Origin of the sequence: Oxalobacter formigenes, assembly GCF_002127965.1 — a bacterium.
Taxonomy (GTDB): domain Bacteria; phylum Pseudomonadota; class Gammaproteobacteria; order Burkholderiales; family Burkholderiaceae_D; genus Oxalobacter; species Oxalobacter formigenes.
The window spans coordinates 1,900,694-1,958,364 of sequence record NZ_CP018787.1; the positions used below are offsets into that span (position 1 = coordinate 1,900,694).

Consider the following 57,671-nt stretch of genomic DNA (forward strand, 5'->3'; position numbering starts at 1 on the left):
TGCCATGTCGGCCAATGCATTCATCGAAGACAGGGAGAAAGCCAGAATGTCCGGGATGAATGGCTACATCACCAAACCGGTCAGTATCGATGAAATCCGGAATGTGTTGACTGAACATCAGGTCATCGTGTCAGAACCGGAGAGATAGCTTTCCGCTTCCGTCGCTCACCCGGCTGGTTTTGAGTCCCTTGCCGGAGTTCGCCTGTTGCTGATTTCCGGGCAATGGATGGCCTGAGAATGTTTTCACCTCACTTTTTTGCCGCCGCTTTTTTGGCAGTTTTCTTTTTCACGGCTGGGGAATTGCGATCTGCCAGTTCTTTTTTCGTGCAGGGAACAAGCCGGTCTTTCCTGTCGGCAGCTTCACCATGATAGCAATATCCCCGTTTTTCCAGCTCGTCGGCGTCTTCATTCATTCTTGCCGAATAGAACGCCGCCTCTTTCAGGTTATTGTTTTTTTCCTCGAAAACGCTATTGTCCAGACTGAACCAGTAATCCCGGATAATCTCTTCCGTTTTTGCGTCTTTTGCCGATTCCAGCGGGACAAACAGCAAATTGGCCGGACGGCAGTTTTTCCATACCGTCACTCTGGTACCGGGTTGTGTCGCGACTTCTTCCGGGCACCAGCCCCGCCGGGTCAGTTCACCAGCGACAAGATCTTTTTCGATACACGGTATCGGTTTTTTGTCGAACATGGCATTGAAAACACCGCTCACCCCGCCATTTTCACTATCACACTGCTTGCCGGCTTCGGTCCACCTGAAAATCAGCCCGGATGGGAGCATCTGCGGATTTTGAGCCAGACATGCTGTGGAAAAGGCACACGATAAAATCAGAATCAGTTTTTTCATGGCAGAAAAGACATTATTGATGATTGCCTACTTTAAGCCATGCTGTCGAAATCTTCAATTTCCGAAATGAAACAGATCGTAACGATTGTCTTTGCATGACTCTCGCCTGTTTCGAGCCAGTGAAGAGGTCGCCTGACGGATCAAACTTTTTAACGAAACCGGATTCTTTTTACCTTCATCAAACGTTTTTTTCCGGCAAATGCTATTTTTCAATCAGTTCCGGATTTCATCGAAACGACCTGTTATTTGAAACTCCATCCCGGATACGGTTTTCCGAACCCGTCAAAACCATACCGGAGAAGTCCATCCTGAAGGAGGCACCATGCCCCAGACCGTTGCCCAAAACCTTGTCTCGCTCATGATCGATGCCGGTGTCAAACGCATTTACGGAATTGTCGGCGATTCGGCGAATGCCTTGATCGACGCCATTCATCACAGCGATGGGAAAATCGCTTTCATCAATGTCCGCAACGAAGAAGCGGGCGCCTTTGCCGCCGGAGCAGACGCCGATATTTCCGGAACCATTTCCGCCGTATTCGGTTCCTGTGGCCCCGGTTCCTTGCATCTGGTCAATGGCCTTTACGACTGTAACCGCAACAGCGCTTCCGTCTTCGCCGTCGCCACCCATATCCCCCAGTCCGAAATCGGCAGCCGTTACTTTCAGGAAACACGTCCCGACTGGATATTTGCCGACTGCACGAAATATCTCGGCTATGCCACAACTGCCCGGCAAATGCCGCGCATGGCCGAGCTGGCGATACAGGCCGCTTTTCTGGAACGTGGCGTCGGCATGGTCATCCTCCCCGGTGACGTGGCACGCGAAACGATAGACAAGCCGATGCTCCCTCACCCCATTGCCCGTTCCCGCCCCGTTTCCCTGCCCGTAAAAGACGATCTCGACGCACTGGCAAAACGGATCGACGAGTCCCGAAAAATCGTCATATACGGCGGAGCCGGATGTCGCGAAGGACGCGAAGAAGTACTTGCCCTCTCCCGGAAAATCAATGCACCCATCGCATGGGCCTATCGTGGCATGGACGTCTTTGAAGCCGACAATCCGAACGGGATCGGCATGATCGGAATGCTGGGCTGGGGCGCGGCCCTGCGTGCGCTTCACGAATGCGACCTCCTGTTGATGCTGGGAACCGATTTCCCGTTTCATGGCCTCTTTCCCGCCGATACCACTATCGTCCAGATCGACGATACCGCCAGCCAGCTTGGCCGTCGTGCGATGGTCGACATGGCTCTGGTCGGCGACGTCAAAACGACTGTAAAAACGCTCTTGCCGATGATCGCCGAACATTCAGACCGTTCTTTTCTGGACGACATGCTCGCCTTGCACAGGGACATGCTCCGCATCATGGCTGCCCCGTTGTCCGAACCTCAAAACGAGAGGGCACTTTCTCCCGAACAGGTCGCAAATGCCATTGACGAACTGGCCGACAAAAACGCCATCTTTACGGTCGACACCGGCATGTGCAACATCTGGTCTGCACGTTACCTGAACATGAAAAAAGACCAGCGCCTGCTGGCCTCTTTCGGTCATGGTTCGATGGCAAATGCCCTTCCCCAGGCCATCGGAGCGGCACTCGCCGCTCCCGACCGTCAGGTCATCGCCCTTTGCGGCGACGGTGGACTGACCATGCTGATGGGAGAACTTCTCACCGCAGTCGAACAAAACCTGCCCGTCAAACTCATGGTCTTCAACAATTCGTCACGGGCCATGGTTCACCGGGAAATGCACGACGCGGGAATCGAGCCCTGGGGCGCCGAAGTGAAAAATCCCGACTTCGGAGCTGTCGCCCGTGCAATGGGGCTGTACGGCGAAAGGGTTGAAAAAGCGGAAGATATCCGCGATGCCATCGTTCGGGCATTCGACTATCCCGGCCCGGCACTGATCGATTTCGTCACCGATCTGTTTGCAGATGCTCCCTCTCCACAAGATGTCATGAAAAGACTGGAAAAAGAAAAAACGATCGACACGGCGCGAGACGACATCGAGACGACACGGGAACTAAAAACGAGGATATGAGGTTTTAACCCGCATCATACTGAAACTGAAATAACAAAATCCCTGAACAAATCAGGGATTTTGCTTTTGTAAAACCGGTATCCATCCGGGTTATCAGGCGGTTTATCTTGCAACGAGCGTATTTTTGTACACGATGCCGTCTTTCATGATCATCACGAAATCCTGTCCGGATCGGTGACCCGTTCCGGATTTTTCAATGGATTGCCATCTGTCGGCAGCATATCGGCGTATTCCCCTTCCCTGATCACGCCGATGGTACCCGGATACAGGTTTGCCGCGCCAAAAAAACGTCGCATCCGGAAAATCAGGGACGTCACTTATCGAAAAAAAGGAATAGAATTCAATCCATCAGGCACCTTCACCTGACATTGTCCGCTTATCGTCATTTTGGAGAAAACATGTCCAGAATCCGCCTTCCCGACGTCAGTTCCATGAGTAATGAACAAAAGAAACAGTACGATCGCTTCCCGTCCAATCTCGTCCGTGCCCTGCTGGTAACGACCTCTTCAACCAAAGGATACATTTCCCTCGGAGCCAGTTTCCCGGCAGGCCAGCTGGCCGACAAGGATCGTGAAATGGTCATCCTGCGGGTCGGTTCCCTCTCGAAAAGCGCCTACGAGCGCATGCAGCACCTTCCGCTCGCAAGAAAAGCGGGCTGGACAGATGAAGAAATCGGAAAACTGGAAAACGGCATACCTGACGGCGAACGGGAAAAAGACATTCTGGCTTTTGTCGATGAATGCGTCAGAAACGTCAAGGTACGAACCGGCACATTCAATTGTGTCCGCCAGTATTACGACGAGACGCAAATAGCCGAGCTGATCCTCATGATCGGCCATTACATGATGACTGCCCGGTTTCTGGAAACGCTGGAAGTCGATCTGGATGAGTGCGCCACCTCGTGGGATGCGGTATCGGGTCAATAAACAGCCATTGAAAATTCGTTTTTCACGTCGGATCGTTTTCAACAATCAATGAAAAAGGGCGGGAAATTCCCGCCCTTTTTCAATCCGTCTTTCATGCCTGTGACCGGGCGCTACTCCGCTTTCTTCCGGTCCGCTTCCGCTTTTGCCGCATCCTCTCTCGCTTTTTTATCCCGTTTGGATTGCGTTTCGGCTTTCTTCTGTTCGACTATCTTTTGCCGTTCCTGAGAAGTTTCGACTTTTTCCTCATACTTCTGAACGTTGGCCGCCCGCTCGGCTGGCGTCATCAAGGCACCGGAATGCTTCTGCCCCGGAGTGGAAGAGACACCTCTTGCCGCTGCCGCCCGTTCTGCTTCCTTCTGCTCAACCCGTTTCACTCGCGCTTCATGCGCCTGAACATTTTCCGCCCGTTTCGGTGCATCGGCAATCTCGTCAGCCTTGCGTTTATCCAGAGCCAGATCACGCTGGCGAACGTCCTCGCTGCGTTTGAAACGCTTGGCTTCCACCTCGAGTGCATGCAATTCCTTCAAATCGACCCGTTTGGTTTCAAGCGCCCTGTCATAGCACTGGTAAACCAGAAATTTCCTGTTGCAGTCCAGTTTGTCATTGAAAAGACGGGCCTCGACGTTCTTTTTCTCGATACTGACGATTTCAAGAACCTGGTCGGCCTTCTCGATGGAATCGATGGAACCGGCCGGAAACACGTTCAATATGGCAGCGACTTCCGGACTTGTTTTCACTTTTTCCATGGTGCTGCCCTTCGCCACACTGGCTGCATCTGCCGCATAAAGTGGAGCCAGTCCGAAAGAAGGCCAGATCAGAATCCCAAGGACAACAACCGGAAGCATCACTTTCAGCATGCCCGACAAGCCACGATATTTCACATGTTCCGCTTGTTTGTCCAACCCGTTGAAAGAATCCAAAAGAAACTCCTTGAATGCAAATGAGATGTGAACCCCGTCCAAAGATGAAATTTTACCATTAAAGAAACGTGTTCCTGACTGATTTTGCCGGGACTCTTCCATTACGGACCGGCCGACCTTCTCCCCCACTCCCTTCGAGTCAATACTGTTACCGGGAACATCATCGGCGATTCATCGATAACGTTCGTTCCCTTTACGTGAAAGGTAGAGCCTCCATCAATCTCCTTCGCGTTTGATTTTCAGGTCCCTCCATAAAAAAACGCATCCCTTGTGGGGATGCGTCAAGGCAAAAAGAATTATATTGCCTGTTACTGGAACTGATGTCCGACTGTCAGCATGGCACCCCGTGAATTGGAATCGCTGGATTTCTGGTATCCGACCCTCAGTCCAAGGCTGGTATTGCCTTTCTGAACGTCAAGTCCGAGCGTTCCCACCCATGAGGAGCTAAAAATCAAGGTTTCCGAAAAAAAATGAAAAATATCGGCAAATATTACAATTAAGCAACAACGCAAGATTCCCGGGATGACATTACCCCTGCTTAACTGTTGCTATCCATCTTGAACGGATCAGCCCGACATGGATATTTTCACCTTCCTGTCACAGGGAAATACGGCAAGCGAACAGGAAAACAACCGACCAGAACCGGTATTTAACAAAAGACAGGAAATGCAATAGTTTTTGCCTGAAACGGGCTCGGCAATAAAACAGACACTTCCCGGCATTTTCTTTACCTTTTATCTAAAACCGGCTTCCTTTCTCTGCTATATTGAAGTCTCTTTTATGGATGAGCCAAGGATCATGAACAGAAAATACGATTGTTTATTCGCGGACGATATCCGCAACGAAATCGGTGGAAAGCATTCCATCATCGGCGTCTATAACACCGTCCTCTCACTCGACTCGGCACAGACCCTGATTCCGAAACTGGCCATTTCGTTGAACTGTTACACGGATTTCGACCATCCCTTCAAACAATTGTTCGTTATGGTCATGCTCGACGATGCCGTCATATCACAAAACGAACTGCCTGCACAATTCCTTGAGAAATCATTCAACGAAAACAAAAAGATGATCGAGGAATGCGGCATCCCACTCGCTTCCCAGTTTTACAGGGCCACCGCAAACATTCACCTGAACCCGCTGGTCATCAAGCTGCAAGCCATCCTGAAAGTCGTCGTCGTTGCCGACGGTGAAGAAAAAACGGTCGGCAACCTGATCCTGCGCGTTCCGGCACAACAAGAGCAACCGACACAATCGGTACAATAAATATTGCACATTTGTTTCTTCTATAAAAAAGGCGGTTAAAACCGCCTTTTTCCGTATAAACCTGAACTGACACACTAGTCTTTCAGCAATGGAAGCCCGTCGAGCATCCGTTTCATCCGGATGGCGATCCGTGGCATGAATTCGGCGACCGTCAGGCCGACCAGTTCATAATGTGTCGCGATATCGTTGATCACCCGGACAGCTTCCGCTATTTCCATGCCATCCGGTTCGACGCCGACCCCGGCGATGATTTCAGCCGGGTCGAGCACGTCCAGATCGAAATGGACAAGCACTTTCGACACACCGGTCGTCTTCAGCCAGTCCAGAATCGCCTTGCTGTCTTCAGCCACGTCCGCTGGCGACAAACCTTTAATCCCGAGTTCCTGCTGGCGCTGCCTCATACCTGTATCCCATGAACGCAAGCCAACGATCAGGGCGTTTCTGGCAGCGACCTTTCCGGGCAACATTCGCATAATCTCTTCATCGCCCATACCAAGACACGCCGTCAGCGCCATTGCGTGATAGCCCTTGTATTCATCGTATGGCAGGTTCACGTCCGGATGGGCGTCGAGCCAGACAATCGCCACATCATCCGGATATTTCGCCACCAGATACGTAAACGGCACGACACTGACGGAACATTCGCCGCCGAGGGTCACGATTTTTTCCGGTGCATTTTCGCGGACGATATCCAGAGCCGCCCCAGTCTGTTTCATGATGACCCTGCGCGCACTGATGCCTTTTTCGACTGCCCTGTCCCTGATATCCAGAGAGACAGGCACCTCTGCCGTCATCGCAGTGCTCTCGGGAGCCAGCATTTTCAAAAGTTGCGCCCCCAGAAAATACCCCTTTGAGGCATCTTCCGGCAAAAGATCCGGCATCCAGTGATCGACGATCCCGCCCTGCCATTGCGGGTAAATGAGCCGCAAGACAGACGTCTCGCTTTTTATGTCACCGCTGGTCACGGACGTTTTTTCCGGTATAGGCATGAACCTGTCTCCACAGTAGTTTGTCCAACAAAAAAGGCTGCACAAGGCCGCCTTTCCATCTCTTGCATTCCCTTGAACGGCCTTACATGTTCAATGCCCGGCCATCGACCGCCAGTGCGGCTTCCTTCACCGCTTCGGAGAGCGTCGGATGGGCATGGCAAATCCGGGCGATATCTTCGGAAGTGGCCGAAAACGTCATCGCCATCACTGCCTCGGCAATCAGCTCGGACACCATCGGCCCGATCATGTGGACACCCAGCACTTCATCGGTTTTCGCATCGGCGAGAATCTTGACGAATCCCTCCGTCGTTCCCATGGTGCGGGCGCGCCCGTTCGCCATGAACGGGAATACGCCTTTTTTGAACGACACGTTTTCCGCCACCAGTTCTTCTTCCGTGCGTCCAACCCAGGCGATTTCCGGATGGGTATAGACAACCCAGGGAATGCCCTTGTAATCGACATGGCCGTACTTGCCTGCAATCCGCTCGGCCACGGCAACACCTTCATCCTCGGCCTTGTGGGCGAGCATCGGCCCACGCACCACGTCGCCGATCGCCCAGACGTTTTTAAGGTTGGTGCGGCACAGGCCGTCAACCGCGACGAAACCGCGCTCATCCAGTTTCAGCCCGACCTTGTCGACGCCAAGCCCCTGCGTATACGGTACCCGGCCGATAGACACCAGCAACTTGTCGAACACGGCTTTCTCGACCTGTCCCCTTGCGTCGTCATATTCGATGGCAACGCCCTTGGGCATCCGCCTGACCTTCCTGACGGTTGCACCGGTCAATATCGTCAATCCCTGGCGGGTCAGCTGTTTCTGCGCTTCCATCGCGACCTGACGGTCAGCGCCCGCAAGCAGTTCCGGCTGCGATTCAAACAGCGTCACATCCGAACCGAGCCGGCGCCAGACCGACCCCATTTCCAGCCCGACCACTCCGGCACCGATAATGGCAAAACTCTTCGGCACGTCGTTCAGTGACAAAACACCTGCGTTGGACAAAACCCGTTCTTCATCAAACGGCAGATTCGGCCATGCCCGCGGTTTGGAACCGGTCGCGATGATCACGTTAGTGCAAGTGAACTTCCGGGTTTCGTCGCCGGTCACGGCAATGGTGTATTCCCCGTTTTCCACTCCCGCAAACGAGCCGGTACCGTTGAAGTAAGTGATCTTGTTCTTGCGGAACAGGAAAGCGATCCCGTCATTGTTCTGCCGGACGATGGACGCCCGGCGCATCTGCATCCGTGGGATATCCATATCCACCCCGATGACATCCACGCCGAAATTCGACAGTCCATCCCTGGCCATTTCATAATGCGCGGATGCTTCCAGCAAGGCCTTCGAGGGAATGCAACCCACGTTAGTACAGGTACCCCCCAGTGCAGGCTTCCCGTCGATCTTCCAGTCGTCGATACACACCGTTTTCATGCCGAGCTGGGCGGCACGGATCGCGGCGATATAACCGCCCGGGCCTCCCCCGATCACTGCCACATCGAAATCCACACTCATCTGATATTCCTTTCGTTTCCGGAAGAAAATTACAAATCCAGCAACAGGCGTGCCGGGTCTTCCAGCGTTTCCTTCATCGTCCGCAAGGCCAGTACCGCTTCACGTCCGTCGATCAGGCGATGGTCGTAAGACAAGGCCAGATAATTGATCGGCCGGATCACGATCTGGCCGTTTTCGACGACAGGCCTTTCCGTCGTGGCATGGATACCCAGAATGGCCGATTGCGGCGGATTGATGATCGGCGTCGACAAGAGCGAACCGAATACACCCCCGTTGGAAATCGAGAACGTGCCGCCTGTGAGGTCGTCGAGCGTCAACTGTCCGTCGCGTGCCTTGATCGACAGTTCGTTGATTTTCTTTTCGATTTCCGCAATCGTCATCAAATCGGCATCGCGCATGATCGGCACGACCAGCCCGCGCGGGGAACTGATGGCAATGCCGATATCGTAATACCCGTGATAGACGATATCGTTCCCGTCAATCGAGGCATTCACGACCGGGAAGCGTTTCAGTGCCGCAATGGCCGCCTTGACGAAGAAAGACATCAGGCCGAGCCGGACACCGTGTTCCTTTTCGAACTGTTCACCGAACTTGCGGCGCAAATCCAGAACCGGCTGCATGTTCACTTCATTGAACGTCGTCAGCGAGGCCGTCTGCTGCTGTGACTGGATCAGCCGCTCGGCAACGCGTGCGCGCAAACGGCTCATCGGGACACGGTTTTCCGTGCGGTTCGTCGCCCCGTAAACCGTCTGCTGTCCGGTCGAGCCGGAAGGCGTATAAGGCGTTCCGGCAGGCGGTGCCACACGGCGGGTCGCCTGCTCGATGGCTTTTTCATCTTCGCCAAGATCGGTACCCTGTGCTTCCCAGGCCCGTTCAACGTCTTTTTTCGTAATACGCCCGTCCTTGCCGGTACCGACAACCGAGGTTTCATCCATGCCGAGTTCCGCCATCATTCGTGCAGCCGCAGGCATGACGATGCCGGACGGATAGTCCGCCGGATCGGGCATGTCACGTTCGCTGTCGAAAGCGGCGATTTCCAAATCCTCTTCCTTTTCCAGTTTTGCGGGAGGATCGACCGGAACCGGAGCCGATGCCACCGCTGCAACCGGTTCGGCCGCCGGTGCGGAAGCGAACAGTTCCATCTCGCGCGTTTGCGGCTCTTGCGGTTTCGATTCTGCCGATGCCATCGCCTCCGTATCCACCAGCGCGATCACTTCACCGGCCACGACGATACTGCCATCCCTTTTCAGGATTTGTGTCAGCACGCCGTTGGCGGGACACGGCAATTCCAGAACGACCTTGTCCGTTTCGACATCGACCAGATTTTCATCCAGCGTAACGGCTTCGCCCGCCTGTTTGTGCCACTGCAAAAGCGTGGCTTCCGTTACCGATTCCGATAACTGTGGAACTTTCACTTCAAGAACCGCCATATTTTTTCTCCACTTGAAAATTCGGAGTCACCTGTTCAAACGTCATTAAAACGTCAAGCGACTGTTATTCTTATTCTTTTCTTCAGCGTACCAGTACCATATTCCCCATTTCGCCAAAGGCGGCATTCATCAGCTCTTTCTGCTGGGCCGAATGCTTCTGGAAATAGCCGACAGCCGGAGACGATGAGGCCGGACGGGCAGCGAAAGACAGTTTCTGTCCCGTTTGCAGGGTATCGAAGACCGGTCGTTGCACCTGCAACCATGCCCCCTGATTTTCAGGCTCGTCCTGAACCCAGATGATCTCTTCGGCTTTCGGATATTTTTTCAATTCATTCGCCAGCAACTCACCCGGAAACGGATACAGTTCCTCGATCCGGAGGATGGCCACGTCCATGCGTTGTTTCTCGGTACGCATATGCGCCAGATCGTAATAGATGCGACCGGTACACAACAGAACTCGTTTGACCTTCTTCGCATCGATACTCTTATCGACTTCACCGAGAACCGGCCTGAAAGACCCGTCAGCCAGTTCTTCCAGCGGGGAAGCGGCATCCTTGTGCCTGAGCAGCGACTTCGGTGTCATGACAATCAGCGGTTTTCTCTGCATCCTGAGCATCTGCCGGCGCAACACATGGAAAATCTGGGAAGCCGTCGTCGGCTGGACGACCGACATATTGTTATCCGCGCACAACTGCAGATAGCGTTCAAGTCGTGCGGAAGAATGTTCCGGCCCCTGCCCTTCATACCCGTGCGGCAGGAGCATGACCAATCCGCAAATACGTCCCCATTTCGCCTCACCCGAACTGATGAACTGGTCGATCACGACCTGTGCACCGTTGGCGAAATCCCCGAACTGGCCTTCCCACAGGGTCAGCGTATTCGGCGCCGTCGTCGCAAAACCGTATTCGAACGCCAGCGCCGCTTCTTCCGACAGTGGCGAATTGATGACCGTAAAGCTGGCCTGATCTTTCGAGACGTTCTTCAAGGGCACATATTTTCCCGCCCCGGAAATGACCCTTTCCTGATCGTGCAGGACAGCGTGTCGGTGAACGAACGTGCCGCGTTCCGAATCCTCACCCGCCAGCCTGACCGAAAAACCGGCTGAAACGAGCGAGGCATAGGCCAGATGTTCCGCCATCCCCCAATCGACCGGCAATTCGCCCTTGCCCATCCGGGCACGGTCATGAATGACCCGTTCCACCAGCGGATGCAGGGTCAGCCAGTCCGGCATCGTCGTGATGCGTTCGGACAGGCGTTTGAGTTCCTCGATCGGCATCGCCGTATCGGCGTCTTCCGACCAGCCCTGCTTTTGCAGGATCGGCTGCCATTCAATGGCCGACTGGCTCTTCATGTTCGAAATGACCGGGTTGACTATCGGCGTACCGGCGTCCATCCGGGCACGATAACCGGCGACCAGCGCATCGGCGTCCGCTGGCTGGATAACGCCCTGTTTGACCAGCCGGTCAACGTACAGGCTGCGGACTCCCGGATGCGTCGCGATTTTCTTGTACATCAGCGGCTGCGTCATGGCAGGCGTATCCTGCTCGTTATGGCCCAGCTTGCGGTAACAGACGATATCGACCACGACATCTTTCCTGAACTCCATCCTGAAATCCAGCGCGATCTGCGTCGCCAGCACGACCGCTTCCGGATCGTCGCCATTTACGTGCAGAATCGGCGCCTCGATCATCTTCGCCACGTCCGTGCAATAGAGCGACGAGCGCGATTCACGGACATCCGAAGTCGTAAAGCCGATCTGGTTGTTCAGCACGATATGCACCGTGCCGCCCGTGCTGTAACCGCGCGTCTGCGCCATATTCAGCGTTTCCATGACGACGCCCTGACCGGAGAAAGAAGCATCTCCATGCACCAGTATCGGCATGACCTGCGAGCCGTCCGGATCGTCACGATGGAACATGCGCGCCTTGGCCGAACCTTCCACGACCGGATCGACGATTTCCAGATGCGAGGGATTGAACGCCAGTGACAGATGCACCGGGCCGCCCGGCGTCGAAATGTCGCGTACGAAACCCTGATGGTATTTCACGTCCCCGGCAGGCAAATCGTTTTCCGGCAAGCCTCCCTCGAATTCGGCAAAGAGATCGTTCGGCATCTTGCCCATGATATTGACCAGTACGTTCAATCGTCCGCGATGCGCCATGCCGAGCACGATTTCCTGTATGCCCTTCGATCCCGCCCGCTGGATCACTTCATCCAGCGACACGATGAAACTTTCCCCGCCTTCCAGCGAAAAGCGCTTCTGCCCGACATAACGGGTGTGCAGGTAACGTTCCATGCCCTCGGCCGACGTGACCCGTTCGAGAATATGGCGTTTCTTTTCCGGTGAAAAAGAAGGCGTCGCCTGAATCGATTCCAGCCGTTCCTGCATCCAGCGTTTTTGCGCATGGTCGGTGATATACATGAATTCCGCACCGATGGAACGGCAGTAGGTTTCACGCAGCATTTGCACCAGTTCGCGCAAGGTCGCCGTTTCACGCCCGAACCAGGTATTGCTGATATTGAACACCAGATCCATGTCTGTATCGGTGAAACCGTAAAAAGACGGTTCCAGTTCCGGAATCTGTGGCCGCTCATGCCGCTCCAGCGGATCAAGTTTCGCCCAGTAGGTGCCAAGGAAGCGGTAAGCCGCCGTCATCTGCTGCGCGGCGATGCGCTTGCGGTCCAGCTCGGCGTTGCCTTTGGGAACAAGGATCTTGAACGGGGAATGTTTCGCCCGTTCCGCATACGCGGCGACGACCGGGCCATGCCGGATATCCGAACGGTTGCTGCCATCGACGGCAGGCACGTTTTGCATTGAATTGAAATAAGCCCGCCAGTTTTCCGGCACATTGGCGGGATTGTCCAGATACGCCTCGTAAAGTTCCTCGACGTAAGGCGCATTGCCTGCGAAGAGATACGAATTGTCGCTGTACTCCTGCATCATGTTGATACCCTCCTTTGCGAGCGGGTCTGGAAACAAACGATTCAAAAATGCGCCAATTCCCGTCGCTTTTCGCCTGTCTTTTGAACAGGCCGAACCCCGTCACTCACACTGATGACACCATCAGCTATAAATATAACGGTCACATACTGAAATTATAACCCGGGATGTACTGCACAAGGGTCCGCTTCAGAGTATAGCGCTAATAAATATTTATCCTCCCATACTGCATGAACAAACGCGTTGACACGACGCAATAAGCCCATTGCCTCATATTGCAGCTTCTTTTTCCCTTTCTGGCCAACCACTTTTTCCTTTAATCAAAGCCTGCACGGAATTTGACGAATCCGGCCGTTTCCCTGTCACAAGGATTGATTTTTCACATTCCCGCAAGCTACGTCATCACCACCCTGTTCATATCCTATCAACTCAATTCACAAAACACGATATGAACCCGACACTTTCTTCCCGGCCTCCCGACAACTTGCCAGCGTCAATAAAGCCCCGGCCTTTTTCCCCGCTTCAAACCCATTATCGAACAGAGAACACGGCACTCTCCCGCAAACCTTTGTCCCTCCTTCTGTCTCACATTATCGGCAACGGAAAAAGCCGTTCTGTCATTCTCGGGATTTGTCTCTGTACGGCGGCCGGGATCGCGCAGGCCGAATACATGGCCGAAGGCACTTACCATGCGGCCGTGACCGGAAGCGGCCATTCGATCTGGAACGGAACCGGCACCGAGCAAACTTTCAATTTCAATCAGGGCGCTACCCTCGACAACCCCGGACTGGGCGTATCGCCGGTCAATGTTGACGGGAAACTGCACATCAACGTCGGGCACGACCAGACACTCAACCTCCATTCCACAGACACTTACGAACCGGTCAACATCGGAGCCTCCGGCGAACTGGACATTTCAGACGGTCATCTCAACATCCGCTACGCTCCTGAAGGAAACGACAAATCCGCTTTCATGATGGACGGTGGTGGCAAACTGACCATCAATAACCAGTCGCTTGCGATAGACACGGCATCGGAGGCAGGATTCAACGTTCAGGAAGCCGCCACGGTTTCCGTCAAAAACAGTGGCGATTTTTCCGTCACCAACGTCTTGCGCGGTATCGGCCTGCAAACCCGAAACGCCGGTACCTCCCCACAGATGACGGTCGAATCCGAAAACATCGGCATCGATGCCAGTGTCGCGAAAGGGGGAGCGGTCTATCTGTTGGCCTACCATGTTCCGGGGACACACACGGATCTCTCGTTGACGGCACGGGAAACCGTCCATCTCAACGGCGACAGTTACGGCACCTATACCTATGGCAATAACACACTCGACATTGCCGGGAAAAACGTCGATATCGGCGGAAACAAATACGGTATGTATGCTGCCGGTACCGACGCCATGCACGACAATACCGTCACCGTCACGGCAAACGACACACTGGCGGTCAACGGCGTTTCCGGCGGCCTGTACAACAAACAGGGCAATCTGTCCCTTCACGGAAAAAACGTGAACATCACGGCCTCCAACGGGCACGGTATATGGAGCGTACAAAAGGATTCGGCGACGTCCTCAGCAACGACTGTCAAGGGGGATGAAACCATTTTTGTGCAGGGAACAGGGTACGATGCCGTCTATTCGAATGATGCCACCGTCGGGCTTGAATCCCCGACAATCAACATCAAGGCAGACCAGTATGGCATGCGGGTCGATGGCGCAAACGGCCAGTTGACGGCAAGCGGGACGACCGTTTCCGTCGTCAGCAAAAACTCGAGCCTGATCGCGTCCGACAACGGTACCCTTCACGTCAATGCCGATACCGTCAGCCTGACTTCCGACATGGAAGCCGTCTGGGCCGAGGGAGGAACGGTCAATATATCGGGCAAAAACATCCGGATTGCCGGTGACACCGACAGTGCCACGGTTTATGCCGGTTCTTCCGGACAGGCAAAAATCAATACCTCATCAGGCGGGACATTCACGATGACCGGCAATCTTTATGCAGAAGACAACGGTGCCATCACGCTGAGCCTGCCGACTGCCCAATCCGTATTGACCGGATGGGCCATCGACAGCGAAACCGGAAATGTCAATGACACCGTCACCAGAAGCGCTCCCGTTTCAGGCCGTATTGACCTGACTATGAATGGTGGTACATGGAACATGATGGAAAAGCAGGGATCGTCCAACCGGATATCGTCCCTGACAGCCGACGGGGGCACCGTCAATATGCGCTACTCGACTGCACAGCCGTTTTCAGACCTTTATATCCGCAATCTTTCCGGTAACAATGCCCTTTTTATGGTCGATACCGATATCGAAAACGACCAGTCCGACCGCATCATTATGGAAACCGCGACCGGTGCGCACAAAATCGACGTCAGGGCGACCGGTGCCGAACCGTCACGGGAAGCGATGAGCAATTTCATCGTCCGTCAGGACTCGGGCAATGCGACATTTTCGCTGGCCAATCCCGGCCAGAAAGTCGATGCCGGCGTCTGGTTCTACAAACTGGCCAATCGTAACTCCAGCGATACTTCCGGCGCACAGGAATGGTTTTTGCAGCGCACAAACGAAAGGACTCCCACGACCGACTCGGTACTCGGCCTCTCCGGCGTTGCCGGTTCCTACGCCATGTGGTACGGACAGCTTTCCGACTTGCGCGAACGGCTGGGCGAAATCCGCAACCGCAACGGTTCAGACGGCATATGGGCACGTACCTTTGCCGAACGGGATAAACTCGACGGGCTGGCCGGGACGGATTTTTCACAGCACCTTTACGGCATATCCGCCGGGGTCGATCACCTTTATAAACATGACGCCAATAACGAATGGCTTTTCGGGCTGCGCGGGCAATATACCTCCGCTTCCCAGGATATGGATGGCCAGTATGGCGGCAGCGGCAACGCCCATTCCTATGGACTCGCCGCCTACGCCACATGGAAACACGCCAGCGGCTGGTATGCCGATACCGTCGTCACCTGGGATCAGTTCCGGCAGGACATCGATACGCGCATGACCGACGGGACACCGGTTTCCGGGAAATTCCGCACGCATGGGGCTGGTCTCTCGCTTGAAACGGGAAAATATATCCCTTTCGGAAACGACCTCTTCATCGAACCGCAGGCACAGCTGGCGTATTACAAAATACAGGGAGCGGACTTTGCCATGAGCAATGGCATGCAAGTCAGGCATGACAATGTCGATTCACTGACAGGCCGCCTGGGACTCGTATTCGGCCGCAAATGGACGGACAGACAAAACCGGTTCGCGCAACCTTACCTAAAAGCGGGTGTCATCCATGAATTCAGGGGCGACCAGAAAGCGAACGTGAATAATGAAACATTCACGGACTCCCTGAAAGGGACACGCGTTTACTACGGTGCCGGGATCGACTGGCAATTTTCGAGAATGGCCCGTCTGTATGGGGAAATCGAACGCGAAAACGGCGACCATGTTTCAAGACCGTGGAGTGTCAGTGCAGGATTACGGTTCGAATTCTGACGTTTCAATACGATTTCAGAACGACTCATGTCGTTTTCCGGAACGTCGTTCTGAAATTTGTGCTTTTCTGACGAAAAACCAGATGCTCATACATCCGAAACTGTTTTTTTCAGTACCGGTTTCAAAATAGTATTGCGCCTGTCGGCAAGCGGCGACTGGCTGTTATAAGGAACTTTTCCGGAAGGAACCCATAAAGCTGCCTTTTCAAGATGGACATCCTGATCATCAAAGAAAATATGAGGATTGTAGGCCGTCAGAATTTGTGTTTTATCCACTCCTCCAAGAAAAAAAGCCTCATCGACTTGTACCCCCCAACTTCTCAGTGTCTTGATGACACGCATCTCTGAAGGAGAATTCCTGGAAGTAACCAAAGCAATTCGTATGGAAGAACTCTTTTGGCGTTGTTGCAATTTTTCCTGAAGAGTAGCCAATTTCTTCAGTAATGTAGCATAAGGCCCTTCCTCGAGCGGTACGTCCTGTTTTTCATCTTCGATCCTCTGGAAAACATCCAACCCCTGAGTTTTATAAACCAGTTCGCTCTCTTCAGAAAAAAGAACGGCATCGCCGTCAAATGCCAGACGCACCTGTTCTGTTGACATCACTTGCGCATTTTCCGGCGGCTCTCTCAGGATAGCCGTAGCGCATGATCCCGAGTCGATAACACTTTGAGCATCCTCGACATTAGTCGTTAAAAAAAGATCAACATCAAACGCTTTCATATAATCCGAAACCGGTTCTCCGCCGGTAAAGGCTGAACGGGTTATTCCCAGCTTGTCATGACGAATCGTATTCAAGACCTGTAATCCTGTTTCAGGACTGTTTCGGGACATGACCACCACTTCAACCAAAGGCACAGGATCATCAAACAATCTGAACCTGTTCAATCCAAGTAAAGCACTAATCAATGGGTAACCGGTGCCAGGTTTCAAATGCTCATTTTCATGTGCAAGCATATATTCCTTATATTGCCCGAGAGCATTTTCCCGGTCATCCTGCATCGCTTTTCTGAATAATTTATCCGATTCACTCATATCGAAGAGTGCCGTCGAACTGATCCCGATCACTAATGTATTGCTTAAATCGAATGCCATGTAAAAAATCCTGTTCTAGTACCATTTAGAAAAAAACCGCGCTTAAAGCGCGGTTTTTTAACGAAAGATCCGTTTTATTTTCTCTGGTCCATCGGCACGACATTGCGACGTGGTTCACCCACATACAGCTGGCGTGGACGGCCGATGCGCTGATCCGGATCGGAAATCATTTCTTTCCACTGTGCGATCCAGCCAACGGTTCTTGCCAGTGCGAAAATGCCGGTAAACAGCGATGACGGGATACCCAGTGCGGACTGGACGATACCGGAATAGAAATCGACGTTCGGATACAGTTTTCTGGACACGAAATAATCGTCTTCCATCGCCACCCGTTCGATTTCCAGCGCGATCTTGAACAATGGATCGTCTTTCAGACCCAGTTCTTCCAGCACTTCGTGACAGGTTTCGCGCATCAGGGTCGCACGCGGGTCGTAGTTCTTGTAAACGCGATGGCCAAAGCCCATCAGACGCGTACCGGCCGTACCGTCTTTCACGCTCTTGACGAATTCGGCGACCTTGTCGACCGAACCGATCTTCCTGATCATCGACAGCGACGCTTCATTTGCGCCACCGTGTGCAGGGCCCCACAGACAGGCGATACCGGCTGCAATACAGGCAAATGGATTGGCTCCGGACGAACCGGCCAGACGCACGGTCGAAGTGGATGCATTCTGTTCGTGGTCGGCATGCAGAATCAGGATACGGTCCAGCGCACGGACGAGCACGTCGTTGACCTTGTAATCTTCGGCCGGTGTCGCGAACATCATGCGCATGAAGTTGCTCGTGTAATACAGATCCTTGCGTGGATAGACGAAAGGCTGTCCGATGGAATATTTGTAAGACATCGCCACCAGCGTCGGCATTTTCGCCAGAAGGCGCATGGCCGACAGCTCACGATGTGCCGGATCGGAAATGTCGAGCGAATCGTGATAAAAGGACGACAAGGCGCCGACAGTCGCGACCAGAACGGACATCGGGTGGGCATCGCGACGGAAACCGCGGAAGAAGAACTGCATCTGTTCGTGCACCATTGAATAACCGGCGACGTTTTTCGCATACTCCTCATACTGCTGTTTGTTGGGCAATTCGCCTTTCAACAGCAGATAACAGGTTTCCATAAAATTACATTCTTTTGCGAGCTGTTCTATCGGATAACCGCGATAGAGCAATTCACCCTTGTCGCCATCAATATATGAAATGGCGGACTGACAGGAAGCGGTCGCCAGAAAGCCGGGATCATAAGAAAGCTTGCCGGTCGCACCGTACATCGACCGGATATCGATACCGTCGGCACCGATCGTGCCCTTGTAAACCGGCAATTCGACAGACGGGGTACCGTCTTCAAACGACAACTTCGCTTTCGTTACAGAATCTTTCATTTTCATCCAATTTCAATCAGTTTAAAGACAACAGAATGCCAAAGCCCCCTGCAAGTTCATAAAATAAAAAAGAAAGCATTATAAATGCTTTCGTTCGATATTCTGCTTTTTAACACAAAAATCCAGAAATCCAAAATCCCCCGCTTTAAAGCAACGGATTTCGTGAAAATCCAAAAAAAGATTCCCTGTGGAACTATTCCGGAACTATTTGAAAAGAAAAGACAAACAGGAACTCACTCGAGTATCCCGAAATGCTCAAGCGCTCCCGCGATACCGCCTTCCTCGACAGACGCCGTCACATAATCGGCACTGGCCTTCACCGCATCGGCGGCATTGCCCATTGCGACACCGATACCGGCATACCCCAGCATTCCGATATCGTTAAAGCCATCACCGAAAGCCATCGTTTCATCCGGGGCGATACCTTCCCGCATCAATACGGCATGCATACCGGCATTTTTCCCGCCACCTGCCGGAATGACGTCAAAACAGAAAGGCACCGAGCGCGTCGATTCCACGTTTTTAAGCGTACCGGTCAGAATTTTCTCTTCCTCTTCATTCAAAAACGGAACGAACTGGAGAACTTCATCATCCCTGACCCGGTCAAGCCCATGCATTGGCGGCATGGGGTGGTCGATGATTTCACACAGCTTTTCCACCCGCTCATCCGCATAATTCAGGAACATGCCATCCTCTTCCACGAAAAGGCATGGAAACGGTTTTTCCGCCAGCATGTCTTTCAGCAAACGGATATCGCCGGAATCAACCGTTTTCTTCCGGATGACTTCCCGAGGGTTATAGCAATACTGTCCGTTCAGGGTAAGATACGCGTCAAATGAAAAATACCGGTCCATGAAAGGCATCATCATTTTCGAGCGGCCGGTCGCCACATAGACCCTGATTCCCTTTTCCCTCAGGGCATGCAAGGCCTTTTGCGTCGACTGGTGCATCCTGTGCGTTTTGAAACTGATCAGCGTACCATCGATATCGAAAAAAACCGCCTTGATACGTTTTTCAGGTTTTCCGGTCATAAAATCTTTTTCCGCAATCGGTATGTTCAAAGCGTCATTATAAACGTACCGGAGGACAGCACACTGACAAGAGACACAAACACCAGAGGCAAGGGGAAATCCCTATTCAAACAACTGGCGAAACTGGGCCGGTGTCTGGTTGTAAGCCTTCTTGTAAGTGGCAATAAAAGCGCTGACGTTTTCATAACCGACAGCCTGTGCAACCTCGTGAACACTCTCACCCAAAGCCAGTTTTTTCCGGGCCACCATCAGGCTCGCACGCAATCGCCACTGGGCAAACGTCATATTCGTTTCACTGGAAAAATGACGGCTGATGCTGCGGGCGCTGATCCCGGTCTTGATCGCCCAGTCGTTAATGCTTTTGCGGTTGGACGGATTGGCAAGGATATCTTTTGCCATCGTATTGAGCCTTTTTCCCTTCGGAAGGAGAAGCCTTTCCTGCATGCGTGAACTGTAACGCAATTCATCCATGAACACCTGCAACATCATTTCCTGTCGTGGCTGCAAGGTCTGGTACACACTATCGTCGCTTTGCAGCCATTGATGCGCCCTTTCCAGAATCAGGGGAACGAAAGGCGAACAATACAGTGCACAGGCCACCTCGGGCATCCCGATACATAAAAGCGAGGAAAGCGTTACGCCCCAGCCGGCAATCCTTCCGATCTGTTCCGTTTCATACCGTATATAGGGAGGCATCCAGGCAAGCTGTCCGGGCCCGACGGTCCAGTAACCGCGTTCATCCTCAACCGAGACAAATCCTTTTTGCAGATAAAAAAACTGGGTTTCATGGGAACCCCGCTTCCCGATTTCCATTCCCTTTGAAGGGGAAATGGCCGAGAGGGCAAAACGCTGACCGTGCAACAGGAAATAAGAAGACATATGTGCCTCTTGACTGAAACAGTATCGCCTTTTTTTACAAGGCATGAAAAAGAATCAAAACGAAAAACCGTGCAGGCCGTCCTGAATGCCAACCGATCTATTTTATATGAAAACCGGTTTCACATATCCAGAATTTTTCGTTAAAAAACAGTCATGTTAACAAGTTTTGCCGACAACTGGTTTCCCTTCGAAAAAACAGCCCGATCCTTTTCATTTGAATTTTCGAAAACTGTCCCCATGTTAGACAGCAGAATATTTGCAAGGAATGAAATAAGTGCCCGATCAGGGTAAAATCACATTTTGATCATGCCGAATCACGGCTGATTCCCTTAAGCGAGAAACGGAAATATGAGCGTCGATATTTTTTTGCAGGAAACTTCATACATCGATTATTCATCGCCAATCGTACGCGATCAGGCCAAAGCCCTGTTCAAAAGCGTCAACAGCGAACTGGAAAAAGTGCGAATCGCCTTTGAATTCGTGCGTGATGAAATCTCTCATTCCTTAGACGTCAACGCCCCTGTCGTCACGGCAAAGGCTTCTGACGTGTTGAAACACAAAACCGGTATCTGTCACGCGAAAGCCAACCTGCTGGCAGCGCTTTTGCGTTCGCAGAGAATCCCGACCGGCATGTGCTACCAGCACCTGACGAAGAAAGACGATGATTCCGAAGGCTACTGCGTCCATTGCTTCAACGCCGTCCATGTGGGCCATCGCTGGATCAAGCTCGACGCCCGTGGCAACAACGACCGTGTCAGCGTCGCATTCTCGCTGCACGACCCGGCGATCGCATTCGCCAACCGCCCGCAATACAATGAATTCTTCTGGCCCGGCATTTTCGCCAATCCGCACAGGGCCAGCATGAACGCGCTGGAAGCGGCCAAAAACATGCAGGAACTGCTGAAAGCCCTGCCTGACCATATGCTGGAAGACCCGGACATCGTCGAAGTCGAGGCCGAAGATGTCCGTTTGCGAAGCTGGTTCTGGTAAGAATCGGTGGGGACGGCAAGGCTTTTCCTGAAGATTGCCCCGATTAAAGCATCAAGCGCCAGAAAACGGGAACCGGACTGGATTAATCCTTCAACAACTGACTTTTGAGCGGCTTTTTACGGGACAACACCTGTCGTGTAATCGCTGAAATCCGGACTGGACAATACCGTTTTGACAGCACTGTGAGGGTTCATAACGGCCTGGTCAATTGCCTCATGTGGGATGATGACACCCGTATGAGGCACAACAGGAGATTGAAGCAGGTGTTTCGTTTCAGCTGGCTTCAGGACAGATAATGGCAGCCAGAATCACTTTCGCCGTACCGTCCCCGGATCGGTTCAGGCCGGATTTTCCGGATATGGCACTCATGAAATACAGTCATTTTTTCGGAAAACGACCGATGATCGAAAACAGAAGCCTTGAAAAAACCGATTTTAACGAGACCCCTCTCGCCGATGAATATCGAAAGTGTGAGTTTGTATCCTGCAACTTTTCCGGACTGCATATCGACAACACCGGGTTCGATAAATGCGTTTTCAAACAATGCAATTTTGCCCTGTCGAGATTTTCATGCAATCTGCAGGACATCAAATTCATTGACTGCAAAATGACCGGAGCGGACTTTACTGATATCGGCCTGTTTTCAAATGCGCTGCATTTCGAAAAAACATTATTGAAATATGCCAGTTTTGCGTGTATCCGGATTCGGAAAAATCACTTTATCGATTGTGATCTGGGTGAAACCTATTTTCAGGGAGCGGATATCGCCCTTTCGGTTTTTGACAACTGTGATCTGAAGAAGGCCATTTTTACCGGTACCAATCTGGAAAAAGTGGATTTTTCAGGCTCATTCAATTTCTCGATCAATCCCGACACTTCCCGACTGAAAAAAACGATATTCCCCGAACAGGAACTGAGAGGTCTGGTGTCACATCTGGATATCATCATCAAATAAAAACCATAAGGATCAGGGCATTGAATGGAACCGCTTCAATACGGCAAGCAGCAGGTTTTCTGTCGCAAAAAAATGACTCCGGCCCGAAACGACCGGACAGGATGAGAAACGTCACTTTTTCAACAGACACATGATCGCCACAAAAACCATCCCGGTCAAAAACTGGATCACTCCCTCGAAATTGCCCGGAGTCGATGTCGTCATCAATCCCTACGTCGGCTGTCCGCACAAATGCGTGTATTGCTATGCCGGGTTCATGAAGACCTTCACGAACCATGAAGAGGACTGGGGCGATTTTCTCGACGTCAAACACTGCGACAAACCCGTTTCCACAAAACGGCTCGACGGCAAAAACATCGTCATCAGTTCCGTCACCGACCCGTACAACGCTTTCGAGAAGCAATACCGGGTCACACGGCACTTGCTCGAACAATTGCAGGAGTGCAGGGCCAATATCACCATCATCACCAAGTCCGACCTGATTCTTCGGGACATCGACCTGATCAGCCAGCTGGAAAACGTCGAAGTCGCCCTTTCCGTCAATTCCCTTGACGACACATTTCGCCGCCATTTCGAACCCCGTGCCCCAACGTCCAAAAGACGCATTGACGCATTGCGCCAGCTCCACGTTGCGGGGATCAAAACCGTCCTGTTCATGTCCCCCATCTTCCCCGGCATAACCGATTTTCGGGAAATCGTTAAAGCCACTCGCGCATGGGTCGATACTTACTGGTTCGAAAACCTGAACCTCAAAAACACCGCACGCAATCAGGTCGCCCGTGCCATCGGGCAGCACTACCCCGGACTGATTCCCCTCTATCGCACGATCTACCGGGATGGCGACAAAACGTATTGGTACAGACTCATTGATGAAATCGAAAACTACTGTACTGAAAAAGATATCCCTTTCCGGAACGTCTTCCATCCATGAACCGTCTTCCTGTTGCACTGCCTGTTTTACAAACGGATAAGCGAATGCGACGAAGGCGAAACGCCACCTTGTGCGATCAGCTCGGGCATCAGCATTTTCCGGTATTCATAAACATCGGTCCGGTAACCACGGCAGGAAGCGCAATACGGGCGATACTCACGGGTATCGAATCTGAAACTGTGCCACTTGTCATCGTCCCGCTTTTGCGTCAGCTGGGACGTTTCGAAATAAAGCGTTTCCATGTTTGTTTTGAATGCTCCCGTTACCGTTCCGTCAGCTGAAATGGTATCCGAAAATATTTGTGCGATACGAGTATGGGCTGCCTCCCATACCAGCATTCTCTTCACCGCTTTGACAGCCGCCTTTTTCGTCACATACGTCACTTTTCCTTTGTTATCGGCTTCCAGGATCGACTTGACCTTTCTTATCGTGTCATCCGCACTTTTCAGGGTGATCTCGAAAGCACGGACATTGTCCATGCAATGTTCCTTCTCGGCACGCCGACTTTGATTCGAGATTTCATCACTGACAATGATGACGATTTCACGGGAACCCCGGGAATGCGGATAAAATCCCCCTGAAACAGACATCAATCCGGTTTTGTATTGTCCCGGAGCCAGATAAAGAGATTCATTGCTGCCCGGATCACATTTTCCCAGATAATTGATTTTTGCCCTGTATCGACCGCTTCTCAAGGCCTCCGTCACAATGGAAAAACGTGTCGCCCCATAATTTTTCGCAATCGATGTAATGCCCTGATCCCATTTATCCGCTCTGGGGCGGTTGTAAATCAGGCTGTGATTGGTAACCAGTACCGGTTCTGTCACGAGAGACATATCTTTTCTCCTGTCACGTCTTTCGTGCGGTTGCCGATACTGTTGAACCGGCAACCGCTGTTTAATCGGTTACCCGATATCATCAGCTGCCACCGCCAACCGGAATCGGTTCGATCACCGACGCGAATACCGTGGACAGTTTCGCCATCCCTTCGGCAGGTGCCTGCTGCGCTGCCCGTGCATAAATTTCATACTTGGCCGACTGGTCGGTCGTGCGGGTATGTTCGGAACCGGCCGTGACACTACCCGAAATCTGTGCGTGGAATCCCCAGAAAGACATGCTCGTATCCACTTTGGATGTCGCCGACGTGTTGGATTTGTCCACCACCTGTTCCTTGACTTCCATCGTGAAACGAACCGTCGCTTCATCCATCGTGAACGCAGGCACCGGCACCAGCGAAATCAGCGGTGCCGTTACGGTCACCTGTTGAGGCGTGATATTGCCACTGCCATCGGTTACCTGACGCGTCAGGTTGAATGAGAGCGTTTTGGTCCCCTTTTCCGGATCGCCATCGATAAATGCCAGCTTGTAGACATAATCAAGATAAACCCTGCATAACTCCGACTGTCCTTTCGCCACTTCGATAATCGGCGTACAGACCAGCAAACCCAGCGGCAAACCCGCAAATTTGTCAGTGATATCTGCCATGATGCACCTTCCTTTCTGTTAAAGAAGCTTGATCGCTTCATTGGTAACCCGGGAAATACCCTCAGGCGGCGCTTCCCGTTTGAAAACCAGTTCGATTTCCTGACCCGGTTCTTCAACTTTTCCGGACGCATCCGGCAAATCGTTTTTTCCTTCTGTATTCTGCGTCCGGCGCAAAGGTTGCAACGAGACCTTCAACGGTCCTCCTGGCCTGTCAACTGACGTCGTGACCCGCATCTTCAGTTTCACTTCATCGAGATTGAACGTGTTGTGGTGCACCAGCGCCACCAGCGGGACATCGATTGTTTTCATAACGCCCGTATCGTCCGGAAATGGAATCACGACTTTACGCGTCACCGGAGCCAATGCATTCTCCGCCAGATCGTTCGTTTCGTCTTCGCCGGACTGTCGCAAAACATTCGCCGGTCTGAAATAATTCCAGTATTCGTCCAGAGACGAACGGGTTACAGCCGTCTGTGCATCCAGCATCGCCTGATTGATTGCCGTGATCAGATCGGCCAGTCCGACCTCAGCCATGACAGCCTCCGTTCGTCAACAGACGCAGAACCCGTTCGGCAGGCACATCGTATTTGTGCATCAAAGCGACCACGTCACTTCCTACCTCGACTACGTTATGATTGCCCTTGGGAACCGGAGCCCAGACGGCAAAGCGTCCGATTTCCGTTTTCACCCCGTCAATCTCCGTCGTCTGGTTTTCGCCCAGATCGGAAATGAAAACCCGGTTGGCTGTCAGTCTTGTCCATTCGTCCATCATCGTCTCCCCCTGATTGATAAATGTTTTCTTGTGGAGAGTTTTGCTTTTTTCCTGCATGGAGGAAATGACACCGATAACGTATTGACAGGAGGTAAGACACGCCTGCAATTAGCCTGAAAACGGCTTGCAGGGAAAAAAGGAAACGGCTTCTCCAAAAACAGCAACCGCCAATATTGCCCTGTTTGAAGAACGTCATTGACGGTTGCTTTTAAAAATATCGTCCTGAAATCAATGCGGCTGACAGGGATTACCTGTCTTTCCCCTTCAACCGGATCGTCAGGGCGATGGCACTGGAAACCCCGAGACGACGATAAAGGTTTTCACGATGCTTCATGACTGTCTGAAAATGAATGCCGAGTTCACGCGCAATCTGCTTGCAGGATTTTCCTTCCGCAATTTTTGCGGCAACCTCTCTTTGACGTGAAGTCAGCAGATTCATGGAAAGGAATTGAGACAATTTATTTTTTTTCGACGGCAGTTCCTGCCAGCCTGACCATATTGCTGACGCCGCTTTTTTCCAGAATCCGGCTTCGGTGTTTTTTGACCGTATTCGTACTGATCCCCAGTTGAAAAGCGATCTGCTTGCAACCGGCACCACCCAGGGAAAGCTCAAGGATTTCCTTTTCGCGCGGCGTCAGTAACGGAGTGTTTTTCATAAGCCCTCCCGGATTATTTCACCGTATGGAAACAAACATCTTCGTCCGGCAATGAAAAGAAGACCGGACACATCAATTATGATATTCCGGATAACATTTATCCATAAAACATGAAGGAAAAAGGTGGGAATGCAAAAACGAAAATTGCCGGAACATAAAAAAAGCAGGCATAAAGCCTGCTTTTAAAAATGCATACTACCTGTTCTTTTATTTATCCGGACAATTCAAAACCCTATTGCGACAACCGGAACCGGTTTGGCAAAAAATGAAATCGGTCAGTGAACAGCCAGTGAATCCTTATCGTCCCGTGTCCAGATTCCAGGAATTGAAACGACGTTCGGCATCTCTTTTGACTGGAGGGTTTTTGCGCCTTTCCCGAATGACAACAGGCGCGAAGGAATCGATTGAAAGAAGCGAGGCAGAAACCATGATCGGCCTGAGTGAAACGGATTCATTCACATCCCTGACTGGCCTCCCGAAAATGAAAGCGACCGTTCTTGGATCGGCGTTAACGGGAATTTCCGACATTTTTCTCATGATTTCAATATAAGCCTTGCAAAGATCATCCTGTTTGAACTCACCCTCATCAGGCACTTTGCAAAGTGGCAAATGACTTTCTGTCTGATCATCCATTTGACATACCTTTATCAATCGATTGCAGTTGTCTGTCAAACAACCGTACCGGGCAAAACATCGCCGGACCGCTGCCGACAATTTTGTACCCCCTCTGATTCATTTCCAAGCGACGCCTTCAAATCCTTTCAGTCCCATACCAGCCAAACCATTGTCAGCGCATGAATGAACCGAGTTTCATAACCAGTTCACCCGGCACATTGTATTTTTCCATCAAGGCAGAAAGATCATCCCCGACCTCGACAATCCGGTGCCGGTCTGTTCCAGGTATAGACACCCATACTGCATATCGACCAAGGACAGTCTTCGTTCCTGCTATGTCCGCTTCCTGATTTTTGCCCAGATCGGAAATAAAAGAACGGTCACCGACAAGGTGCTTCCAAGTGTCCATAAAGACTCCGACGCAGATAAAAAACAATAGCTTAGTTTCCCAATTTTGATCCTTTACGTCAACCGTTGAAATGAGTTGTTATTTTTACCCGAAAAACGGCACCCATGCACAAAAATCCTTTGTAAACAGAACGTTTTCAAAAAAATGTTACCTTACGGCAACACATTTATCAATAAAATTCATGCAAATTGAACAAAATCAAAGTGTGTATTGTCTCGCACCGTTATTATGAAACCGTTACTCGAGCAATTCCTGCAATATCATGAACTTTCTGCTCTTTAAACGCGTCCTTGTGACGCGTTTTTTTTATTCCCTCCCGAAAACACAAACTTATAAGACTCATTAAATATCTTTATAAGCTTCAAGAAACTTATCACCTTTAATCATAAAAACAACGTTCAGCAAAAACAAGCCTTAAACGGATTGACCGAAGAGTTCGCCATTTCTAAAATGAGCCATAAATGAACCATTCCCATAACAAGAATAAAAAAGGAGAACTGATGAGATACGACAAACCCGGTTATGGTGACCCGAGTACATGGGCACCTCTTTTCGGACATCCGAACGACCCTCGCAACGATTGTGAAGAAGAGGAAATCAGACTTGCCAGACTGACCGCAGCGTTCACCCAACGAATAACAAACGACATCGTCAAAGACGACAGAACCGCCATTCTCGTTGCCGACAATCTGATTCGTTACACGACGGACATTGACATTGTCGACATCATCCGGGATGCCGTCCGGGGCAGGAAAGAAGCCGTTTTCAACGCTGTCAGGGACCTGCTGGAAGAATCGGTCAGGTGCATGGCGGAAACGCAGGCTATTAAACAAATGGAACTGGAAAAGTAATTCGGTAAAACAATTGACCTGACAAATCGACAAAACAGGCCGTTACACAAAAGGAGAAAGTCATGCAGTACAAATTTTACAAAAGCCCGTGGTTTTTACTGCTTGTTGCCTTTGCCATCTGGGGATGCGGTTACATCACCGCCGATGACATCCGTATAGAAAAACAAAAACAACTCAGTTGCCAATGGGAAAAATGAAGCTGCCCTCACATAACAAACATAGACCGATTCCGGTCTGGATGAGATACGCTCCGGAAACGATGTCGGAACCAAAAGCGGTATTGAGCCGTGACAGTCGTTATAGCACTCTTGCCACATCGTCAGGGAATTTTTGTCCCCATCACAAGCTGTCAAGAATGTCTTTAACCCTTTGCCAGAAACTGGTCGTTCATTCCAAGAAAAAAACGGAAAAGATCTGAATTGAAAAAATCATATCCGTTAAAAAGACAAACTCCCATTCCGACAGGCGCAAATTGATGCGTCTGTTGGTTCATCTCAAACAGGTGTCAAGACTGTGCTGCTAGACTTGTTTCATTGTACTGCCTGCCGGCAGAAACCAGAACAGTCGTCCAGAGGAATTCCCCATGACATCCAGAACCGGCAAGCCACTGAGGCCCCACAGACATGCCGCGCCTTATCTTGTTCCCGGTGCTCCCCCCGGAACATTGACGCCGATTGCCGGATCGGCCAAACCGGTCATTTCCATCCTGACAATCAACCGCGACGTCACCCGGCCCCCGGAAACAGCAAACGACCTGAGCGACTTGCCCCATGTTGACCCGGATGGACACGACATGCTCTGGATACGCGTCACCGGCTTCGGGGATATCAGCCCAATCAAAACAGTCGGAGAAACCTACGGGATTCCATCACTGGCACTGGAAGACGCCATGAGCCCGGGCTGGCGTGCTGAAATGACAGACGAAGGCGACTGGCTTTTCTTTGTCCTGCCAGTCCCTCCGGCTGACTTCATCACCGAAAAAAGCGAACACCTGAGCCTTTTCTTCCGCCGCAATCTCGTCATCACATTCGAAGAATCGCCGACTCTTTTAATCGACCGTTTCTGGCAACAGCTCATCGGTCACAAACCCGACGAAAAAATCACGCATCAGGCCGGCTATTACGCCTATCGTGTCATCGATACGATCATTGACCGCTTCTTCCCGCTTTTAGACACCGAATACAATACACTCGCCGATCTGGAAGACGCCCTCGATACGGACGGCAACCCGGGCAAAAAGGAATTGCGGCAGTTGCACAGGACAAAACGGGACATTCTTTACCTGAAACGCGTATTATTCCCCTACAAGGAACTGGGCACCGCTTTGAGACAAAGAAGTCAGATCGAAAAATCCGTTGAACTGAAACCCTATCTGAAAGATCTTGTCGAACACATCGTCCAGGCCGAAGAATTCGTCAATTCCTGCCACGAAATCGCCGATTCCCTCTCCGACATCTACCAGAACATCATGTCGAACAAAATGAACGACATCATCCGTATACTGACCATCATCTCCACCATCCTGATGCCGCTGACCTTCATCGCCGGACTGTACGGCATGAATTTCAACGTTTCCGACTCTCCATGGAACATGCCCGAACTGCATCATCCCTACGGATATCCCATCACCCTGTTGCTGATGCTGGCCATTGCGCTCGGAATGATCTGGTTTTTCAAAAAGAAAGACTGGCTCTGAAACAGACCGTCATTTTTACACAGGCAAAACATTTCTTTTCGAACACATCTTTTTTGAAAGTGCAGTCCCTCTTCTCGAAGCAACGGGACACAAGCATTTGACCTTCGATTTTTTGAGAAAAATAAAAACCTTATAAATCAACAGGTTGACAACACTGATAAAAAACGAAGGTTCAGGCATGAAAAAACGGGAAAAATAACCATAAACAATGAGTTATACTGAAAACGCTCTAGTGATCCACCGTGTAGGTGGCTTAGAAGTAGCTGGCATTGCGGAAAGGCTTAACAAGATCGTGATCCACCGTGTAGGTGGCTTAGAAGCGGTTCGACCGGGCTGATGCAAACCTGACATTGTGATCCACCGTGTAGGTGGCTTAGAAGGTCAAGAGTATTAGAATAAGTACTGCGGAACTGTGATCCACCGTGTAGGTGGCTTAGAAGAGTACAACGAAACTGGCAAAAGAGTTCCCGTTGTGATCCACCGTGTAGGTGGCTTAGAAGTGATCCGTAAAAAGGGCGGCATAAATAATGGTGTGATCCACCGTGTAGGTGGCTTAGAAGACGCGGATAGATTGCATGAATCAGCTTCACATGTGATCCACCGTGTAGGTGGCTTAGAAGTGAAACCGGTGAAATTATTCAATTGGTTCCTGGTGATCCACCGTGTAGGTGGCTTAGAAGAGATAAAATTTATTCAATTATTGGAACAACTTGTGATCCACCGTGTAGGTGGCTTAGAAGTGTTCAGAATGCTCTCGGTCAAGGTGTATCTTGTGATCCACCGTGTAGGTGGCTTAGAAGGTCTGGCCAGAATCGACAGTAAAACGGTTGTTGTGATCCACCGTGTAGGTGGCTTAGAAGACAGGGCAATGTCAGGTTTGCATCAGCCCGGTGTGATCCACCGTGTAGGTGGCATAGAAACAACTATATGGATCAAGTCACTGACGCATTGAGTGATCTACCATACAGGCGGCTTATAAGTCATCCCCTCATCCGGAATACGAAATTCATCCCGGCCTGCTGCAAGGGTGACATGAAAACAGACTGAATAATCAGTCATTTCCGAAAAGTGCGTACGGCAGGTTCTGTGATCTGATAAATGTATCCTGAAATTTCAGGAACCCGCTTTTTCCCATTACATGCGCGACAGCACATTTAAGGTTGAGATCCGTGATTTTTTGACCCTGTATGTTCATTCCATTTGCAAAACCTGTGTTTCGGCAGAAGGTGGCGGCACGGCAGGTTTCAGAAAATCTTTGGGAATATCACACTTTTTCTTGCCCATCATGGTCGCCAGCGCTTCTTTCTCACCCCTGACATTCGCCAGTTCTGCTGCCTCAATGCCGTCTCCCTGACCATATCCCAGCCAGAAAGCCTGAACCTGACTGGATTTCAAACGCTGCTCCTGTGCAATGACCAGCATATTCTCCCTTCTCGCCATGGATGAGGCTTCAAGGGTCAGGTCATCACAATTGTATGTCCTGTATTTATTGGGTGAAATATAACTTCCAGTAATCTGGCTGGACGCGGTAGGAAGATTGAAACAACCGCAAAGACAACAGCAAGCAGTCACTGTCAAAAGATAGGCTGGATAATTTATTTTCATCATCAGGAATAAACCGGAAAAGTATTTTTCTTAATCAAAGACAATACACATTAAAACACTTAAAACACCTAAAGTATATAATTTCAGTATAAAAAAACCGGATCTGATGTTTTTAGGAAAATCTGCTGAACGTCATTTTTCAAAATCAATTATCCTCCCGTTCATACCGCCAACGGAATGGAACGATATCCGGGCAATCTGCATGCCTGTCGTTCCACCGGAAAAACCTGCTTTTTCACAAACAGAAGCAGCGACTTTGCATTAATAAAAAGTCAGTCTGATATTCGTCACGCCTTGTGCACCTGCCTTTGCGTTACCCTGAAACCAGTCGCGATATGCATTGACAGATGATGTGACAGGAAACGCCGAATATCCATAACTGCCTCCCATGAAAAAAGGATTGTTTGCCCTCGCAGCCGGAACGCTCGGATTCGGCATGACCGAATACGTGATGATGGGTATTTTGCCCAATATTGCCAATGACCTCGGCATTTCGATCCCGTCAGCCGGTCATTTCATCTCTGCCTACGCGCTGGGTGTCGGCATCGGCGCGCCGGTGATGGTCATTCTCGCCCGTAAACGGCCCTTGAAACAGATCCTGCTCGGTCTGATCGCCCTGTACACACTGGGCAATCTGGCGCTGGCATTCGCCCCGAATGAAACGGCAGTCCTTGTTTTGCGCTTCATTTCCGGCCTGCCTCACGGAGCCTATTTCGGCGTGGGCGCAATCGTCGCGGAAAGGCTGGTTCCGCCCGAACGCAAGTCGAGCGCCGTGGCACTCATGATTGCCGGAATGACGATAGCGACCCTGATCGGTGTCCCTTTCGGCACATTCGTGACGGAATGGCTGTCATGGCGAACGGCGTTCTTCCTCATCGGCCTGTGGGGATTCAAGGTTTTCGCCCTCATCTGGGTGTGGATTCCCAAAATGGACCCGTTGCCGGATACCGGTTTCGCCGGTGAATTCGCCTTTCTGAAAAAACCGGCTCCCCTGCTTATCATTGCCGCCAGCATTCTGGGAAACGGAGGCATTTTCTGCTGGTACAGTTACATCACGCCATTGCTGACTCACGTATCCGGTTTTCCGTTCCAGACCGTCATTTTCCTGATGATGATCGCCGGTTTCGGCATGTTCTCCGGCAACCTGATCGGCGGACGATTGTCTGACCGTTTCACGCCCGGCAAAGTTTCGACCGCAACACAGGGAATCGCCGCGATAGCCCTCATCCTCGTCTTTTTCCTCGCCCGTCATCCCTTCACGATGCTCTTTCTGATGGTCATTTTGACCGCATGCCTTTTCGCCATGTCCACACCCGAACAGGTTCTTCTGATCGAGCATTCCAAAGGGGGTGAACTGCTGGGAGCCGCCAGTGCACAGGTCGCCTTCAATCTGGGCAATGCACTGGGCGCCTTCATGGGAGGATTGCCGATCAAGGCAGGCCTGCCCTACAACTATACCGCCCTGACCGGTACTTTTTTCGCATTCGCCGGTTTCATTCTCCTGTTTATCTTCGTCAAAAAATACGGTGCTCGCGGTACGGCAAAACAGGCGACTTCCTGACAGTCCAATCCGTTCTTTCGTCTTTTTCTTCATCAAAAAACCCGAACAGCAGACAAACTCCATATGGCAGTACAATATGCGCCTTTGGAATTATCCGGACACAGGGAATAACTGAAAAACAGGTCTGACTGTGTTTTAACGGAACACCACACTCCACCAGCATGAAAAAAAGCCTGACCGCACTGGCTGCCGGTACTTTTGCACTGGGCATTGCCGAATTCGTCATGATGGGCATTTTGCCCGACGTGGCGACCCATCTCGGCATCACGATCCCGCAGGCCGGTCACTTTATCGCTGCCTACGCGCTGGGCGTCTGTGTCGGCGCTCCCTTGCTGGCGCTGATCGCCCGCTCCCAGCCCTTGAAACGCATTCTGCTCGGACTCGGTGCCCTGATCCTGATCGGAAACCTCTGTACAGCACTCGCCCCGGACTATTGGGTCATGCTTGTCACCCGTTTCATATCCGGTTTGCCGCACGGCGCTTTCTTCGGGGTCGGTTCCATCGTGGCCGACAAACTGGCCGACAAGGACAAAGGCGCGCAGGCCATTTCCATCATGGTCGCAGGCATGACCGTGGCCAACGTCCTTGGCGTTCCCCTTGGCACGACCATCAGCCACAGCTTTTCATGGCGTTTCACTTTCGTGCTAATCGCTCTCTGGTCCCTTGTCCTCGTTTATCTGCTCTGGCGCTGGATACCGGCCATACCGGCACTCCCCGACACCGGCTTTGCCGGGCAATTCCGTTTCCTCAAAACCCCCGTTCCCTGGCTCATCCTCTTTGCCACGGCACTGGGCAACGGTGGCGCATTCTGCTGGCTCAGCTACATCAATCCACTCATGACCACCGTCTCGGGCTTCGAGCCATCGGAGATGACGCTTCTCATGATGCTGGCCGGTCTCGGCATGCTCGCCGGCAATCTGGCAGGCGGCCGTCTCACCGACCGATACGGCCCCGGCAAAGTCGCCGCTTCCTCGCAAGGCGTCATGTGTCTGGCGCTTTTGTCCATCTTCTTTCTGGCACAAAACCCGATCGCCTCCGTCATGCTGATGGTCGTCTGTACGACCTGTCTTTTCACCGTGTCCGCGCCCCAGCAACTTCTCTTGATCCGCAACGCCAAAGGTGGCGAGATGCTGGGAGCAGCCAGTGTCCAGATCGCCTTCAACCTTGGCAACGCACTGGGCGCATGGGTCGGCGGCCTGCCCATTGAGGCCGGTTACGCTTATCAATACACGGCCCTTCCGGCCAGCTTCTTCGCCTTTCTCGGTTTTGCCCTGCTCTTTTATTTCTGGCGACGCTACGAATACCCGATACGGCATGTCAGAGCCACCAGTTTTTCGAAAAAATCCTGATTGCAAAAACCGGCAGGAACATATGACAAACCCTCCGGACACTGTCGATGTGAGGAGGGTTCAATCGTGCAACTCTCCACGTCCCGGCAAGATCACGATACTTGCAAATTCGTTTAAAAAGCGATTCGCAAGCCCACTTCAGCAGTCAGCTCATACTCGTCACCGAATTTGCGGGTACTGCTTTTCGCGCCGAGTTCGCCATAGACTGAATACTTGTCATTATTCCAGTTATGCGACCCGCCGACCCCGATGCCGAGCCAGGTATCGCTGAGATTGCTCTTGTAGTTCACCCCGGAAATGCTGATTGTCGAATCTCCCTTGAATTCATGATAGACATTCCCGATGACATACAGCTTGTCACGCGACAGTCTTCCAAGGGAATCCTGTTCGCTCTTCTCGTAATTCAGGGCCAGCCCGAGCCGACCTTCGAGGCTCTTGTAGTCCTTTTCATTGACGATGACGCTATACTGCGGATCGACAAAACTGTCGAAATTGACCTGTGAATACATCAATTGCGCCTGAGGAGTCAGCGACCAGTTCGGGGCAAAATCGACGTTCTGGCCCATTTCGAGACTGAATGCGTAACCCCTGGCATTGTTTCCCTTGACCGCATGCGAAGCCGACGTGATGTTCTTCACTGACATGTCCGTATCGTACCAGTTGTATTTCGCCTGAAAATCGGCGTAAAAACCGGAATGGTCATACCACGTCAGGGTAGCGCCCAACCCGTAGGCATCGGTATCGATATCGCCGTCAGACAGGGAAGAATGAATATCCGCTTTCGCTTTTCCGGCATTGCCGTTGATTCCGGCAACCAGACGGGAACCGTCCCTGTTTTCATACACCGGCACATCCAGACCGACATTCGCCCGGCCATAATTCAGGTCAAAGGAATTGTCCCCGCCGGAACCGAGTTCCGGTTTGTATTTGGCGGTCGATCCTTCCAGTCTCACCCAGACGCCTCTTGAACCGGCCTTGCCCGCTCCGCGTCCCGCTTTGGATGTCCCCGTCCCTTTCGAATCGGAATCCTCCAGCCAGACACGATGACCCACCCGTTGTTCCAGCGTCGGCAAACGGTTCAGGGCACCCAGAACCGGCAAATACGATTCATAAGTCGGCGTCCCCGGATGAAGCACGGGAGTGCCATCGTCTGTCATGGCGTTACGCAAAAAGAGGCCTGCCTGATTGGTCGCATCGCCATACCAGTCGACATCCTTTTCCAGAACATAGCTGTAGGCTCCGGCCACAACCGCATTCTCCCCTTTCGCGGTCTTGAAGTCGGATACAAGATGGAAATTGTCACCCAGCTGTTTGACCAGATCGGCCTGGCTCAGGCCGGAACCGGTTCCCTGAAGACGGATGATCTCGATACCGTGATTCGTGGTCGCGCCATCGCCTCCCTGATGGATAACCCTGATACCCGTGCCGTTTGCGTCTGAAGCGGGATCAACAACCCCGTCGATGACCAGCATGCCATGACGGGACGTGTCATCCATCAATTCGGTGTGGACCTCTACCATCGCACCCGCTCCCGCCCGGTAATTGCCTGCCAGAGTCAGGGGAACGAAATGGGGATTCGTCTGGTCGAACGCATTGTTGAAGTTGTCGAGCCCCGGCGCGATCGTGCCGTTATTGATAATCGTCGTGAACGCTGACGAACCGGCAGCCGGAGCATCCGGATTGCCGATACGGTCATTCATGGAATTGCCGACCACTCCCTGTCCTTCCAGTCTTGCACCGGATGCAATCGTCACTTGCGATGTATTCAACAGGCCTTTTGAATTGGACATCGGCGCGTTTGGATCGACCGCATCCAGCCGCAAGGTTCCCTGATCGATAAAGGTACGTCCCGAATAGAGCTGGTCGTTCAACAGCGTCAGCGTACCATCACCGTCCTTGTGGAAATCCCGGCCGGTATCCGGTGCCACACCGGTGGTCGTCCCGTCTTTCAAGGTGTTATCCGCCATCATGACGCTATGGCCGTTCGTATCGATGGTTCCGCCGCCCTGATTCAGCAAAACAGCCTGCCCTGCCGCAAAATTGATATCGGCATCCGCGCGCAAGCTACCCATCGTGTCGCCCGTGCCTCCCGTGGCTGAATCGTCATGGTCGCCCAGTTGGGCGTCGCCTGTCCCGAGACCGGATGCCGACAGGATCGCGACCGTGCCGTTCTTGATCCATGTGCCACCGCTATGCGCGTTGTTTCCGTAAAGTTCCAGCACACCCGTCCCGGTCTTGTCCAGCCGGGTCGCACCGTCGGCGCTTTCGGCGATATTCTGGCCGATCGTCCCCGTAAAATTCTGCGTATCGATCGTGACCGACTGGGGCGCGGGATTCCCCCCGCCACCGATGCTTATCGGTCTTGTCTGCATATCCGTATTGCCATCGAGCCGCAGGGTCGTCTTGTCCCACAACTCGAGAGGGGCGACGACACTGCCCAAAGCCGCGTCGGAATTGACGGCCAGTGTCCCCTCTTCCACCCGTGTACCGCCCTGATAAATATTGTCGCCATAAAGGGCGAGCGTGCCGGTACCGGTTTTCACCAGCTTGCCACGGCCCTGAATGTCGCCATCGAAAGTGCCGTTATTGGCTTGTGTGTCGATTGTCATCTCACTGTCCGGCACACCTGCCAGAATGACCGTCCGGTTCGATTCGACATTGGCGTCCAGCCGGAGCGTGGACGTGTCCTGCATCACCAGATGGCTTCCTGTCCGGCCGAGAGCCGCATCGGAATTGATCCCGACCGTACCTTCTTCAATAACCGTTCCACCGGCATAGCTGTTCACGCCCGACAATGTCAGCGTACCGCTCCCGGTTTTGGTCAAAACGCCTGACCCCGAGATCGTCTGGGCAATCGTCGTCTCGTACTGTTGCGTATCGATAGTGCCTCCGCCGTCTTTCAGATCGATGGCGCGCGTATCGGCCAGATCGAACGAACTGTCAAAACGCAGTATTCCATTGGTCGCACCGGCCCCGTTATCGGTACCGAAACTGACCGCGCCTGTAGCAACCCCGAGATCCGAATCCCTGTCCACGACGAGCGCCCCATCCCGGATCGATGTCCCGCCGCTGTAGGTATTGTCCCCATTGGAACTCATCGTCAATGAACCGGCTCCGCTTTTGACGACCTGACCGGTTCCGGTAATGGCACTCCCGGTATAACTGTCATTCGAAGGCTGCTCGAAAGTCAGGTTACCGTTATTCACCATACTGGTCGCCCCGTTGATGCCCTGTGCCTGAACGTTCAGAATCCCGGGAGCGTCGATGCTGACCGTGCCGTTAAACTCCGGATTGGCCCCCACGAGCGACAACAGCCCTTCCTGTACCACCAGTGAATTGACCCCTTTCAGGGAACCGCTGATAGGCGAAGAAGGATGTTCGTCGTCATCAGAAGCGGGAACGCCGCCGAGGATGGCCCACGATCCCTGACCGGTTTTGGTAATGGAAGAAAAGTTCAGAACCGAACCGCCCAGTGTGGCGGATTCATTGAGATTGGCGTCCAGCGTCAGATCGTTGGTGCCCCTGCCCCCGTCCACGTTACCGGTAATGACCGACCCGGGCCCGAAAAGCAGACTGTCGTCACCATCGCCGAATTTCAGCGAACCGTTGACGGTTCCGTAATTGTTGAATACCAGACCGGGACCGCTGCTCCCGCGACTGCTGCCGAACACGTTGTACCCCGCTCCCTTGTCGGTCGAAATCGTCCCGTTATTTACGACCTTGTTCCGGTCGGCCGTTGACGCCGACACAGTCGTGTCCTGAAACCACAGGGCCGCGCCGTTCTTGCTGTAAATCGTGCCGTTATTGACAATGGTATTGCCATATCCGTGCGCGTTGATGGCTTCGCCGTTATTCGTCGTGCCCAATTGCTGCACGGTACCGCCCTGCTCGATCGTCACCGTCGAATTGCTGTTGAATTCAATGACGTTGGGGCCGCTGCCGAAATGGCCGCCATTACTGCCACTGCTGCTTCCCTGCACCACGGCACCGGACTTGACCGTTATATTGGCATTGTCATTCAGGCTGATGACCGTATTGCCATTCTGGGTAACCATTGTCGGAGTCGTACCGTTCCCGATCGTGACCGTCCAGTTATTGTCCGGAACGACGGGGCCCGTTCCGATGGAGGCCGTATTATTGACCGTGCCGACACACTCGGCGGAACTGGAACCCGTGGTGCAGGCAGCCTGCACTCCCTGCGAGACCATCAGCGGAATGAAACCCGCCATCCCCATCAACAGCCAGATCAACCCCCTGCGCGCGCTGTAAAAACGGCGGGGCGCAACAGAACGATAAACATTTTTCGACATGAATGATCCTTTTCTTGTAATAAACAGAAATCCCAAACTTACAAGACGGAGAAATAGCGACACTTGAACTAGATTCAGAACGGGACTGAATTCATGTTTTCTGCAAAGGAATGTGATTGCGCTCAATTTGGCAGGGACCCAATTTGTCGCGTTTTCGCAGTACTTTCATACAACGGCAGCGGTCTTAGCCGCTCAGGACGTCCCTGCAATCCGTTTTTAATCTCTTGCCGAATGCATGACTGATGCAAAAACAAGCGAATTTTCCGGATAAAAAAAGGAAATCCGGACCGCTCCGGCATGTGAGCACTGGAGACAAACCGGCAAGCTTAGTGATGAGCTGAATCCCTTGCCAGGCAGGTACATTAAAAAAGCCGGACGAAATATCGTCCGGCTTTTCAGGATGGTGTAAAAAAATCCTGTTACTTCAGCTGTTCATCCACAGAAATATCGGAGGCCGACTTTTTCTGTACCGCAGGTTTGGCGACTGCTTTCTTGCGCTTGACCGGTTTTTTGCGTTTTACAGCGGTTTTCTTTTTGGCGACAGCCGCTTTCTTGCTACCGGCACGCCATTTCCACGGAGCGACCGGATTGGCATCTTTCCACAAACCGCGCTCGGCTGTTCTCGCCTGTTGTTCCATCGCGTTCCATTGGGTACACATTTTCAGGTCGCAATGGCCATCGTAAACCCATGCCATACCTGAACCGACGAGAAATGCCTGAAGACTGTACTGGTCGTTGATCGCGATAACCGCGACGGTCGAGCCATTCGGATTGACATTGATGACCTGAACGTTGACCGATTTGCCCTCGACCAGTTTTCTGGCCGCCTCTTTCGCTTCCAGACCAGACGGCTGCGACAGCTGCGGCGTCCTGACGCCATAGAGCTGAACATTATAGACACGACCGGATTCATGCCGGATTTTCAGGGAATCGCCATCGACCACCTGATCAACCACCCCTTGCCAGGCGAGGGCAAAAGGAACCTGGAAAATCAGCACACAAAAGAGAAGAAACGATCTCACAAAACAGCTCGCTTTCGGGGATCAAAAAACCAAATTAAATCAAAGGAGTTATTTTTACAATATTAAGCTTCTTCGAGGTTTGTGTACAGAGAGAAAAAGGGCAATTTGTAACTATTTTTGACTGTTTTATTTTTTTTCAAAACCGCCCCGCGAAAAAACCGCCAAAGTGGTATTTTAATCGGCCACAAATACCCTTTTTTAGAGTGGCAGGCGTTGTTTTGCCAAAAAGCTCGGTTATACTTGAAGCATCACTCTATCTGAAAGAGGACAGGATCATGATTCCACTCTTCTCCGATCAAGGCAGGGCACAACTGAACCGGATTATCCGCCCCGGCGTGCTTTGCGCATTCGATTTCGACGGCACGCTTTGTCCTTTCAGAGGCTATGAAAACGCCCTCCTTCCCGACGAGGTACGCCAGCGGCTCATACGCCTGCAATCCATGACACCGGTCGCCATCCTGACCGGCCGCGGCATGGCCGATATCCGTACCCGCATGGCATTCAAACCCGACTATCTGGTCGCCAATCACGGCAGTGAAGGCATTCCCGGACGGGAAAAGGACAGCGACCGCTTCCGCAAGTCGGTCGATTGCTGGGACGACGCCCTGAAAACGGCTTTGGCCGACACCGCACAATACGACCGCGGCATTACCCTGGACAACAAGCGCTATACGCTGGCAGTCCATTACCGTGCGGCCGCTGACCATGAAACGACGGAAAAACAGCTGTTGAAACTCTTTGAAAAAGTCGCACCGACCGCCCGCGTCCTTCCCGGCAAATGCGTTTACAACCTGATTCCGCAAGGTTCCCCCAACAAGGGCGACGCACTTGTCGAACTGATGAAAATCGCCGGAAGCAAAACAGCCCTTTTCGCCGGGGACGACGAAACGGATGAAAACGTTTTCCGGCTCGACAATCCGGATATCCTGACCGTCCATGTCGAAAAGGAAGAAGCGAGCCGCGCACAGTTTTATCTCGAAACCCAGGAAGATATCGTGACGCTTTTAGACGTCATTATAGAAACCCTGATGGCGAATACATCTGCCCTTAACGTCAATGCAGATGCACCATCACAAAAAAGGAACGGGCAATGAGTACACTTGAACTCGGACTGATCGGCAATTCACGCACCAGCGCACTGGTGGACAAAAACGCCCGCATCGTCTGGTGGTGTTATCCCTATTTCGACAGCGACCCCGTCTGCTGTGAATTGATGAATCCGGTCAAAAAAGAAAAGGACATGGGTTACATCGACATCGGCTTTGAAAAGATCCGTCAGGCCGACCAGTATTACGAGCGCAACTCGGCCGTACTGGTTTCCCGCTTCGGCGATAACGCGCATAACGTCATCGAAGTCATCGATTTCGCGCCCTGCATCCCGATGCACGACCGCCTCTTCACGCCCTCATCGATTATCCGGATCATCCGGCGCGTTGCAGGCCGTCCCCGCATCACCATCCGCATCCGGCCCAGCGTGAACTACGGCAGCGAAGCGCCCCAAATCCTGCCGGGCGCGCACCATATTTCGTATCAGGGGTCTGAACAGACCCTGCGGGTCACGACCGACGCGTCCATCAGCTCCATACTGGACGAAAAAGCCTTCTTTCTGGAAGAGTCTGTCACCCTGATTCTCGGCCCGGATCAGGCCGTGGAATCCTCGCCACAGGACGTCGGACGCGCATACTATGAAGCGACAGTCAAATACTGGCAGAACTGGATTCATAACGTGTCGATGCCGTTCGAATGGCAGGACGTGATCATCCGCGCGGCCATCACCCTGCGCATGAACACCTTTTACGATACCGGTGCGATCATCGCCGCCGTCACGACCTCCATTCCCGGCTCCCCTGCCGCGAAACACAATCGCGATTACCGCTACAGCTGGGTACGCGATTCCTACTTCGTCGTGAGTGCCCTGAACCGGCTGGGTGCAACCGGGACAATGGAGCGTTATCTGCAATACATTCTGAACATCATTGCCGATTCCAAAGGACTTCCTTTCCAGCCTGTATACGGCATCCATCGCAACGCCGATCTGGAAGAAAAAATCGCGCCCGATCTGGCCGGGTACAACGACATGGGGCCGGTACGGATCGGCAACAGTGCCTACAGGGAAACACAGAACGACGTCTACGGCTCGGCCATTCTCGCCTGCACACAGGCTTTCTTCGACCAGCGCCTGCACCGCCCGGCCGACCGGAATGTCTTTGCCGATCTCGAACGGCTCGGCGAAGAAGCCGTCGCCCGCTTCAACCAGCCGGACGCCGATATATGGCACAGGAATGAAAAAGAACAGGTCCATACGTTTTCCAGCGTCATGTGCTGGGCGGCCTGCGACCGGCTGGCGGCCATCGCAAAGGAACTGAAGCTCAAAGCGAAGGAAGACCTGTGGCGCGCGAATGCCGAACGCATTCGTGAAGAAGTCATCTCCAATGCATTTAACACCGAACTGAATACCTTCACCTCCACATGGAACGGAAATTCCGTCGATGCCAGCCTGTTGCTGCTGGGTGAATTGCATTTCCTGAAACCGGACGATCCCCGTTTCGCCGGGACGGTCGCACGGATCGAAAAACAGCTCTTGCGCGGCGATTTCCTGCTGCGTTACGAGGGAGAAGACAAAGAGGGTATTCCGGAAACGGCCCTGCTTGTCTGTACCTTCTGGTGGATTCTTGCGCTGACCACCATCGGCAAAACCAGAGAGGCTCGCGCGTGTTTTGAAAATATCCTGTCCCGCCGCAATCACCTTGGCCTGTTATCGGCGGATGTATCGCGCAGTGACAGGGTATTGTGGGGAAATTTCCCCCAGACCTATAGCATGGTCGGTCTGATCCAGTGCGCGATCCGCCTGTCCAGACCGTGGGAAAACGCATTCTGATTTTGATTCGATAATAATAACCGGTCGCAGGCAAGTATCATTTCAAAGCGGCCATCAGAGAGAAAGGGAGCCTTATATGGAAACCAGAAAAATACCCAAAACAGACCTGAATCTGTCCGCCATCGCATTCGGTTCCTTTGCTTCGGGTGGCTGGGCGCCGTCAGAGAAAAAAGCCGCGACTGAAGCCATCCGCGCCAGTTACCAGATGGGCATCACCACCTTCGACACGGCCCCGATTTACGGTCTTGGCGAAACAGAAACGGTCATCGGCGAAGCCCTGAAACCTTTTCCCCGCGACAAGATCCAGATCATGACCAAATTCGGGTTGCGGTGGATTTACCAGAAAGGCACCTACTTCCGCTCATTCATCAATTTTGACGGCAAAAAAGTGGACATCTACCGCTATGCGTCGAAAGAAAGCGTCATCGAGGAATGCGAAAACAGCCTCAAGCGGCTGAATATGGATTACATCGACCTGTACCAGCTCCACTGGCCGGACGAGACCACGCCGATGGAAGAAACCTTCGAAGGCATCCAGCGGCTGGTCGAGCAGGGGAAAGTCCGCTACGTCGGCGTATCCAACCTGACACCGGAACAGCTCGACAAGGTGGAACACACTTTCCCTGTCGTTTCTATCCAGATGCCGTATAACATGCTCGACAGGAAGATCGAGGAAGAAATCATTCCCTACTGCATCGAACACGACACGGCCCTGATCGCTTACCGGCCACTGGGCGCAGGTCTTCTGACCGGAAAAATGTCGCCCGACATCGATTTCAGCCGGCACGATACGCGTCGCGGCCATCCGAATTTCACGCCTGAAAACATCAGGAAAGCCAACAAATTCGTCGACTCCTTAAGACCGATCGCACAAGCCAATAAAGTATCGGTACCCCAGCTCGTCCTGTCCTGGACGTTAAACCGTCCCGGCATAACCTGCGTTTTGACCGGTGCGATGAATTCGGCACAAGCGATCGAAAACGCCAAGGCGGCCAACATCAAGCTGTCCAAAAAGGATACGAATGCCATCAATACCGCCCTGCTCGAGTCCGGTTTTTAAACAGGATTTCCTGTAAAAGGACAAAACGCCGGAAACATGTTTCCGGCGTTTTTCTTTTCATAATCCGGCTTATTTGTCCCTTGTTTGACCGATCCGGAAAACGGCAAGCGTAAAACCGGTACACTTTTCGTTATCGAACGCTTTTCTGAATGGAACGGTTTTCATCGGAAATGTCCGGATATCCTTGCAGAACAGCAATTTGCCCTTCATGCATCCAGAAAGGAAGAGGATATGGAATACCGAAAAATTCCGGGAACCGATATGAAGCTTTCCGTCGTCGTATTCGGTTCATGGGCCAATGGAGGCTGGAGCGCATCGGAAAGAACCGATGCCGTCCGTGCGGTACAGGCCAGTTACCGGGCCGGTGTAACCTCTTTCGACACCGCTCCCCTCTATGGACTGGGTGACGCCGAAACGATTATCGGCGAAGCGATCGAATGCCTTCCACGCGACAAAATCCAGATCCTGACCAAGTTCGGGCTGAGATGGGACATAAACGGAGGAATCCCCTTTTCAAGCATGACAAACGCCGCAGGCAATCCGGTCGACATCGTGCGCCATGCCGGACGCGACAGCGTCATCGCCGAATGCGAAGGCAGCTTAAAACGCCTGAAAACCGATTACATCGACCTCTACCAGCTTCACTGGCCCGATGATGCCACCCCGATGGACGAAACCTTCGAAGCCGTGCAAATGCTGATCGATCAGGGAAAAGTCCGTTACGCAGGCGTGTCCAATTACAGCGGAGGCCAGATGGCCGAAGCGGAAAAACATATCCACATCGTCTCCAACCAGATTCCCTACTCCATGATCAACCGGGGCGTCGAAAAGGAAACCGTCCGATACTGCCTTGACCATAAAAAGGCCGTTCTTGCCTACCGTCCGCTTGAATCGGGACTCTTGACCGGAACGATCAATCCCGGAACTATCTTCCCGAAAGGTGACTTCCGGCGCGACAGTGCCAGCTTCACCGATGAAAACATCCGGCGCGTCGATAACTTCGTCCTGCAACTGAAACCGCTGGCTGAAGACAGGAAAATCACGATCGCCCAGCTCGTCTTGCGCTGGACAATCCAGCGCACCGGCATCACCGCTGTTCTGGCCGGAGCCAAAACACCGGAGCAGGCGATTGAAAACGCCAAAGCGGGAGACTTCACCCTGACGAAAAAAGAAATGGGGTACATCGAGAGCGTTTTGCCACCTGTATAAAGCTGAAACCGCCTGATCAATTGAAAAAGCCGTCCTCTTCCATACGGATCAGGACGGCTTTTTTGAATCAGCAGGCTTCCATCATCAATCGGGCGAAACTACTTTGCCCGTCAGAAACAACCGGATTCACGCCAGCCACTTCAAGCCGGCGATGCCCCCCAGAATCATCAGAAGAAATAGAATTCTTGGCCATGAAAGCGGTTCGTTGAACAGGAAAATACCCAGAACGACCGTACCGACAATGCCGATTCCCGTCCACACGGCATAAGCCGTTCCGACAGGAAGCGTTTTCATGCAATGGGCAAGCAGGAGGAAACTGGCCGTCATGGCAATCAGCGTACCGACCGAAGGCCACAAACGGGTAAAACCTTCCGTGTATTTGAGACCCAGAGCCCAGGCTGTCTCGAAGAGACCGGCGATGATCAAAAGGAACCAGACCATTGAAAATCCTTTCAGAAAAACAAGGGTCGTCCCTTTAAAAAGAAGGCAAGACGACCGGGGCCGTCCCCGGTCATTGATTACTATACCGTTTCAGAGGAAAACTGGCAAATCGGAAAAAGCGGCCAATTTTTGCAGGAACGAACCCGTTTCTTTCATCAGACCAGATTGGCCGGATATCGTTCCACATAAAATCAATTGATGCCTCTGCTGATTTTCCAGTACGCCACCCGTTCGTTCAGGATCTATCTAAAAGCCTTTCGATTGGCGTGGCGAGCACCTAGGGAAGTCGTGTATAAACGCCACGCGTATTGACGATTCCGTTCAAAAACCATTGACAATCTCCCCGTACGGACGAAACCAGCACCTGTGTTTTACGGATGGAATAATTCCCGACACGAATATCGAATTCCACGGAACGGGCCAAATTTCTCGGTTGGCCGGGATGGCGTTGCCGCCGCGGGTTGTTCATGCCCGGATTGTCATATACCTTGATATTCCAGTTCAGGCCATAATGCGCAATCAGCTGTTCAGCTTCCTTATTAGTCGGGTTCTTGGGCCAGGTACTGTTCCAGTTAGGGTCGTCCACGGCATTGGAAAACCGGTTTCGCCAGAAGTCAGCCGTATTATTCGCGCCAAGAGCCTGATCGACCGGTCCCGTGGAAGCCCCCCTTTGAATCCAGCTCCCATTGACCAGATCCCAGAAAGTAATCGTTTCCCACCAGGAGAATGCCGGGGAATCGACACGACGTGCAAAGAGTCCACCGCTCACCCGTGCGGGAACAACCAGTTCAAGGGTATGACCGAGAATCGGTCCATTCCGCACATTTGGATGAACGTTCAAAACGGGTTCTCGTATGGTCATGGTTTGAGGCATATCGTTCTCCTGAAAGCGGCATTCATTGACTGTTGAACGAAATATAAAATACCTTTTTCGACAATCACATGACACCGATAACGTATTGACTTCGCAGCATCTTTTCCGTGTTCTCCTTTTGGGAGATTCAAATTATCGTTTGGCTCTTAAAAAGCGACGGAACAGGAAAAGTGGCCTTTTCTTTACTGTTTTCAGTGCCTGCAGGTAACAACTGAATGAATTGATTTGAAACAAGGCCTCTTTGCCGCCAGTCTTTAAATTGTCTTTACGAGCTTCGAAAAAAACCGTCACAAACAGATATGAACGACAGGAAACAAAACCGGAACCGGATTTTTTTCAAGAGGTCTAAAAACTGCTATCCCGACATACTGCCAGCAAAACAGATAACCGACTTCACGTCCCTTTTCACGAGAAAGGGAAAAGTGAATACACCCGGACAACGCATAGCTGCTTTTCCGGATAAAAGCAGCCAGGAGAAAAAAATGACTTACCGCTTGAGAAACCTTGCGCCCTGGGGGCGAAACTTCGACGAATACACCCACATGTTCGGATTGTGCGATACCGAACTGAACGGGAAAATCGCCGGATTTGCGGATGGCCCTGCCAGTTTCAACGCCGAATGTTGCCAGCAGGGCGGACAGGTCGTCTCATTCGACCCGGTTTACCGTTATCCGGTCGAAAAGCTTGAATTGTGCCTTCAGGAAGCGAAACGCCTGATGTTCGAGGATATCTGCAAGAACACACCACTGGACGGATCGATCGCGGCCAGAAACATCGACGAACTCGAAAAACATCATATGGAGGCTACCCGGAGTTTCCTGGACGATTATGAAAAGGGAAAAACCGAAGGGCGCTACATCGACCATGAATTGCCATTCAAAATCCCTTTTCCGGACGATTCATTCGATCTGGGGCTCTCGTCGCATTTTCTGATGCTGTATCCCGGACTGGGCATCAACTTCCATTTGCAGGCGCTGGAAGAAATGCTCCGTATCTGTCAGGAAATCCGCGTGTTTCCGACCGTGGACAAAACCGGAAAACCATGCGGACTGACCGACAGGCTGATCGGTCACTTTTGTGAGGATTACAAGGTCACCCTGAAAAAAACGGCATGCCATTACATGAACGGAGCCCATGAAATGCTCGTCATTGGCAGAAAAGACGTGGACACTTCCCCCGTTTTGCACTGACTGTTTTTCCATGCCCGTTTACTTGTGACGCCACCGCCAATCGGACAGACAGTCGTCCCGATTGGCATGGCACGGCTCTTTCCAAACACGGCATCGGAAAAAACGAACGCAATCAAACCGGCTATCCGCCGATCACTACCGTGGGACATCCCGCCACAATCGTGCCGCCATGCGCCGTCGTATCGCCCATCCGGGCGGCAGGCTTGCCTCCGATAAGCACCGTTGACGAACCCGTTATGATAAGGTCGAAAGGCCCGACACAAACTGCCATATCGCCCACTCGCGCCGCAGGCATCCCACCGATCAACACCGTCGGGCATCCCGGCGGAAGAACCGGGCCTCCAACATGCGGGATGGGCGGCAATCCCGGCGTTTGCATGGGACAGGTATGCATATCTCCGACTCTGGCAGCGGGTTGCATGAGTTTTCTCCTCCATAAAAACGAAAAAACGGTAAATCAGTTAATCTTGACCAGGCCGCCATGAATATCCAGCATTCCATCGCTGACGATCTCCCCTTTTGCCTTGGCCCTGACAGACACGTTCACCGCGCTCTGCGACATTGAATTTTGCGCTTTCATGTCGACATTCATGGCGGAAATGGACATGTTTTTTGATGTTTTCAGATTCAGCGTTCCTGCCTCGATCGTCAGATTGCCCGTCACCCGCAAGGTGTAATCCCCGTTGACCTGAATCACCACATTACCGGCGTGTTCGCATTCTTCACCGCCCGTTCTGACATGACGCTGTCCTCTCACCTCAAGTACATCGTCTCCGGGTTTCACCGGCAACAACCCATCCCGTTCCAGAATCAGTTTTCCATCCTCTCCATCGGAAATGACGACCGTGCGTGCATTGACTTCACATACGAGCGTTTTATTCGCCTTCAGGCAAATCCGGTCTTCCTTTTCTTCAATCGGCATTATTCTCTCCCGTCATATTGAAAGATCAGCTTGTCTTCAGACTGTAACATGCCATTTTCCGGAAACGGTATTTTTTATGGCCGCAAAACCTGAAAAATCCCGTTCCCATCCATATTCACAAGAATTAAAAAACGGAGGATACCGTTTGACCGGTATCCCCGCATCCTTCTGCCAGAAATCGCTAGATCTTGATTTCGTTGTTCTGAACCAGTTGATTCAGCAATTCCTGGGCATGATTGGCCGAGTTATCACCCAGATGAACGCCATTCATGGTGATCGTCGCCACATTGTGGAAATCCGCGCCACCTTCGTGACCGTTCACATCGATAGACAGTTTCACCGTGACCGATCCGTCATCATTCTGTTTGATATCTTCGAACTGGAGATATCCTCCGCTGATCAGGTCAGATGCGCCACCGGAGAGCTTGTCCGCTCCGGTCAACAGATCCTTCAGATCCAGAATGTCGGCATTGCCGTCTTTCGCCACATCACCGACATGGAAATCCGTAATGGAATCGCCATGCGTTTTTCCTTCCAGATCGCCGGCATTGTACTTGAAGGTATCATTGCCGCTGCCCCCCGTCAGGATATTGTCGCCGTGTCCGCCAATCAGGGTATCGTTACCCGAGCCGCCGAAGAGGATATCGTTGCCGTCACCGCCGACAAGCGTGTCATGTCCGGCACCCCCGATCAGGACATCATCCCCGCTTCCGCCATAAAGAAGGTCTCCGCCATTTCCGTGACCGCTTCCTTCGAGATGGCCTTCAGCCCAGTTGGCAAAGTCATTCAAATCATGTGCATTCATGTTATGGAGAGCATCTCCCAGCACTCCGATATTCTGGCCAAGCTCGTGTCCGGCCGAAAAATCGAGATGATCCATACTAGCCACACCATGATCACCCAGATAATTCGCAATATCCGTCAGGGAATCATGCGAACCGTCAGCGATCAGGATATCGTTGCCGCCCTGCCCGTAAAGGATATCGTTGCCTGCTCCACCGATCAGCGCATCGGCCATGCCATTATCAACCGGCCCGAAAGCACTGTCCGGCCTGTCAAACAGATCAGAATGTTCCTTGATGTATTTGAACAGATCGGCGTTTGTCAGGTTCTTGACATCGACATTCAACAAACCGGCCACCTGAGCCTTCAGGCTTTCCAGATCGGCGTCACCGAATATGATATCGTCCCCGGCACCACCAGCAATCAGGTCGGAACCCGGTGCATACGTCACCGGTTTTGGAATCACCGAACCGATATCCAGCGATGAGTTGATGTCATCAGTTGACCCAACCTGCGTCACATTACCCTGACCAAACAGGTTGTCCATACCGGAAGACAGCGAAGCCATCAAAAAGGCGGTATAACCATCATAATTCCCCCTGTCCGGCAGTTCCATTGGACTTCCCGGCTCCTCTGGGATCTTTCCGCCACAAGTCAAAAAGGTATCTTTGATGAAATCACTGATCATCTGGTCATCGTAAAGCCGCTTCCCGCTTTCATCTACAATACCTTTAAGCGCGTTGGTTATCTTGTTGGCAGACTCATTAGGAGAATCAGGATCATATCCCCTCAAACCGCTAAACAATGATATCAGCTCCTGTGCAAACGGCTGCTTGCTGGGATCCAGCGGATATTTATTCCCGAGCTCTTCCAGAATATCCTTATACTGCTTCTGATAAGAGTTGATGATCGCTATCGCTTCAACGTCAACGCCACTTCCAAGAATCTTGTCGACATAATCTTGTGCCTTTCCCGTGTTCAATATTTCGGTACCGTTGGCATCAGTAACGAAAATCACCTTGTTATAAATGCCATCGCCTTTTGCCTGGGAATCAGCCCATTCAGAAGCATTTCCAAGAGGTAATTCGAAGTTTGTATCTCCATGCTTGAAGTCATCAAGCATTTTGTAAATATCATCTGCAGTTTTTCCGGCCCAGTCACTGACCGACAAATTGTATTCTTTAGGAGTATCCCCTCCCCCAGAAAAAATCGACAAGGTTACATTGACCGTAGTATGCGGATCGGCATCTGCAACATTCATTTGTTCGAATAGCTTGTCCAGCGCATCAGCGACGACTTTAAGCCTCGACACATCACTACCCGGATCCATACCGTCCTTCATGGAAGCGGATACATCCACAACAAGATAAATGTTGTTGACAACATCCTGTACCGCCCCAACCGTCGTGTTACCGGCGAAATCCCCGACCAGTACGTCATTGACGTCATGACCGTTTTTGTCGCCCTGGACAACGTTGTTCGTGCTATCCCTGATCTCGTCTTCCGTCGCTCCCGCCGGCTGGGATGGGCCGCCTGAATCGGCCACCCCGATATGGATATGTCCGGTGCTCTTGTCCCCGTCCCCATCGGTAATCGTGACTTCGATTGGAGGCAGGTTATTCGACAAGCCATTGTCCGGCGTATAGGTGAAATCGCCCGTGTCCGGATCAAGGCTGACCTTTCCGTCAGGCAGATTGAACTGCAAGTTTCCGCCATCGACAGCGCCACCCTGACCGCCTTCGAATGTCCATTCATGAGTCGTACCATTATAGGTGGCCGTTACGTCACCAACAGTGATACTCTGACCGCCACTGGAATCCGCTCCGAAACCCAGATCGTCAATCGTTCCCGAAACCGAATGATCGCCGACACTACCAGACACCGTTGTGTCTGGCGCAATGGTCGGGATATCATCCTTGACGTCGACCTTGATTTCCACTTCAAAAACATTTCCCTTATCGTCCTTCACTTCAACGCGAATTTTGTCAGCATCCTCTGCCATGTTCGCACCCTGACCGTCCTTTTGGTCAAATGCGCCGTTTAATGTGTACGTCCAGCCGCCTTCTCCATTGGATGCCACGGTACCGTGTTCACCTTGTGTAATCACCCTGGTAATGGTGAAGCCATCCACCACGACCAATGCACTTTCACTGTGATCGGCAGAACTGGTCAAACCATGCTCGTTCACTGACAGATGCTGGTCAACCGTAATTTCGTTCGTTGCGCCATGAACATTGACAATAATGTCGCTCTGGTCATAAGCGCCATGTTCGTCAGTAACCCGGACAGTAAATCCCAGTTTCTTTACATCATCAGGCCCCAGTATTTTGACATCATTGCTGTCATTATCGATCGTGAAGGTATATGTGCCATCCGGGTTGATTTTCAAGGTACCGTATTCGGTCGTTATCGTATCGGTTTCCTTGCCGTTTTCATTGACCAGTGAATATTTCAGGCTGGCGCCACGATCCGCGTCATCCCCTTTGACCTTGCCACTGTCAGTTGGTGTATCGGAATTGACTCCCTTTTCATAAACGTCCAGAACATTGTCGCTGGTCACTTCGTTATTACCATCCACAAACGACAGTTTCGGCGCATCATTGGCACCTTCGACCGTCACGCCGATCATGTGATTGCCCTGCGCGCCGTGGCCATCTGTCGCCGTCACAGTGAAACTGAACTGGAATTTTTCACCCTGGGCAAGATGTTGTGCCTTGTCCGTATCCAGAGTGAACGTATAGTCGCCCGTAACGGTATTCAACCTTAATTCACCGTAATTCGTTTTCAGAATCTGGATATCCGGATTGTCGGAATCCATTTGCTGGCCAATGACCTTCACGGTTTCCTGCGTCCCCGCAACGGCACTCCCGCTGACATTGACATGCACTTCACCATTGGCGTCGATACCTTTCAAGGTCGCGCTAAGAGTCACGTCTCCTTCGTTATCCACATCCGAGAAAGGAACCTTGCCAGTGGCAGTCAAGCGGTCATGCTGGGTCAGGACACCACCGTTGTCCTTGCCGTCACCGGTCGTTTCATTGTTGCCATTGTAAACGCCGTCTTCCTTGACATGAATGGTTGAATACCTGACGACAGGTGCATCGTTCGTGCCTTCAATATGAACGCCGATCGGTACATCAAGCTTGCCGCCGTGACCGTCACTGATCGAGACGTTGAAATTCATATCGATGAAATTGACGTCACTTTCCGGATTGTCCGGATCGTACTGGGACAGGCCGTTGACAGCCCCGTCATTCAGGTCGAAATGATACGTATAGGTTACTGTACCATCTTCATTGTTGCCCGGAGTCACCGTCAGCGTACCGTACTCGGTCACCAGCGTCATGACACCCGTATCGGAATTGGTGACCACTTCCGATACCGGATTTCCGGCTGCATCGACAATCGACGCCGTCAGTTTGTCTCCGGCATCGACATCCCTGACGGTAAACGATTTTTCATCCGTCAGGATACCCGGTACTTTAGACTGGTTTATCCCGTCGGCATGCGTACCGTCCGTTGCAGGGTCCCCTTTGGAAGCCTGCCCGGATTCCTTCAGGTTCAAATCCGGCGCCGTATCGCCCCCCGGAGTCGGCACCAGAACCGGCGCATCATTCGTTCCCGTGATGACGACCGTGATGGTTTCGGTACTGGTGGAACCATGGGCGTCTGTCGTCGTGACTTCGAATGTTTCCGTCTGCGTTTGTTTGTCGCCGAGTTTCTGCACGGCGTCGCTATCGTTATTCAGCTCATAGGAATAGGACCCGTCCGGATTCAGGGTCAGTTTGCCGTAATCTGTTTCAAACGACGCGGCACTGTTACCACTTTCCGCTCCGATGACGCCATCTGTTGCCGTACCGGTCGTACCGTCTTTTCCCGCGACGGACAGGGTTTGATGACCGCCGTCAGCATCGTCATCTTTCACGTTCCATTTACCGGCCACTGACCCACTGACGTCTTCAGTGACGCCATTGCCGTTTTCGCCCCAGTTCATCGACAATTCAGGCAAATCGTTCGTGCCGTTGACAGTCACGGTAATATCCTGCGAAACCATGCCGCCACGGCCGTCCGAGACCATGATGGTGAACGTTTCGGTAATGGAATCACCCTGTGAAAGCCCCTGCGCCAGACCGTCTTTCAATTCATAAACATAATTCCCGTTTTCATCGATAGTCAGGGTTCCGTACTTTCCTTCCGCGCTGCCTGCACCGTTTCCTTCCGAACCTGCGGACTTGACGCTATACGAGAGCGGATCGCCATTCGGATCGGTCGCGACAATTTTTCCGGTATCCACCAGCTTGCCCGCGTATTCTGCATTCGGGCCGCTGCCGGGAATGGACGCATCATCTCCCTTGACGCCTGATTCTCTAACTCCCAAAGACACAGTGGACGCGTCCAGATCGATAACCGGCAAACCGATGACCTCTTCATTATCCGGCGTCAGCAAAAAGCGGTCGCCACCCGTATATTCCCGATTTTCCGTGCCGGGATTCGCAAAGGTATTCGTTGCAAATCCGGGAGTGACGTCGCCCCGTGCGGCATCCTGATTGACCACGACGAAAGTATGGCCGCCCTGTCCCGTATCACCGGCCAGTCCGGCATCAGCTCCGGCAGCAGTCGCTTCGGCGATCTGCGTCGGGTCCATACCTGCTGCGATCATGGCCTGGATGTCGGCAACGCTCTGTCCTTCAGCTACCTGTGCCTTTGCACCAGTCGGGTCGATCACGGCTTCGCTCAATATCAGCGTGTCATGACTGCCGACTGTCGCAAAATTGCCGTTATTAAACACAATGTGAACGGTTCCGCCTGCCGAAGCCTGAACGTTGTCGTTCAACTCGACAGCATCCCCTACCCGCAATTCACGGACACTGCCTTTCGCGTCAGTTACCGTTACCTTGCCGATCAAGCCTCTTACTATACCGATTGCCATGATGTCACCTCGTCAGATCCGTTTTTCCGGCCTTTTTTCCTGCCGCCGGAAGAACCGTTTATTTTCAGAAAACCGCGCAAAAACTGTCCAGATTCCCACTTATGTTTCCAATAATAAACTTTCTTTAAAGCAATCGAATATTGTCCTTTAGTACTATTTTTGTTTAAAAATTTTTATGCCATAATAAACATTGCGTTTAAATATGATCATTGCTTGAAAATGGTTCCACAGTGTTGGTTCAGGCTATTTTTTCAGGTGTTGGGGCAGAAAACAGGCTGGAAACCGGAAAGGATTTCCGGCTTTTTTTATGGAAAATCCGAGAGATGTGGTTTTTATTATCCAAAACCAGTGAAACACATCAAAAACACCATGTCTTGTGAAGGGATATGCCTGCAAACGCGTATTATTTTTGTTGTTTCCTGACAATAAACCTGCAAGCATTCAGGAAAAAGACACCGCAATGACAGGCATAAAAAAAGACATTCTTTATGAATGCCTTTTTTAACGGAACTGACAAACGCCTTACATCTTGAGCGCGTGATTGTCCATCAGCTGCTGCATCAGGTGATCCGCCTGATCCTGAGCGTTCATGCCACCAATGCCATGAACGCCTTTCATGTCGATCGTGGCAAGAGCGACGCTACCGTGTTCGCTACCGGCAGCACCGTCCTGATCGATGGACAGCCTGACCTTAGCCGTTCCTTTTTCCTCGTCATGGCTCATGACTTCCACTTGCAGGAAACCACCCGAGAACAGGTCGCTGCCATCCGCTTTCGCTCCTGAACCCAGCAACAGGTCTCCGATATCCAGCACGTCGGCATTGGGGTCCGTCGCCTGATCGCCCAAATGGAAATCGGCAATATGGTCACCATTGACGACACCATCCAGATCCCCTTGATGATACTGGAACGTATCATGACCGGACCCGCCGGCCAGAACGTCATCACCCTTGCCGCCAACGAGAATGTCGTCACCGGAACCGCCGAGGAGAATGTCGTTTCCTTCACCGCCATGCAGGACATCGTTACCCCCCATGCCGATCAGGACATCGTTACCTGCACCGCCCAGCAGAACGTCATTGCCGTCGTTATGGTGTTCCATCGTTTCAAGACCGTCCGAGAGACCTTTCAACTGTTCCGGACTCATTGCGTGAATGGTGTTCAATACCGATTCCGAAGAACTGTCCGAATGAACCAGACCGGCCAGTGCATCGACTGTCGTGCCACTGCCGTCACCGACCATCAGGTCGTGCCCGGCTTCACCATACAGGACGTCGTTGCCGTGCGAACCGGTCAGCATATCGTGTCCTGCCGTACCGTGTTCAACCGTATCGGCAGCGGCAATCATGCCGTCCACCGTGTCGGTATGCGGATTTCCATCCAGAGGCTGATGCGCCAGATCATCCGTGACATGCCCTGCTCCGGTTTCCGACATCGCAGACAACATCATCGGATCGAAAGATACGCTCCCTGGAACGTTTACCGGCAAAACTTCCACAGTAGCATTGCCGCCACTTACCGAGATATCGAAAATAATGGTGGTCGATGCCCCTTTCTCATCCGTTGCCGTAACGGTAAAGCCATGCTGTCCGAACGGGACACCTTCCTTGCCTGCAATCGTCAGAACACCATTTGTAATGGAAGCGTCATACCCGTCCGGCAAGGAATTTTTGTCCACCTGAAAAGTCATCGTATCCTTTTCGGCATCCGTAAATGTCTCATTCAGATCGATCCTGACTTCGGTCTGTTCTATCGTGACAGTCGTTTCCAGTGCACCACTTACTTGCACATTACCGTGCCAGTCGAAATTTCCCTGAACCAGAATATGGGGACCTGAACCGGGATGAAAACTGCCCTTTTCAATGATCATGTCGCCTGTGACATAAAAGAGTCCGCCAAAAGCGTCATGCTGTCCGCCACTGTTATTGAAATGTGCGCCATTGCCGATCACACAATCCCCGTCCACAATAACGGTCTTGCCCTCGGGAATATTGAAAGAACCATCAAATACAAAATTCCCTTTTGCATTGTCAATGACAATGACATCCGGGCAATTTTCACCCTCAATCAGTTTCAGATAATCCGCCAGAGTGCTGACTTTTTCAGATCCCCTGATCGCCTCTTCATAACTGACACCGCCATTATGATCCTTGAAGATGGAATGGTTTCCATGATCGCCTTCATACCTGTCTACACCGTTGATGGAGGCACTGGTTCCGTCATTAGTCAGGCCACCGGCGACAATACGATTCCCGCCCGTCGGTACCGTGATCGTTTCCGTCGAAACCGTCACGTCAGCCGAGGCATCCCCGGCAACCGGAGCATGATTTTCCGGAACCGGTGGTGTTGAGGACGGATCGATCACAATAGTACCTGTCGCTGTATCGCCATCGTGATCTTTCACGGACAATTCGATTTCAAGCGGCTTGTCTTCATAATCCGGTGCCGGCTTGAATGTGTAATCAAAGTGACCGTCTTTTCCACCGGTCAGCGTCAACGTGCCAGCCACAACATCCAGCGGTGCCAATTCCCCGTTCGATCCCGCCTTGAAAACAAAATCAATACCATCGACCCTGACATGAATACCTGTATCCGTAAAACTGTCCGAAGCGCCGTCGGCACCGTAATCGATCGTCAGAGCTCCTTCGAAAACCGTCGATCCATCCACACCGGCAACCGCATTGTTGTCCCCTGCACTGATTTGCGGAACGTCGTCGATGATATCGACCTTGACCGTCACATTCTGAATCTGCCCGTCGGGCCCCTTGACCTGGATCGTTATCGTATCGGCACCGGAAGCCGTGCCAGCGGTATTCTGATCCGGAGCATGGTCATAAGCCTTTTCAAGCCGGTATTCCCACTGTCCTTCCCCATTCCGGACGAGCTTGCCGTACATGCCTTCGCCATAATGTCCATCGGCCGATTCGACGATTTCATAACCGTCCGCCAGCTTCAACACGGCCACCTCCGAACCGTCCACGGGATTGTTCAGCCCGGCTTCATTGACGACAAGGGAAGCATCCACCGGATCGACAGACGGTGCCGATTCATTGCCGTTTACGGTTATGTGAATATCCTTGATATCGAAAGCATTGTGCGAATCCTTCACACCGATATGAAAAACCTCGTCAGTCAGCACACCGTCCTTGCCGAGACCCTGGACAAGTTCCCAGGCACCTTCAGGGCCTTCACCCTTGCCGTAAAGCCGGTAAGTATAATCACCGGTGTCCGGATCGATCGTCAAAACGCCATACTTGCCCTCCAGTTGCGTCACCGGTTTGTAGTTCTCGAACCGGTTGGAAGCGAAGTTGTCGGTTCTTCCGTCGTAATCCCCCGGATTATTGCCGTTCATCGTCGGATTGGTGATGATATGGAAGGTATGGGTATCATTGATATCGTCATCCGCCACGGAGAGAATGTTATCCCCGAGA

Annotated in this window: 48 protein-coding genes and 1 CRISPR repeat array (2 of these 49 running past the window's edge); of the genes, 18 read left to right on the forward strand and 30 right to left on the reverse strand. The window is 52.1% G+C overall.

Annotated elements, in window-relative coordinates; all coding sequences use genetic code 11:
- Positions 1 to 148, forward strand: the 3' end of a protein-coding gene (locus tag BRW83_RS09100) for a response regulator (protein ID WP_005879901.1). The gene continues 2,141 nt to the left of window position 1, outside the view; 148 of the gene's 2,289 nt are visible here — the last part of the coding sequence; its start codon lies beyond the left edge, outside the window; its stop codon occupies positions 146 to 148.
- A gap of 100 nt (positions 149 to 248) precedes the next feature.
- On the opposite strand, the gene BRW83_RS09105 is transcribed toward BRW83_RS09100, so the two are convergent.
- A complete protein-coding gene (locus tag BRW83_RS09105; RefSeq protein ID WP_005879899.1) occupies positions 249 to 848 on the reverse strand; it encodes a hypothetical protein in 600 nt (199 codons plus the stop codon).
- A gap of 322 nt (positions 849 to 1,170) precedes the next feature.
- Between BRW83_RS09105 and BRW83_RS09110 the strand changes: the two genes are divergently transcribed.
- Positions 1,171 to 2,880, forward strand: coding sequence for a thiamine pyrophosphate-dependent enzyme (locus BRW83_RS09110; RefSeq protein ID WP_005879897.1), 1,710 nt, complete (start codon positions 1,171 to 1,173; stop codon positions 2,878 to 2,880).
- Between the two features lie 152 nt (positions 2,881 to 3,032).
- Here BRW83_RS09110 and BRW83_RS11785 read toward each other — a convergent pair whose 3' ends face one another.
- Positions 3,033 to 3,176: a hypothetical protein gene (locus tag BRW83_RS11785; protein ID WP_155811802.1), complete on the reverse strand. Its 144-nt coding sequence runs from the start codon at positions 3,174 to 3,176 to the stop codon at positions 3,033 to 3,035.
- A gap of 102 nt (positions 3,177 to 3,278) precedes the next feature.
- Between BRW83_RS11785 and BRW83_RS09115 the strand changes: the two genes are divergently transcribed.
- Positions 3,279 to 3,806 (forward strand): carboxymuconolactone decarboxylase family protein, encoded by a 528-nt coding sequence (locus tag BRW83_RS09115; RefSeq protein WP_036602654.1) that lies wholly within the window; start codon positions 3,279 to 3,281, stop codon positions 3,804 to 3,806.
- A gap of 110 nt (positions 3,807 to 3,916) precedes the next feature.
- Here BRW83_RS09115 and BRW83_RS09120 read toward each other — a convergent pair whose 3' ends face one another.
- The gene (locus BRW83_RS09120) at positions 3,917 to 4,726 is read right to left on the reverse strand and encodes a hypothetical protein (RefSeq protein WP_145814926.1); all 810 of its coding nucleotides are present in this window, start codon (positions 4,724 to 4,726) and stop codon (positions 3,917 to 3,919) included.
- A 308-nt stretch (positions 4,727 to 5,034) separates the two neighbouring features.
- Positions 5,035 to 5,181: a hypothetical protein gene (locus tag BRW83_RS11790; RefSeq protein ID WP_155811801.1), complete on the reverse strand. Its 147-nt coding sequence runs from the start codon at positions 5,179 to 5,181 to the stop codon at positions 5,035 to 5,037.
- Between the two features lie 343 nt (positions 5,182 to 5,524).
- Between BRW83_RS11790 and BRW83_RS09125 the strand changes: the two genes are divergently transcribed.
- On the forward strand, positions 5,525 to 5,992 hold the full coding sequence (locus tag BRW83_RS09125) for a hypothetical protein (RefSeq protein ID WP_148424742.1): 468 nt from the start codon (positions 5,525 to 5,527) through the stop codon (positions 5,990 to 5,992).
- A 74-nt stretch (positions 5,993 to 6,066) separates the two neighbouring features.
- On the opposite strand, the gene BRW83_RS09130 is transcribed toward BRW83_RS09125, so the two are convergent.
- The 4 genes from BRW83_RS09130 to BRW83_RS09145 form a co-directional block, all read right to left on the reverse strand.
- Positions 6,067 to 6,981, reverse strand: a complete 915-nt coding sequence (locus BRW83_RS09130; protein ID WP_005879887.1) for an arginase family protein — start codon at positions 6,979 to 6,981, stop codon at positions 6,067 to 6,069.
- 82 nt (positions 6,982 to 7,063) lie between these two features.
- Positions 7,064 to 8,488, reverse strand: a complete 1,425-nt coding sequence (gene lpdA / locus BRW83_RS09135) for a dihydrolipoyl dehydrogenase (protein ID WP_005879885.1) — start codon at positions 8,486 to 8,488, stop codon at positions 7,064 to 7,066.
- Positions 8,489 to 8,517: 29 nt separating this feature from the next.
- On the reverse strand, positions 8,518 to 9,918 hold the full coding sequence (gene odhB / locus BRW83_RS09140) for a 2-oxoglutarate dehydrogenase complex dihydrolipoyllysine-residue succinyltransferase (protein WP_005879883.1): 1,401 nt from the start codon (positions 9,916 to 9,918) through the stop codon (positions 8,518 to 8,520).
- An 82-nt stretch (positions 9,919 to 10,000) separates the two neighbouring features.
- Entirely contained in the window at positions 10,001 to 12,862 is a 2,862-nt protein-coding gene (locus tag BRW83_RS09145) for a 2-oxoglutarate dehydrogenase E1 component (protein WP_005879881.1), read from the reverse strand.
- Positions 12,863 to 13,307: 445 nt separating this feature from the next.
- On the opposite strand from BRW83_RS09145, the gene BRW83_RS09150 reads away from it, so the two are divergent.
- Positions 13,308 to 16,367, forward strand: coding sequence for an autotransporter family protein (locus BRW83_RS09150; protein WP_081442182.1), 3,060 nt, complete (start codon positions 13,308 to 13,310; stop codon positions 16,365 to 16,367).
- Between the two features lie 86 nt (positions 16,368 to 16,453).
- Here the strand turns inward: BRW83_RS09150 and BRW83_RS09155 are convergent, their stop codons facing one another.
- From BRW83_RS09155 to BRW83_RS09170, 4 genes are all read right to left on the reverse strand, one after another.
- Positions 16,454 to 17,458 (reverse strand): 5'-nucleotidase, encoded by a 1,005-nt coding sequence (locus BRW83_RS09155; RefSeq protein ID WP_005879877.1) that lies wholly within the window; start codon positions 17,456 to 17,458, stop codon positions 16,454 to 16,456.
- A 74-nt stretch (positions 17,459 to 17,532) separates the two neighbouring features.
- A complete protein-coding gene (gene gltA, locus BRW83_RS09160; RefSeq protein ID WP_005879874.1) occupies positions 17,533 to 18,843 on the reverse strand; it encodes a citrate synthase in 1,311 nt (436 codons plus the stop codon).
- A 227-nt stretch (positions 18,844 to 19,070) separates the two neighbouring features.
- Positions 19,071 to 19,868 (reverse strand): Cof-type HAD-IIB family hydrolase, encoded by a 798-nt coding sequence (locus BRW83_RS09165; protein WP_005879872.1) that lies wholly within the window; start codon positions 19,866 to 19,868, stop codon positions 19,071 to 19,073.
- Between the two features lie 102 nt (positions 19,869 to 19,970).
- A complete protein-coding gene (locus BRW83_RS09170; protein WP_231284461.1) occupies positions 19,971 to 20,747 on the reverse strand; it encodes an AraC family transcriptional regulator in 777 nt (258 codons plus the stop codon).
- A 348-nt stretch (positions 20,748 to 21,095) separates the two neighbouring features.
- On the opposite strand from BRW83_RS09170, the gene BRW83_RS09175 reads away from it, so the two are divergent.
- From BRW83_RS09175 to BRW83_RS09185, 3 genes are all read left to right on the forward strand, one after another.
- Positions 21,096 to 21,737, forward strand: coding sequence for a transglutaminase-like domain-containing protein (locus BRW83_RS09175; RefSeq protein ID WP_005879868.1), 642 nt, complete (start codon positions 21,096 to 21,098; stop codon positions 21,735 to 21,737).
- A 400-nt stretch (positions 21,738 to 22,137) separates the two neighbouring features.
- Positions 22,138 to 22,692: a pentapeptide repeat-containing protein gene (locus BRW83_RS09180; protein WP_036603552.1), complete on the forward strand. Its 555-nt coding sequence runs from the start codon at positions 22,138 to 22,140 to the stop codon at positions 22,690 to 22,692.
- A gap of 130 nt (positions 22,693 to 22,822) precedes the next feature.
- The gene (locus BRW83_RS09185; RefSeq protein ID WP_005879864.1) at positions 22,823 to 23,623 is read left to right on the forward strand and encodes a radical SAM protein; all 801 of its coding nucleotides are present in this window, start codon (positions 22,823 to 22,825) and stop codon (positions 23,621 to 23,623) included.
- Between the two features lie 26 nt (positions 23,624 to 23,649).
- On the opposite strand, the gene BRW83_RS09190 is transcribed toward BRW83_RS09185, so the two are convergent.
- The 8 genes from BRW83_RS09190 to BRW83_RS09225 all read right to left on the reverse strand — a co-directional run bounded on the left by BRW83_RS09190 (position 23,650) and on the right by BRW83_RS09225 (position 27,560).
- Positions 23,650 to 24,459 (reverse strand): hypothetical protein, encoded by an 810-nt coding sequence (locus BRW83_RS09190; RefSeq protein ID WP_005879862.1) that lies wholly within the window; start codon positions 24,457 to 24,459, stop codon positions 23,650 to 23,652.
- An 82-nt stretch (positions 24,460 to 24,541) separates the two neighbouring features.
- Positions 24,542 to 25,108 carry a DUF2589 domain-containing protein gene (locus tag BRW83_RS09195; protein ID WP_005879860.1) on the reverse strand — a complete coding sequence of 189 codons (567 nt, stop codon included), beginning with the start codon at positions 25,106 to 25,108 and terminating at the stop codon, positions 24,542 to 24,544.
- A gap of 18 nt (positions 25,109 to 25,126) precedes the next feature.
- Positions 25,127 to 25,642, reverse strand: coding sequence for a DUF2589 domain-containing protein (locus BRW83_RS09200; RefSeq protein WP_005879858.1), 516 nt, complete (start codon positions 25,640 to 25,642; stop codon positions 25,127 to 25,129).
- Positions 25,635 to 25,880, reverse strand: coding sequence for a hypothetical protein (locus BRW83_RS09205; RefSeq protein WP_232451486.1), 246 nt, complete (start codon positions 25,878 to 25,880; stop codon positions 25,635 to 25,637). The genes BRW83_RS09200 and BRW83_RS09205 overlap by 8 nt, the downstream gene beginning before the upstream one ends.
- A gap of 247 nt (positions 25,881 to 26,127) precedes the next feature.
- Positions 26,128 to 26,319 carry a response regulator transcription factor gene (locus BRW83_RS09210; protein ID WP_157658863.1) on the reverse strand — a complete coding sequence of 64 codons (192 nt, stop codon included), beginning with the start codon at positions 26,317 to 26,319 and terminating at the stop codon, positions 26,128 to 26,130.
- 19 nt (positions 26,320 to 26,338) lie between these two features.
- Positions 26,339 to 26,536, reverse strand: coding sequence for a LuxR C-terminal-related transcriptional regulator (locus tag BRW83_RS09215; protein ID WP_036602645.1), 198 nt, complete (start codon positions 26,534 to 26,536; stop codon positions 26,339 to 26,341).
- A 297-nt stretch (positions 26,537 to 26,833) separates the two neighbouring features.
- On the reverse strand, positions 26,834 to 27,169 hold the full coding sequence (locus BRW83_RS09220; RefSeq protein WP_036602643.1) for a hypothetical protein: 336 nt from the start codon (positions 27,167 to 27,169) through the stop codon (positions 26,834 to 26,836).
- Positions 27,170 to 27,323: 154 nt separating this feature from the next.
- Positions 27,324 to 27,560 (reverse strand): hypothetical protein, encoded by a 237-nt coding sequence (locus BRW83_RS09225; protein WP_036602640.1) that lies wholly within the window; start codon positions 27,558 to 27,560, stop codon positions 27,324 to 27,326.
- A 500-nt stretch (positions 27,561 to 28,060) separates the two neighbouring features.
- Between BRW83_RS09225 and BRW83_RS09230 the strand changes: the two genes are divergently transcribed.
- The 3 genes from BRW83_RS09230 to corA all read left to right on the forward strand — a co-directional run bounded on the left by BRW83_RS09230 (position 28,061) and on the right by corA (position 30,107).
- Positions 28,061 to 28,411 carry a hypothetical protein gene (locus BRW83_RS09230; protein WP_232455508.1) on the forward strand — a complete coding sequence of 117 codons (351 nt, stop codon included), beginning with the start codon at positions 28,061 to 28,063 and terminating at the stop codon, positions 28,409 to 28,411.
- A gap of 62 nt (positions 28,412 to 28,473) precedes the next feature.
- Complete coding sequence (locus BRW83_RS12095; RefSeq protein ID WP_257789312.1) at positions 28,474 to 28,608, forward strand: hypothetical protein; 135 nt, start codon at positions 28,474 to 28,476, stop codon at positions 28,606 to 28,608.
- A 386-nt stretch (positions 28,609 to 28,994) separates the two neighbouring features.
- Positions 28,995 to 30,107, forward strand: a complete 1,113-nt coding sequence (gene corA, locus BRW83_RS09235) for a magnesium/cobalt transporter CorA (RefSeq protein ID WP_036602636.1) — start codon at positions 28,995 to 28,997, stop codon at positions 30,105 to 30,107.
- Positions 30,108 to 30,339: 232 nt separating this feature from the next.
- Positions 30,340 to 31,027: a CRISPR direct-repeat array (repeat unit 28 nt; unit sequence GTGATCCACCGTGTAGGTGGCTTAGAAG).
- A 271-nt stretch (positions 31,028 to 31,298) separates the two neighbouring features.
- On the opposite strand, the gene BRW83_RS09240 is transcribed toward corA, so the two are convergent.
- Positions 31,299 to 31,715 (reverse strand): hypothetical protein, encoded by a 417-nt coding sequence (locus BRW83_RS09240; RefSeq protein ID WP_186447496.1) that lies wholly within the window; start codon positions 31,713 to 31,715, stop codon positions 31,299 to 31,301.
- A gap of 385 nt (positions 31,716 to 32,100) precedes the next feature.
- On the opposite strand from BRW83_RS09240, the gene BRW83_RS09245 reads away from it, so the two are divergent.
- Together BRW83_RS09245 and araJ are read left to right on the forward strand one after the other, a co-directional pair.
- Entirely contained in the window at positions 32,101 to 33,273 is a 1,173-nt protein-coding gene (locus BRW83_RS09245) for an MFS transporter (protein WP_005879843.1), read from the forward strand.
- Between the two features lie 161 nt (positions 33,274 to 33,434).
- On the forward strand, positions 33,435 to 34,622 hold the full coding sequence (araJ, locus tag BRW83_RS09250; protein WP_005879841.1) for an MFS transporter AraJ: 1,188 nt from the start codon (positions 33,435 to 33,437) through the stop codon (positions 34,620 to 34,622).
- A gap of 113 nt (positions 34,623 to 34,735) precedes the next feature.
- On the opposite strand, the gene BRW83_RS09255 is transcribed toward araJ, so the two are convergent.
- The gene (locus BRW83_RS09255) at positions 34,736 to 38,932 is read right to left on the reverse strand and encodes an autotransporter outer membrane beta-barrel domain-containing protein (protein ID WP_005879839.1); all 4,197 of its coding nucleotides are present in this window, start codon (positions 38,930 to 38,932) and stop codon (positions 34,736 to 34,738) included.
- Positions 38,933 to 39,351: 419 nt separating this feature from the next.
- Positions 39,352 to 39,954 (reverse strand): thermonuclease family protein, encoded by a 603-nt coding sequence (locus BRW83_RS09260; RefSeq protein ID WP_005879837.1) that lies wholly within the window; start codon positions 39,952 to 39,954, stop codon positions 39,352 to 39,354.
- Between the two features lie 275 nt (positions 39,955 to 40,229).
- On the opposite strand from BRW83_RS09260, the gene otsB reads away from it, so the two are divergent.
- The 3 genes from otsB (at position 40,230) to BRW83_RS09275 (ending at position 43,892) form a co-directional block, all read left to right on the forward strand.
- Positions 40,230 to 41,048, forward strand: coding sequence for a trehalose-phosphatase (gene otsB, locus BRW83_RS09265; RefSeq protein ID WP_231284460.1), 819 nt, complete (start codon positions 40,230 to 40,232; stop codon positions 41,046 to 41,048).
- The gene (locus tag BRW83_RS09270) at positions 41,045 to 42,832 is read left to right on the forward strand and encodes a glycoside hydrolase family 15 protein (RefSeq protein WP_005879833.1); all 1,788 of its coding nucleotides are present in this window, start codon (positions 41,045 to 41,047) and stop codon (positions 42,830 to 42,832) included. Before otsB ends, BRW83_RS09270 begins: the two co-directional genes overlap by 4 nt.
- 76 nt (positions 42,833 to 42,908) lie before the next feature.
- The gene (locus BRW83_RS09275) at positions 42,909 to 43,892 is read left to right on the forward strand and encodes an aldo/keto reductase (protein WP_005879831.1); all 984 of its coding nucleotides are present in this window, start codon (positions 42,909 to 42,911) and stop codon (positions 43,890 to 43,892) included.
- A 69-nt stretch (positions 43,893 to 43,961) separates the two neighbouring features.
- On the opposite strand, the gene BRW83_RS11795 is transcribed toward BRW83_RS09275, so the two are convergent.
- Positions 43,962 to 44,102, reverse strand: a complete 141-nt coding sequence (locus BRW83_RS11795; protein WP_155811800.1) for a hypothetical protein — start codon at positions 44,100 to 44,102, stop codon at positions 43,962 to 43,964.
- 21 nt (positions 44,103 to 44,123) lie between these two features.
- Between BRW83_RS11795 and BRW83_RS09280 the strand changes: the two genes are divergently transcribed.
- The gene (locus BRW83_RS09280; RefSeq protein ID WP_005879829.1) at positions 44,124 to 45,101 is read left to right on the forward strand and encodes an aldo/keto reductase; all 978 of its coding nucleotides are present in this window, start codon (positions 44,124 to 44,126) and stop codon (positions 45,099 to 45,101) included.
- Positions 45,102 to 45,227: 126 nt separating this feature from the next.
- Here the strand turns inward: BRW83_RS09280 and sugE are convergent, their stop codons facing one another.
- Both sugE and BRW83_RS09290 read right to left on the reverse strand, forming a co-directional pair.
- A complete protein-coding gene (sugE, locus tag BRW83_RS09285; RefSeq protein WP_036602631.1) occupies positions 45,228 to 45,542 on the reverse strand; it encodes a quaternary ammonium compound efflux SMR transporter SugE in 315 nt (104 codons plus the stop codon).
- Positions 45,543 to 45,819: 277 nt separating this feature from the next.
- On the reverse strand, positions 45,820 to 46,416 hold the full coding sequence (locus tag BRW83_RS09290; protein WP_005879825.1) for a hypothetical protein: 597 nt from the start codon (positions 46,414 to 46,416) through the stop codon (positions 45,820 to 45,822).
- A gap of 482 nt (positions 46,417 to 46,898) precedes the next feature.
- Between BRW83_RS09290 and BRW83_RS09295 the strand changes: the two genes are divergently transcribed.
- Positions 46,899 to 47,606: a class I SAM-dependent methyltransferase gene (locus tag BRW83_RS09295; protein WP_005879823.1), complete on the forward strand. Its 708-nt coding sequence runs from the start codon at positions 46,899 to 46,901 to the stop codon at positions 47,604 to 47,606.
- Between the two features lie 121 nt (positions 47,607 to 47,727).
- On the opposite strand, the gene BRW83_RS09300 is transcribed toward BRW83_RS09295, so the two are convergent.
- The 4 genes from BRW83_RS09300 to BRW83_RS09315 form a co-directional block, all read right to left on the reverse strand.
- Positions 47,728 to 48,027, reverse strand: a complete 300-nt coding sequence (locus BRW83_RS09300) for a PAAR domain-containing protein (protein WP_005879822.1) — start codon at positions 48,025 to 48,027, stop codon at positions 47,728 to 47,730.
- A gap of 36 nt (positions 48,028 to 48,063) precedes the next feature.
- Complete coding sequence (locus tag BRW83_RS09305; protein ID WP_005879821.1) at positions 48,064 to 48,528, reverse strand: hypothetical protein; 465 nt, start codon at positions 48,526 to 48,528, stop codon at positions 48,064 to 48,066.
- Positions 48,529 to 48,709: 181 nt separating this feature from the next.
- A complete protein-coding gene (locus tag BRW83_RS09310) occupies positions 48,710 to 54,241 on the reverse strand; it encodes a retention module-containing protein (RefSeq protein ID WP_086131809.1) in 5,532 nt (1,843 codons plus the stop codon).
- A gap of 522 nt (positions 54,242 to 54,763) precedes the next feature.
- On the reverse strand, positions 54,764 to 57,671 hold the final stretch of the coding sequence (locus tag BRW83_RS09315; protein ID WP_005879818.1) for a retention module-containing protein. Its footprint extends 3,509 nt past the window's final position; the window shows 2,908 of its 6,417 coding nt (coding positions 3,510-6,417); its start codon lies beyond the right edge, outside the window; its stop codon occupies positions 54,764 to 54,766.

Bases quoted from the DNA above. Each gene is read 5' to 3' on its own strand.
- BRW83_RS09105 (WP_005879899.1), bottom strand. From the start codon at position 848: ATGAAAAAACTGATTCTGATTTTATCGTGTGCCTTTTCCACAGCATGT.
- BRW83_RS09110 (WP_005879897.1), top strand. From the start codon at position 1,171: ATGCCCCAGACCGTTGCCCAAAACCTTGTCTCGCTCATGATCGATGCC.
- BRW83_RS11785 (WP_155811802.1), bottom strand. From the start codon at position 3,176: ATGCGACGTTTTTTTGGCGCGGCAAACCTGTATCCGGGTACCATCGGC.
- BRW83_RS09115 (WP_036602654.1), top strand. From the start codon at position 3,279: ATGTCCAGAATCCGCCTTCCCGACGTCAGTTCCATGAGTAATGAACAA.
- BRW83_RS09125 (WP_148424742.1), top strand. From the start codon at position 5,525: ATGAACAGAAAATACGATTGTTTATTCGCGGACGATATCCGCAACGAA.
- BRW83_RS09130 (WP_005879887.1), bottom strand. From the start codon at position 6,981: ATGCCTATACCGGAAAAAACGTCCGTGACCAGCGGTGACATAAAAAGC.
- lpdA (WP_005879885.1), bottom strand. From the start codon at position 8,488: ATGAGTGTGGATTTCGATGTGGCAGTGATCGGGGGAGGCCCGGGCGGT.
- odhB (WP_005879883.1), bottom strand. From the start codon at position 9,918: ATGGCGGTTCTTGAAGTGAAAGTTCCACAGTTATCGGAATCGGTAACG.
- BRW83_RS09145 (WP_005879881.1), bottom strand. From the start codon at position 12,862: ATGATGCAGGAGTACAGCGACAATTCGTATCTCTTCGCAGGCAATGCG.
- BRW83_RS09150 (WP_081442182.1), top strand. From the start codon at position 13,308: ATGAACCCGACACTTTCTTCCCGGCCTCCCGACAACTTGCCAGCGTCA.
- BRW83_RS09155 (WP_005879877.1), bottom strand. From the start codon at position 17,458: ATGGCATTCGATTTAAGCAATACATTAGTGATCGGGATCAGTTCGACG.
- gltA (WP_005879874.1), bottom strand. From the start codon at position 18,843: ATGAAAATGAAAGATTCTGTAACGAAAGCGAAGTTGTCGTTTGAAGAC.
- BRW83_RS09165 (WP_005879872.1), bottom strand. From the start codon at position 19,868: ATGACCGGAAAACCTGAAAAACGTATCAAGGCGGTTTTTTTCGATATC.
- BRW83_RS09170 (WP_231284461.1), bottom strand. From the start codon at position 20,747: ATGTCTTCTTATTTCCTGTTGCACGGTCAGCGTTTTGCCCTCTCGGCC.
- BRW83_RS09175 (WP_005879868.1), top strand. From the start codon at position 21,096: ATGAGCGTCGATATTTTTTTGCAGGAAACTTCATACATCGATTATTCA.
- BRW83_RS09180 (WP_036603552.1), top strand. From the start codon at position 22,138: ATGATCGAAAACAGAAGCCTTGAAAAAACCGATTTTAACGAGACCCCT.
- BRW83_RS09185 (WP_005879864.1), top strand. From the start codon at position 22,823: ATGATCGCCACAAAAACCATCCCGGTCAAAAACTGGATCACTCCCTCG.
- BRW83_RS09190 (WP_005879862.1), bottom strand. From the start codon at position 24,459: ATGTCTCTCGTGACAGAACCGGTACTGGTTACCAATCACAGCCTGATT.
- BRW83_RS09195 (WP_005879860.1), bottom strand. From the start codon at position 25,108: ATGGCAGATATCACTGACAAATTTGCGGGTTTGCCGCTGGGTTTGCTG.
- BRW83_RS09200 (WP_005879858.1), bottom strand. From the start codon at position 25,642: ATGGCTGAGGTCGGACTGGCCGATCTGATCACGGCAATCAATCAGGCG.
- BRW83_RS09205 (WP_232451486.1), bottom strand. From the start codon at position 25,880: ATGATGGACGAATGGACAAGACTGACAGCCAACCGGGTTTTCATTTCC.
- BRW83_RS09210 (WP_157658863.1), bottom strand. From the start codon at position 26,319: ATGAATCTGCTGACTTCACGTCAAAGAGAGGTTGCCGCAAAAATTGCG.
- BRW83_RS09215 (WP_036602645.1), bottom strand. From the start codon at position 26,536: ATGAAAAACACTCCGTTACTGACGCCGCGCGAAAAGGAAATCCTTGAG.
- BRW83_RS09220 (WP_036602643.1), bottom strand. From the start codon at position 27,169: ATGGATGATCAGACAGAAAGTCATTTGCCACTTTGCAAAGTGCCTGAT.
- BRW83_RS09225 (WP_036602640.1), bottom strand. From the start codon at position 27,560: ATGGACACTTGGAAGCACCTTGTCGGTGACCGTTCTTTTATTTCCGAT.
- BRW83_RS09230 (WP_232455508.1), top strand. From the start codon at position 28,061: ATGAGATACGACAAACCCGGTTATGGTGACCCGAGTACATGGGCACCT.
- BRW83_RS12095 (WP_257789312.1), top strand. From the start codon at position 28,474: ATGCAGTACAAATTTTACAAAAGCCCGTGGTTTTTACTGCTTGTTGCC.
- corA (WP_036602636.1), top strand. From the start codon at position 28,995: ATGACATCCAGAACCGGCAAGCCACTGAGGCCCCACAGACATGCCGCG.
- BRW83_RS09240 (WP_186447496.1), bottom strand. From the start codon at position 31,715: ATGATGAAAATAAATTATCCAGCCTATCTTTTGACAGTGACTGCTTGC.
- BRW83_RS09245 (WP_005879843.1), top strand. From the start codon at position 32,101: ATGAAAAAAGGATTGTTTGCCCTCGCAGCCGGAACGCTCGGATTCGGC.
- araJ (WP_005879841.1), top strand. From the start codon at position 33,435: ATGAAAAAAAGCCTGACCGCACTGGCTGCCGGTACTTTTGCACTGGGC.
- BRW83_RS09255 (WP_005879839.1), bottom strand. From the start codon at position 38,932: ATGTCGAAAAATGTTTATCGTTCTGTTGCGCCCCGCCGTTTTTACAGC.
- otsB (WP_231284460.1), top strand. From the start codon at position 40,230: ATGATTCCACTCTTCTCCGATCAAGGCAGGGCACAACTGAACCGGATT.
- BRW83_RS09270 (WP_005879833.1), top strand. From the start codon at position 41,045: ATGAGTACACTTGAACTCGGACTGATCGGCAATTCACGCACCAGCGCA.
- BRW83_RS09275 (WP_005879831.1), top strand. From the start codon at position 42,909: ATGGAAACCAGAAAAATACCCAAAACAGACCTGAATCTGTCCGCCATC.
- BRW83_RS11795 (WP_155811800.1), bottom strand. From the start codon at position 44,102: ATGAAGGGCAAATTGCTGTTCTGCAAGGATATCCGGACATTTCCGATG.
- BRW83_RS09280 (WP_005879829.1), top strand. From the start codon at position 44,124: ATGGAATACCGAAAAATTCCGGGAACCGATATGAAGCTTTCCGTCGTC.
- sugE (WP_036602631.1), bottom strand. From the start codon at position 45,542: ATGGTCTGGTTCCTTTTGATCATCGCCGGTCTCTTCGAGACAGCCTGG.
- BRW83_RS09290 (WP_005879825.1), bottom strand. From the start codon at position 46,416: ATGCCTCAAACCATGACCATACGAGAACCCGTTTTGAACGTTCATCCA.
- BRW83_RS09295 (WP_005879823.1), top strand. From the start codon at position 46,899: ATGACTTACCGCTTGAGAAACCTTGCGCCCTGGGGGCGAAACTTCGAC.
- BRW83_RS09300 (WP_005879822.1), bottom strand. From the start codon at position 48,027: ATGCAACCCGCTGCCAGAGTCGGAGATATGCATACCTGTCCCATGCAA.
- BRW83_RS09305 (WP_005879821.1), bottom strand. From the start codon at position 48,528: ATGCCGATTGAAGAAAAGGAAGACCGGATTTGCCTGAAGGCGAATAAA.
- BRW83_RS09310 (WP_086131809.1), bottom strand. From the start codon at position 54,241: ATGGCAATCGGTATAGTAAGAGGCTTGATCGGCAAGGTAACGGTAACT.